Raw genomic sequence first — 48,264 nt, forward strand, 5'->3', positions numbered from 1 at the left:
TGGATTAACCGTAATGGTAAAACTTGTTTCCCCAAAACATGTTGGATTAGAGTTATCGTCTACACGAACATATATGGTTTGTGGACTTGACATATTTGGATAAGCTTCTGGTGTTGTTATTGCATTGGTACTTGTTGCAACATCGCCTGGCTGCTCGTAATAACTTACCGTGTAATTTGCCGGATCTTGACCGCTTAAAATAACTGCTTCCTCGGTTGTTAAATCGAATATTTCTACGCCATCGTTTGATGAATCGTCGCAAAGTTCTAGGTTTGAAGGCTGTGCAGCTTCAGCAATAGGATTAATAGTAATTGTAAATCCTTCAGCATCATTTTGAGAAGAAATATAACAAACACTACTCGCTACACTTTCAATTCTAACATATATAATTTCACCAGAACTTGTGTATGGACTTGTTAAAGGATTTGCTCCTGTATCTGCATCTGCTATAGATGAATGATAAGTTACAATAAAATCTGAGGCTGCTTGAGCTCCAAGAACTGCTGCATCTTGGTTTGTTAAATCGAACTCTTCTTGACCATCATTAGAAAGATCATCACAAACCACAATGTCTGGAGCATCATTTAAAGCTACTGTTAAATATTCTAAAGTAAACATGTCTATATCTGCACATGTTCCTGTATTATCTTCAATTCTTATATAAATTATTTCTCCATCGGTACCATTATAATTTACAGGATCTGCAATAGGATTTACTCCAGTCATGGCATCTGCATTAGAATTATGGTAAGACAAGCTATTTGCTGTTTGATCTTGAGCTCCAAAAGCAGGCGCATCGTTTTCTGTAAGATCAAAAACAACAGCTCCACTACCATCATCACACTCTGTAATAGTATTAACTGCTTGTATTGTTGGACCAGGAATAAATTCTATAATAATAGAATCTGACGCCATACATGTAGCAGAGAAAGTAATATCTACAGTATATTCTCCATCTTGAGTAGCATTAAGGGTTGAATTTGTTTCTCCCGGAATTACATCACCATTAAAATACCAAGTATGAGTTGCAGTAGGTAATTGAGTGTCTAAAACTACTGGTGTACCTTGGCACTCTGCTGTACCAGCATTTATAGTAATATCGTCTCCTAAATCACCTCCTAAACTAAAAGAACCAGCTTCTAAAAATACTGCTGAATTAAATGATGTATCTCTAGCATCTGCAACTACAAGTTTTATTCTATAATTATTATTAGGTGTTACATTAGCAATTGCCGCCATTGGTCTTGTATATCCTAAATAATCTATTGGAGCATTTGCTGCAGGTTCTCCACCAGCGCCATGATAAGAATCAAAATATGCTGGGTTTTCTGAAGAACATCCTCCTGCAAAAGCATTATCGCGAACAGTAAAAACAGATACGACATCTGTTGTTCCAGGAACTAATGCTAAATTAGTTGTTGTATTTGTAGATAAATCTGTAAGTAAAAATGCAAATGCATCTGAGAAAGAACATTGAAACGCTCCATACTCATCTGATGCAAATAAGAAATTGAATGTAATAGTATCGGCTAATGGTACAAAATCAAATTCTATAAACGAAGCATTTCTTGAATTTCCAGCAGGTAAATCGTCACCTGGAGTATTATCCAAATCGGTATTAATTGCGGCCTCTAAATCAGCATCTCCTGGCCAAGCACCGCCACCACTACTTTGTATTCCAGACTCTGGTCCTTCGGCCTCCATAGCGTCTCCAGAATTTAAAACTATTCCTGCTTCAAAACCAAATGCACCAGGAAGTGCACTAAAATAACCTATACCATTTACGTCTCCAAAATTAGTTCCTGTACTCCAGTTAATATTAGATACTGCTGCACAAGGACTGTTGATTAAAACATCTTCTACTAATTGAGGTACTGTGTATGTTGTTTGGTCTACATCAATATAAGGTCCTAAAACCTGAACAGTAATTGAGGCTGTTTCAGAACAACCTAAAGGATTTGTGTCTGTAACTGTTAGTGTTGTAGTAAACGTGCCTATAGAATCAAATTGATTTGTTACTGTTTCTCCTGTTCCAAAAGGCGAACCGTCTCCAAAATTCCAATTATAAGTTGCTCCTGTACCATCTTCAGAAAACACAGCACTTCCTGAAAAATCTACTGTACTACCAACTAACACCTGAACTACTCCCGCTCCATTAGCAACAGGATTTGTAGAGTCTATTGAAGGTGTTATTGTTTGACAATCTGTAAAGCAATTAATATCTGCTGCCCAACCAATAGTATTTCCAGTAGCATTACTTACAAACTCTAATGTTAAACAACCAGTTGCACTTGTTATAGATGCCATTATTGTTCCTGGATCATTAGTAACTCCACCACCATCATAAGAACCAATTACTGGAGCAGTTGTATCATCTCCATCATAAATAGTAAGAATGTCACTTCCTCCTTGTGTTCCAAAAGTAGTAAAATCTAATTGTATAAATTGGTCTGGTCCATCTGGACATATTGTAAGCACAAAATTTTCGTCACTTGAATAATTTGCTGAAGGTCCACCTGAATCATATAAAGTCCCTGAACATTGATTAAATGTTCCATTTTGCATTAAAATATCTTGTCCAAAAATTGGAATGGAAATAAATAGTAAAAAGATGATTAGCGTAAAGTTCCTCATTATAAATATTTTTGATATGGTATAATTAGTATACAATAATACTAATAATTAGTTAGTTTATATAGTATTTACTATGCTTAAACTGTTAAACCTTTAGTGTAAATACTTTTTTTTAATTTCATTGTTATACCTGTATAACAATTTAAGATGAGAATATCCTACCTTACTAAAAATTAAATAAAATATTAAAATTGTTATTGTTTCGTTTTTAAGTATATAGTAACTTATTTACATTTTATTACTCTCTCAAACTACTCTTTTATACAAACAATTAAAAAATATGATACATAAATACACTAATGATTTGATAAATGAAACGAGTCCCTATTTATTACAACACGCACATAACCCTGTAAATTGGAAAGCTTGGCATAATTCTGCTCTTGAATTAGCTAAAAAAGAAAATAAACTAATAATAATTAGTGTTGGTTATGCTGCTTGCCATTGGTGTCATGTTATGGAGCATGAGAGTTTTGAAAACGAAGATGTTGCTATTGTAATGAATTCAAACTTTATTAATATTAAAATTGATAGAGAAGAACGACCAGACATAGACCAAGTATATATGAATGCTGTACAATTAATGACAGGTAGTGGTGGATGGCCAATGAATGTAGTTGCTCTACCCGATGGAAGACCTGTTTGGGGCGGAACATATTTTAAAAAAGAACAATGGGTTAATGCCTTAAATCAAATTTCAGAATTATATAAAAAAAATCCTGACAAACTTTATGAGTATGCCACTAAATTAGCGAAAGGCATTAAAGCTATGGATTTAGTTAAGCCTAATACTAATGAACCAAAATTTGATACCACATTTTTAAAAGAAATAATAGCAGATTGGTCTACATATTTTGACACCCATAAAGGAGGAATAGGAAAGGAACCAAAGTTTATGATGCCAAATAATTATCAATTTTTATTACGATATGGCTATCAAAAACAAGATAAAGAAATTCTAGATTTTGTAAATACTACACTAACAAAAATGGCTTATGGAGGAATTTACGACCAAATTGGTGGTGGTTTTTCTAGATATTCTGTAGACGACAAATGGCACATACCTCATTTTGAAAAAATGTTATACGATAATGCACAACTAGTAAGCCTATATGCAGAGGCGTTTGCTTTAACCAAAAACGAATTATACAAAAATGTAGTAATTGAAACACTAGAGTTTATAAAAAGAGAATTAACGGGAACAAACGGTATATTTTATACGTCATTAGATGCAGACAGCTTAACTGAAGATAATGTTTTAGAAGAAGGCGCCTATTACGTATGGAAGAAAGAAGAATTACAAACACTTTTAAAAGACGATTTTAAATTATTTTCCACCTATTATAATGTAAATAATTATGGCTATTGGGAACATAAAAATTATGTGCTTATTAGAGATAAAAGTGATCTAAAATTCACTAACCAAGAGAATATAACATTAGAAAAATTAAAAGAAAAAAAGAAACGCTGGAAATCTATTTTACTTAAAGAAAGAGAAAAAAGGAACCTACCAAGATTAGATGACAAAACATTAACATCTTGGAATGCTTTAATGCTTAAAGGTTATGTAGATGCTTATCGCGTTTTGCAAGATGAAAACTATTTAAATTGCGCCATAAAAAATGCCGAATTTATATTAAACAATCAATTAAAAGAAGACGGTTCGCTTTACCATAATTATAAAAATGGAACATCCAGTATAAATGGTTTTTTAGAAGATTATGCAACAACTATTGATGCTTTTATAGCATTATACCAAGTTACCGCAACAACTAAATGGCTAAACAATGCTAAGGCACTTACAGATTATTGTTTTGATACTTTTTTTGACACCAAAAGTCAACTCTTTTTCTTTACCTCTAATCAAGACAAAAAATTAATTGTACAAACAATAGAATATAGAGATAATGTAATTCCTGCTAGTAATTCAATTATGGCAAACTGCCTTTTTAAATTATCGCATTTTTACAATAATACACACTATTTAAAAACATCTAAAAACATGCTAAATAATATTAAACCAGAAATACATCAATACGGTTCGGCATTTTCTAATTGGATGAATTTAATGCTAAACTTTACAGAACCATTTTATGAAGTAGCCATTACAGGAGATAAAGCCAATGAAAAAGTAAAAGATTTAAATAAAGAATATTTACCTAACAAAATAGTAGCATGTACTGAAAGTAAGAATAGTTTACCTTTATTAAATAACAGATACGTAGAAAATAAAACACTTATTTACGTATGTGTTAATAACACTTGTAAATTACCAGTTACAAATACAAACCAAGCCATTAACCAGTTAAAAATAAAGTAAAATGAATACACTAATAATAATCTTTTCTCTTCTTGTCGCTTTTTTACATTTCTATTTTTTAATACTTGAAATGTTTTTATGGACCAAACCAAGAACAATAAAAGCGTTTGGACTAAAAAATAAAACCTTTGCTCAAGACACTAAAGTTCTTGCTGCCAACCAAGGACTTTATAATGGTTTTATGGCTTCAGGAATTATTTTTGCACTACTATCTAAAAACCTTAGTACATTAATATTTTTTATAAACTGTATTATTATTGCTGGATTATATGGTGCATATTCAACTAAAAAAATAAAATTATTTTACATTCAATCTGTTCCTGCAATAATTAGTTTAGTGCTAATTCTATTATTAACATAATTTTTTATTTATAGCTTTAATTATAACAAAGTGTTAACGTAAAGCTTTTTTTATAGTTAGTAGTTTCGCACTACTAATTTAATACTAAAAGTTATAATGGAATTACAAAAATGGGTAGATAAAGGTTACCAATTAACTATTGACTATGCGCCAAAAGTACTAATGGCTATAGTTATATGGATTGTTGGTGCATTTGTTATTAAATACATTTTAAAAGGTATTGCTAAAGCAATGGATAAGGCTAATTACGACATAAGCCTTAGAAAGTTTTTACTAGATTTAATAAGTTGGATTTTAAAAATTGTATTAATAATAGTAGTGCTTGGTACCGTTGGTGTAGAAACAACTTCTTTTGCTGCAATTATAGCTGCCGCAGGTTTAGCAATTGGTCTTGCATTACAAGGTTCTTTAGCTAATTTTGCTGGAGGTGTTTTAATTATGATTTTTAAACCTTTTAAAGTAGGAGATTATATTAAAGCACAAGGTGAAGCTGGAACTGTTAAAGAAATAGATATATTTACAACAAAACTTACCACTCCAGATAATAAAGAAATTATTATACCTAATGGTAGTTTAAGTAATGGTAATATTACTAATTTCTCTACAGAAGATACTAGACGTGTAGATTTAACTTTTGGTGTTGGTTATGATTCTGATATTAAAAGAACAAAAGAAGTTATACTTAGTGTTATTAAAAGCAATAATTTAATACTACAAGAACCAGCTCCAGCTATTAATGTTTCAGAACTAGCAGATAGTTCTATAAACTTTTTTACAAGAGTTTGGGTAAAAAAAGAAGACTTTTGGGACGTTCATTTTTATTTAATTGAACAAACTAAAGAAGCACTAGATGCTGCGGGAATAGATATACCATATCCTCACAGTGTAGAAATACAAAAAGAAGGCTAATTATTTTTTAGGTTTAGGCTTTAAAGCCACAAAATCTTTTAAATAATAAGGTTCAAAATAAGCGACATCTTCGGTGTCGCTTTTTTTATACTTTGCATATGCTAAAGCACTCATCTCGTTAGCAGATGGTAATTTACCTTCTACAAAAACAGCATTACTATTATCTATAATTGCTTTTGTTTTTTCTACTCCATTGCCCACAAAATGTACTTTCCCTTTAGCTAATTCAGCGCTAAAAGATGTAGCATCTAATTCTTGCGCTTCAACAGCTCTTAAAACTTCAAAATTTGATGTTAATATAGCTGAATATACTTCCATACGTCTAGCATCAATCATAGGCACTATAATACCTTCATTTGTATTTACCTGATGCGCTAAAGATTCTAAAGTAGAAATAGAAATTAACGGAATGTCTAATGCAAAACACAAGCCTTTTGCTGCAGATACTCCTATACGCAAACCTGTGTAAGAACCAGGTCCTTTACTTACTGCTATTGCACTTAATTCTTCTTTTTTTATTTTGGCTTCTTTTAAAACCTCTTCTATAAGAAAATGCAAACGCTCTGCATGAGAAAAATTATTATTAAAATCTTCTTTTAAATGCAAAGTCTCACCATTTTTAGATAGTGAGACCGAGCAATTTGTTGTTGCTGTTTCTATGCTTAATATTATAGTCACGATATATTATTGAGTTATAGGCTTATCAAGATAAAAATCTAACACTTTTGTTTTAAACACATAGTTATATTTTGCATTTAAAAATGATGATTGTGCATTTATTAATCTGTTTCTAACTTGTTCTAATTGAAACGATGTACTTACACCTAAATCGTATTTGTCTTGTTCGTTTTGAAACGCTAATTCTTGAGATTCTAAAGATAATTTAGACGATTCGTATTGTAGTAGTGATGCTTTTGCGTCTGCATAGGCTTGTTCAATATTAGCTCGCAACGTTTGTTTTTCTTGTTCTAATGCTAAAGTAATACGCTCTTTACTAATTTCTGCACGTTTAACATTAGCCTTTGTTCTAAACCCGTTAAAAATTGGAATACTTAAACTAAAACCAATATTGTAACCTAAATTGTTTTCAATTTGCTCTACAAATCCATTTTTTTGAAACTCTACAATTGGTTCTCCTGTAGTAGCATCAAATCCTGTTACAATTTGTAATACATCTTTTTGCCCTTGCAAATGTTGGTAACTTGTACTTGCTCCTGCTCCTAAACTTAATGTAGGGTAGTAAGCACTTCTAGCTATTTCATAATTAAGCTCGGCATTATCAATATTTAATTGTGCGCCTTTAATTTCTGGTCTATTCTCTAAAGCATAAGATAAAATCTCATTAGAGTTTTTATATGCCAATACAGCTTCGGTTAAATCTATATTTACATCTTGAATATCAAAATTTTCGTTTGCTGGTAACTGTAAAAGTTGCGATAAATTTAATAGTGATAAATCTACACTGTTTACAGCATTTACTAAACGTTCGTTATCTGATGCTAATTGAGATTTAGATACTAACAAATCTGCTCTTGCTCTTGCTCCTGCATCTACAAGTTCTTGAACCTGATCTAAACTTTTTTGACTTATAGCTACTTGCTCTTCGGCTTGTTTTACTGCTTCTCTATTAAATAAAATATTTAAGTAAGCATTTACAACATTTAAAGAAATGTTATTTTTTAAAACTTCAAGTTGTATTTTACTACTTTCTATACCTAACTCTGCCTGTTTTTGCAAATTAGTATTCCTGAAACCATTAAATAATGTTACACCTGCATTAACACCAAAACCATTACCACGCGAGTCTCTAGAAATTCTACTTCCGTTTTGATCTATAAAAGAACCAAAATTCCAGTTTTGAGAAGCACTAGCATTTACAGTTGGTAAAAAATTACCTTTAGCTGATATTAAATCTTGCTCTGCTAATTTTTGGTCTAATAATGATTGTCTTACTGTTATGTTGTTTTGTAAAGCATAATCAACACTTTCTTTTAACGACCACTTTTTTTCTTGTGCTGTCGCAGAAAGACTAATTAATAATGCTAACGTAAATTTAATAATATGTTTAGTCTTCATCTTCATTATCTTCTTTTGATGCTTTATTCCACACTTTTATTTTATCTCCTTCTTCTACACCTTCGGTAATTTCAACATTAATTCCATCAGAAAGTCCTAACTCTACGTTTTTCTTTTCAAACTTACCTGCTTCTTTTTCAATTTCAACAAAAGGCTTTTCAGTTATTCTATTAAACTGTAAAAGAGATTCTTTAATAACTAAAACGCTATCCTTGCTTTCCATTTCAATTTCGGCATTTGCACTGTATCCTGCTCTAATTTTTGTAGACTGCTCTACTTCAACATCTGCCTTTATTGTAAATTGTACAGCTCCATTTTCTTCATTTCCTTTTGGAGCAACAAAAGTTAATTTTGCAGGAAATTCTTTTTCGTTAATAGCACCAAGTATTACTTTAATATCTTTTCCTTCTTCAAGTTTTCCTACTTCGGCTTCATCTACTTTTCCTTCAAAAATCATTTTACTCATATCTGCAATAGTAGCGATAGTTGTACCTGCATTAAAGCTATTACTTTCTATTACCTGATCTCCTTCTCTTACAGGTATTTCTAGTACTGTTCCTGGTATTTGAGCTGTGATACTTGTGTTTGCAGAACCTCCACCAGAAAGTGATCCTCTTTTTATTATTTGGTAATTATTTTGAGCCTGACGTAATGCTTCGTTTGCTTGATTTAAAGACAATTGGCTGTTTTCAAAATCTTGACGAGATATTACACCTTTATCAAATAATGCTTTATTTCTATCGTATAATGTTTTGGCATTATTGTAAGAAATTTTAGCTGATGATATTTGACCGCTTGCGCCAACTAAACTTTGCTCGTTTGGTACAACTCTAATTCTAGCAATTAAATCTCCTTTTGCAACAATATCTCCTTCTTCTACAAGAATTTCGTCAATAATTCCTGCTATTTGAGGCTTTAATTCGACTTCTTCTTCTGGGTTTAGTTTTCCTGTTGCTACAGTTTTTGTGTTTATTGATGTATAAAATGGTTTTGCTGTTTTAAAGTCTTCTACAGATTTTGAATTAGAATCTTTAAAATACTTTAACACCCATATTAAAGCAATAACTAGCACTAATATTCCAATGATTTTAAATACTTTTTTCATTTTATTATAATTTACTTCAGTTGGTTTGAAAGCGATTTACTTTCGGTTTTATGTTTAATTTATTATTCTTCTCTTAAGGCGTCTATAGGTTTTACACTAGTAGCTTTGAAAGCTGGTATTAAACCTATCAAGGTACCTAAAACTACAAGTATTACTAATGAAACTAATACTACAGAAATTGGTACAGATGCATTTACTAATACTGCATCTGGGCCTTGACCTGCTAATTTATCTACAAGTATTAAAAGAGATCCACCTGTTATTATACCTAGCAAACCTGCTATTAATGTTATAAATATGGCTTCTAATATTACTTGACGTTTTATTTCAAATGGTGTTGCTCCTAAGGCACGGCGTACGCCTATTTCTTTTGTTCTTTCTTTTACTGTAATTAATAGAATATTACCAATTGCAAATACGCCTGCAAAAAGCGTAGCAATACCTACAAACCATGTTAAAAATTGCATTCCTGATAAAAATCCTGTGATTTTAGCAAATTCTTTTCCTAAGTTAAAACTACCAAAAGCTCGGTTATCTTTTGGGTGTACTTTATTTAGGTTTCTTAGTATAAGTTTAGCATCGGTTTCAATTTGTGAAATATTGTATTCTGGTTTTCCAGTAATCATCATCCAACCAATATTTTCTCCCATATTATAAATTTGCTGAAATGTGGTAAATGGAATATGCATGTCGCTACTTGGTCCCATGTTTGCATTTCCTGTTTCAAACATACCAACAACTTTAAAATTCATACCGTTTAACTGAATGTATTCTCCAATCATTTCGGCATCTTTTTCAAAAAGCTGTTTGTAAATTTCTTCTGAAATTACTACTACTTTTCTATTATCATCAATATCTGTTTGATTAATAAAACGCCCACGAATCATTTTCTTTTTTTGAACTTGATCTAATAATGGATAATCACCATTTACGCCAAAAGTTCCTGATAAAAAATTACGTACTACTAAAGCTTGACTTTGATTTCTTGGTACAACAAACTCTATACCTTCTACATTTTCTTCTATTTTTTTTGCATCACTAATTTTTAACTGCACTTGTCTTCCTTCTTGAAAACCTTTAAATGGTTTACTTGTACTTTGCGCCCAAACAAATACGCTGTTTGTTGCAAAACTACCAAATAGTCTATTAAATGAATTTTCTATACCACGTGCTGATCCTAATAGTGCGATAAGTAGTAAAATTCCCCACCAAACACCAACCATTGTTAGTCCTGTTCTAAGTTTATTTTTACCTAAACTATCGAAGACTTCTTGCCATGTATCTCTTTCTAATAAAAATCGCATAATTAATCGTCTCTTAGTGCTACAATAGGTTTAATTCTCGATGCTTTTTTTGCTGGTACATATCCTGCTAAACCTCCAGCTATAATTAATGTTATTGTTGCTCCAATAACTAAGTTTAAGCTTACAGAAGGATCCTTTATAAAATATTTTTCAAGACTTGGACCTACAAGTTCTAAAATTCCCATACCTAATAATAGTCCAACAAAACCTGCTATTATTGTTATTAAAATAGATTCTAATAGTATAATTAAAACTATAGATTTTGGCGCCGCTCCTAAGGCTTTTCTAATTCCAATTTCCTTAGTACGTTCTTTTACTATAAAAATCATAATATTACTTATACCTACAATTCCTGCTATTAAGGTTCCAAAACCAATTACTAAAACAAGGATTCCTAATATAAACGTCATTTGGTCTACTGCTTTAGACTCATTTGCTAAGTTTCTTACTCGTATGGCGCGTTGGTCGTTTTGAGAAACTAAAAAACGTTCTTTAAGTTTTCTGGTTAACATGTTACTAAAACCTATAGCTGCATCAAAATTCATGTCTGGATTATAGGTTAAATTAATTTGGTCTATGTGGTCGTTATTTCCATAAATTTGTTGTGCTGTAGATACTGGCATATAAATTAAACGCTCTTCATTATCACCACCATCATCACTAAAAACGCCTACAACCTTGTACTGAATTCCGTTTAAGTTTAAGTACTTTCCTATGGCTGTTGTTTTTAAAAATAAATCTTCTTCTACCAAACGGCCAATTACAACTACTTTGGTTTTATTTTTAATATCAGATTCATTTATATATCTACCATAATTTACTTTTGTATTTTCTAGATATTGATGGTCTGGGTTTACTGCACGAATACTATAATTGTTTTTTTCGTTTCTAAAAGATGCAGTAACGTTTAAATAAATTCGTGAAGTAATGTATTGTACCTTATCTCCAAATTCTTTTTTAATCCATTCTTGATCTGCGTTTTCAAATTGAATTTGCCTACCTGCTTGTAAACCATTACTTGCTTTTGAAGTTCTACCAGAATTTATGAATATTGAGTTTTTTGCATCATCTACAAATGCGGTATCAAATGTGTTTAAAAGCCCATTAGTTATACCAAATAACAAGGCAAACAATAATATTGCAAAAGCTACTGTAAAACCAGATAATAAGGTTCTGGTTTTATTCATATTAATACTTTGGAAAATTTCTCTCCAGAGATCTCTATCAAACATATTGCGATGCTCTTACTTGTTCTACAAAAGCGTCTTCCATTATTACACCATCTTTTAATCTCACAATACGTTTACACATACTTGCTATGTCTTCTTCATGGGTTACCATTAAAATGGTTTTTCCTTCGTCATTTAAAGTTTGTATAAAGTCCATTATTTCGTGAGACGTCTTTGTATCTAAAGCTCCCGTTGGCTCATCTGCCAATAATAATTTGGGATTTGCAGCTAATGCTCTAGCTATGGCTACACGTTGTTTTTGTCCACCAGAAAGCTCATTTGGCAAATGCTCTGCCCAATCTTTTAAACCTACTTTTTCTAGGTGAAAAAGCCCTTTTTCAATACGCTCTTTACGTTTTAAACCTTGATAGTATAATGGCAAAGCAACATTATCTAATGCGTTTTTATAATTTATTAAATTAAAAGATTGAAAAATGAAACCCAAAAACTTATTACGGTAAATAGCTGCTTTTTTCTCTGTAAGGTTTTTAATTGGAACGTTATCTAAAATATATTCTCCTTCATCTGCTTCATCTAACATACCAATTATATTTAGTAATGTAGATTTTCCTGAACCTGATGATCCCATAATGGCAACCATCTCTCCACTTTCTACTGAAAGATCAATTCCTTTTAAAACATGTAAGCTAGAGTCTCCTATAGGATAAGACTTATGTAGTTTGCTTATTTTTAGCATAATGGTTAGTTTTTTGGTTGATGTTAGTTACATCATATCCATTAGACTACAAAGGACTTTATTTGTTACAAGTATTTTACTAATAAAATGTTAAAATATTAAAAATACAATAGGAGCATTGGTATTATTTGACTCTAAAATACCTTCTGTAAATGTAATACCCAATGCCAAATACTAATATATAAGGTATTGCTGCTAAATAAATTATACCATCATTTATACTTTTTGCTGTACCTAAACCTTCTTCACTTTCTAATACAGCACGGCACATGGCACATTGAGCATTTGTATTATAAAACGATATTAGTGCAAGAAATAATAGTATAAACTTATTTATTTTCATTTTAAAATTTATTTTAAGCGTAATAAGGTGATATCATTAAATACACTATTACTCCTGTAACTGCTACATACAACCACATTGGATAAGTTATTCTTGCTATTTTTTTATGACGTAAAAAATTATTAGAAATAGCTCTAACATATGTTATTAATACAAATGGTATTACCGCTATAGATAGTATAATATGAGTAATTAAAATAAAGTAGTACACATATTTAATTATGCCTTCGCCACCAAAAACTGTAGAATCACTCGTCATGTGGTATGCGATATACATTAATAAAAAACACACAGATAGTGCAATTGCCAACTTGTTTAACTTTTCGTGTAACTTTTTATTTCCTTTTTTAATAGCATTAACTGAAATTATAAGTACAATAGCAGTTAATCCATTTATAGTGGCATAAATTGGAGGTAAAAAAGTTAGTGGTTCTATGTCTACACCTAAATCTTTAAGTTTAATACCAAATAATGCAGCTACCGCAAGAGGTATGATTATTGACAACGCAACAATCCATTTATTATATTTTTTTTCGTTTTCTATATTTTCTTGTGGTATCATAATTTCGTTTGGGTGTTTACTTTCTCTATTTAATTTAATTTTGGTTTGTAGAGAAGGTTATTCGTCTAATAGCTTTTTAATGTCTTCTTTTAACATAGATATTTCTTCCTCATTTCCATCTTCATCCATTTTTTCTTGCTCACTTATAACACCTTTATAGAATATTTTAGGGTTTCCAAAGGCATCTTTTCTAGATCTTATATAACCATTTTTATCTATTAAAGCAAAATCTCCAGAATGCTCAAATCCCATTTCATCATCTGCTACTTTACCAACAAAAATATTAAAACCAATATTTGCTAAATCAAATATTGCTTTCTCATCTCCTGTCATTAAATTCCAGTTTGGGTTTGTTACACCATAATCTTGAGCATAAGCCTTTAAAACTTCTGGTGTATCTACTTCTGGCATTATTGAAAATGAAGCAATGCCAAAATCATCTTCATTTTTAAATGCGTTTTGAATTTCAATTAAATTTCTATTCATTCTTGGACAAATAGTTGGGCAAGTAGTAAAGAAAAATTCTACTACATACACTTTACCTAAATAATCATCTTGAGTAATTGTTTCACCATTTTGATTTGTAAAACTGAAATTAGGCACTTTTTTTGGAGAACCATTTATTTCGATAAAAGATAATGCTGATGCTTTTTTTTCTTCATCTGAAGGTTTTGCAATACCTACGCTTCTACTATTATTATCTACAATAGAATTATCTTTTATTCTATTTATTATTCTTGGAATAAAAATGATACCAAATACTAGAATTATAAAAGCAATTCCTATGTACGAGTAGTTCTTTTTTTTCATTATTCAATATTATTTAAAAATTGGCCAAACAATTGTATTAAAATTATTCGTTTGGTGCTTCTTGATTTGGATTTAAATCTTTAGCTCTTCGGTTAGACGAGTCTGCTTTATTTCTACCTGATCTTCTATATTCTTCAAGTAACACTCGCATATCTTCAGCAGCTAACTTGTTTTTTATTATAGACACTTCTGACGCGTTATAAGCAGTTAAAGGTCTAACTTTATCTCCTCTTTCTATTTCTTTTTTAGAGCGGTCATCTAAACGTCCTCTTTGATTTAATTCTTTATCTATTACAAAAAAACCGCGTGTGGCATAATTACTATCTAACCTTAAGCTAGAACGTAAACTATTAAATAGTTTATTCATGTCACTTTCACTAGCATATACAAAGTGCCAATATTTATGCTCACTATACTTATTAAGTTCTTGAATTAGTCGCTTAGTTTGTGCTTTTGCTTGCTGAGAAACTAAAATGACAATTTGGAACTTTTTAAAACCTTTAAATTTATTGTAAACTAACTCTTTAAGGTTAGAAGCTTCAACAATTTTAGATTCTGGATCGTTACCTAAAAAACCTAATACTGTGATGTGATCTTTTAATGTTATTTCTGAATTTTTAACCGAAGATAAATTGGTTAAATCTAATACGTTTTCTTTAACAACATCTAACTTATTATAGTTATTTGTAGAAGGATACAACATTAGTAAAAAAGCAACAGGTAAGAAAAACAATACACCTAAAATACTATACTTTTTTATTTTTTTTCTATCCATTTATAGTGAAATTAATAATTATACAAAAATAGAAAAGGTGGTTTAAATAAACCACCTTTTCTTATCTTTTAACTCAATAAAGCTATATGTTATATTGATTTATTAAAAATCTCTTTTAATAAAACCATTAGAGTATACACTTTCTATATATCCACCTTCTTGAAGTAGTATGAATATTAAATAGCAAATTAAAAAAATACCCGTCCATACTACAGCTCTACGTAATCCTTTAGTTTCGTCACGCATGTGCATAAAATCCCAAGTAATATAATATGCTTTAACAATTGTAAGTATAATAAAGATCCAATTTAAGCCTTTCATACCTAAAATCTGTCCCATTAATATTTCAGGCTTATATATACCTAAGACAACTTCAATCGCTGTTACAAAAGTTAAGAATGCTAAAACTCCCCAAATTTTTTGAGTATTAGACTTAAACTTCCATAACCCTCTAAATATTTCTAACTTATGTTCGTGTGCCATTTTTATATTTTTTTAAATCTTATTTAAAAGAAGTAATTTTTATTTTAATCTATTATACTAAGTAGAAGAACGTGAATACAAATACCCAAACTAAGTCTACAAAGTGCCAATATAAACCTACTTTTTCTACCATCTCATAGTTTTTACGTCTCTCGTAAGTACCTAATACAACATTAAAGAAAATAATTATATTAATTATTACACCAGAAAATACGTGGAAACCGTGGAAACCAGTAATAAAGAAGAAAAAATCTCCAAATAAAGGTGACCCATATTCATTTACATGAAGATTTGCACCGTGCACTACTTGTTTACCATTTGTTTTAATTTGTTTTAAAGACTCTTCTCGAGTTAAAACAGTTTTTTCTCCGTGCTCGTTAATATCTTGAGTTCTAACTAAAATATTAGAATGAGATTCTAAACCTTTATAAACATCATTTACAGTATATTCTGGTAATGCATCTTCACTAACAAACCATAAACCGTTTTTTCTTTCATGTTGAGTTCTATCTGTCACCGTTGCTGTTGCGAAATTTTTTACAGCATCACGTACAAATACTTTTTCACCTTCTATAGTTTCATAGTGGCCAAATTGTAAAATATTTCCTCCTTTTGTTTGTACTGCTCCAAAATCACCTTTAATAAATGTTCCCCATTCCCAAGCTTGAGAACCAACAAATATTAAACCTCCAATAATAGTTAAAAACATGTACCATGTTACAGCTTTTTGTCTTAAATGATGACCAGCATCTACGGCTAATACCATAGTTACAGAAGACATTATTAATACGAAAGTCATAAACGCTACATAAATCATAGGATAATTACCGTGAAAAAACGGAATGTGCGTAAAAACCTCATCGGCAATTGGCCAAGAACCAATAAATTTAAATCTTGAAAAACCGTATGCAGCTAAAAATCCTGAGAAAGTTAAAGCATCTGATAAGATAAAAAACCACATCATCATTTTACCATAACTTGCTTTAAGTGGCTTATTTCCGCCTCCCCAAGTTTTAGTTTCTGTTCCAGTAGTAGCAACTGTAGTGTTCATATAGTTGGATTCGTTTTTTTTTAATATGGCACAAAAATAATCATTTTCTACTTCTAAAGAAATGTTAAAGTGTAATTTTTGAGCCTAGTATTATATGATTAATTAAATAAATGTAATGAATGCTAAATTCTAAATAGATTTTAAGCTATGAAATACAGCAATAAATATAGAAATACCCACAGTATATCAATAAAATGCCAAAAGGTACCTGCTAATGTTAAGCCTAACATTTTATCTGCCGTGTATTTTTGTTTAAAATGATTATAAATTACAACCATTATACAAATAAGTCCTACTGCAACATGCAAAATATGTACAAAAGCTATTAAAAAGATAAAAGATGCTTTAGGATCACTTGTTTGACCTGTTAAATAATATCCTGAATTTATTAAAGTATTAAAGCCTTCAAATTGCATTACTATAAAAACTATTCCTAATACAAATGTTGTAATTAAAAATAGAGATGCATTTTTTCTGTTATTATTTTTTAATGCGCGTTTTGCTAAAATATAAGTTAAACTACTTATAATAATAACAAATACACTATATAAAAAAATGATTGGTAATTGTAAATCATTTGACCAATCTGGCCTAGATCTACTTATTATAACCGCACTTGTTAAACCCGCAAAAGACATAAATAGAGAAATGATACCAAACCATAGCATCATTTTTTTTGCGCGTTCATTTTTCTCTTCTAAAGAACCTTGAGTTAAATCCATAATTATCTAATAAATTTATCTAAAACGTAAATTATTTGAATGAACGTTATATACGAAACACTTGCTAGCATTAATTCTTTAGCAGCTTTCTCTGTCATTTTTTTAAATAGTAAAATTGCATAATAAAGCATAAACATTCCTGCTCCAAACACAATAATAGCAGAAACTATTGATAGTTTTAATTGACCAGTTACTTCAAAAACTGGAACAATAGAAACTAAAATAGTCCAAACAGTATAAGTTATAGTTTGTACAGCTGTACCTCTATCTTGTTTACCTGTAGGTAACATAAAAAACCCGCCTTTTTTATAGTCGTTATATAAAAACCAGCCAATTGCCCAGAAGTGTGGAAACTGCCAAAAGAATTGTAATGCAAATAATACACCTGGTTCTATACCAAAATCGTTTGTTGCAGCTACCCAACCTAACATAAAAGGTATTGCTCCTGGAATTGCACCAACAAATACAGCTAAAGGTGTTTTTGTTTTAAGAGGTGTGTAAACACACGTGTATAAAAAAATTGAAATCGCACCAAACATTGCTGTTTGAGGATTTATAATATATAAAATTGAAATTCCTATAATTGTAAAAACTGTTGCAATTACAAATGCCGTTTTCACACTCATACGTCCTGCAGGAATTGGACGGTTTTTTGTTCGATCCATTAAGGCATCGAGATCTCGTTCTATAATTTGATTGTATGCATTTGAAGCACCTACCATAAAATAGCCACCAAAAGCTAACAATAGTAACGTTGTAACACTTACAGTATCTACACCTAATAGATAACCTGCAATTGATGAAAACACGACACTTAATGCCAAACGCATTTTAGTGATTTCTTTAAAATCTGAAATCCAAGTATGTTCTATTACTTTTGCTGAAGTTTTACTCAAAACTATATTAAAGTTTAAGCTGTTTTTTTTGCTTTGGCAAAGATACGTTGTAAAAGTAGATTTATCGTAATAAACTGCGAGGTTTTTAATACTCTAAAAATTATTACTGTTTTCTTTAGTAATCGAAATACCAATTAAATAAATCTGTTCTTAAACCTAAATTAAACCAAACAGAACTACTCCTAAGTGTATCTTCTCCAATTGCTTCAGGATTAAAATTACGGTAATTTACATTTGCAAATAGTTTTAAATTAGAAGCTGGATTAATTATATAACCACCTTGAACACTTGCATATATTGAAGTTAATTGAATACCTTGACCTATTTCTACGCCTGTATCAAAAGGGCGATCGCGCTCATCTCTAAAAATATCACCTCCGTAATTAAAATTATCTGTTCCGTTGTTTAAATCAAAACCACGTTCACCAATAATAAATTTAGCTTCCCCAAACAGCCTACCTTTTCTGTAACGACCAATAGCTACTAATTCTCTAAAGTTTGCACCCCAAAGATGCGCCATTGGTTGATTATTATGAGCGTAATTTAGCCTAATTGTATTATGAGAATATACATAAGGTCTAACTTGATTATATTCTAACTGAAGATTTAAATTTTTAACTTTAAAAGCATTGTAATATTTAGCTCCTATTTGAAAACCAAATTTATTTTTCCAGCTTTTATTTCCTGCTTTTACATCACTTAAAGAAAATTCATCTATTATAAATTGGCCATACATATTAAAATTATCACTCCATTTATATTTACTAGAAAATCCAATAATTGCATTACCAGCATCTTGACCTGTAGAAAATTCTATAGCTCTATAAAAAATAATTGGATTTAAATAACTAAAATCGAAACCACGGTTATTAGTATTTGCCCAAATTACAGATTCAAAAAAACCAATATTTAATCTTTTATTTACATTCCAACTTAAATAGTGGTTCGCTATATATTTAGTTAAAAACGCACCATCTTCGCCTAAAACTTCAGGCCTAAGGTCTTTTAAAAATGTATATGTATTGGTATATTTTATTTTCCAAAACTTAGTGTTTAATTTAAAAAACGGGTACGGACTGGCAACATCACTTTGTAATAACGAACGGTAACCATCACCAATAAAGTTTTTACCATGACCTAATTGTATATTAATAAATTTTGCAGGCGTATAACTTAAATAAGCTTCAGCAACTGGGTAATCATAAGCATCGGTTTTAAACCTTTTGGCTATACCACGACCAGGAATTACAGCAGGCGAATTATCTGCTGGTGCTAAGCTTTCTGCATAGTTATTAAAATATTGAGGAAAGCGACCTTGGCTTTCGTAAACTTGTGCAGAAAAACTAAATCTATCTCCTAAACCACCTTGAATATTTACACCACGAGTATTATTATAGGTCGTTCCAAAATCTGCATCGGTATCTTTACCCATTTCTAAATCTAAAATAGGATCAATAATAAACCAATAATCTTTACCTTGTATTCTTGCTAGATGTTCATTCCATAACTTTCTACCTAACCAAGTATCTTTTTCTTTTAAAAGCGCTTGCTTTTTTGCTTCAAAATCATGGTAATTAGACACATCATTATATATAAAAGGCTTTGCAGCTGTATGGCTATTTGTTCCTATTAGGTTTATTGCTCTATCAAACCTTGAGTAATCTGCATGTGTAAAAGGTATATTTAGTTGACTTTTAAACGCTTTATTAGTATACTTAACTATACCAGATTTAACACTATCAAATTCTGTTTTAGCTTTTAGCTCTAGTGCAGAAAGTGCATTAACATCTTCTTCTTTTTTTGTTAAATCAATAGTTTTAACTGTTTGATCTACTAAAGGAATTTTTAACGCTATAGAATATTGCTTAAAGGTAGGATTACCATTATACGTTGCAGGTTTAACCTTTGGAAAAGCTTTAACAACACGTTCTGCTTCAGTTTTTAATTCTTTGTAAATTGCATCAACATACATTGCTCTAAATGATCCTGTAGTGTCTATTTCGAATAATACAATTACTTCTCCTTTATAATTTTCTGCAGAAACATTTTCCGGCACATTAAAGTTTTCGAAAAACAAATTAAAAACTTTATTATCAAAACACTTTTGAAGATTTTCTATTTCTGAAGATTCACAATCACTAAAAACTGGAGGTTTTTCATTTGTAATTTCTTGTGTAAAAGAAAAATTAATAAAACAGAAAAATAAAATATATAAGCTGTGCTTCATACCTTTAAAACGTGGAGTTAAATTTCTCGAAAGATACAGTTTTTTATTTTTTTGCTTTTAAAATATTAGACAATAAAAAATCCCACCTTATAGTGGGATTTTAGATTTACTAATGTTTAAAATCTAATTTTGAACATCGAATATTATAGGAAGATTATAAGAAACTTCTACAGCTCTATCGTTATTTTTACCTGGTTGCATTTTAGGTATTTTGTTCACGACTCTCTTTGCTTCTTTGTCTAATTTTTGATGTGGACTTCTAATTTTTTGAATTTCAACATTCCCTTCTTTATTGATTTTAAAATTCACATAAATTTTTTGTCTTCCGTTAAGACCTAAATCACTTCCTAGTCCTGTATCAAATTTTCTTTGTATTAGTTTACCTAATTTTTGAGACATACATGCTCTTCGTTCTGTATTGTTTTTTGCACTTTCACAACCTGGATATATTGGTACTTTTTGCACTGCTAAAATAGAATACGTTTCTTCTTCTCTTGGGTCATAATCTGGCACCAAACTATCTGGATCAATTACTTTGGTTGGTTTTGTAGGTTTTTCTATGCTAACTATCTCTTCTGTAGCTTTTTCAACTTTAGCGTCATTATCTACAACCTCAAAACGCTGTGGTTCTTTTGGCTTTTTAAATACTGGCTGCTTTTTAGCTTCTATTTTCTTTTCTACTACAAAACTTTCTGGAACCATATCGTAGATTTCGTCTTCTAATGGTTCGATATAAGCATACGTATCGTTATTAACTGCAAAAGTCATTTCTAAAGCAGTATAACTTGCTAACAAGCATATAATTAATCCTATTTGAAAATAGAGCGTTGAGTTTTTTTGCAAATTAACTTCATGCTTTTGCGATTTTTTTAAAGTCTTATTGTTTTGGCGAACAACATCGTGACTGTTTTTTGATTTACTCATAATAATTAAAGTTTATATGTTAATATTATGATAAAATCACAATAAGCATACCAAAAACAAAAATCCCGTTACTAAAATGTAACGGGATTTAAAATATATTTTAAAAAGGACTGTGTAATTAGTCTTGTACGTTAAATGTAATTGGTAAAAAGAAAGTTACCTTAACTGGCTTTCCTCTTTGCTTACCTGGTTTCATTTGCGGTATTAAACCTACAACACGCTTAGCTTCTTTTTCTAATTGTGGGTGTGGCGCACGTGTTCTTACATTGGTAATGTTTCCTGTTTTATCAATTGTAAAGAATACGTTTATTTTTTGTCTTCCACTTAATCCTAATTCGCTACCTAATTCTGTATCGAATTTTCTACCAACTAACTTGTTGATTTTATCAGACATACATTTTTTCTTCTCTGCGTTGTTACCTTTTTCACAACCTGGAAAAATTGGAACGTTTTCAATAACGGCAAAAGAAACCTCAACATCTTCTTCAATTTCTTCTACTTCCACTTCTTCAACCTCAACAATTTCTTCTTCTTGAGTTGTTTCTGTAGATTCTATTACTGTTTCTTCAATTTCCACTTCGTCTTCAACAACATCAATTACTTCTGGTGCTGGTGGCGGTGGTGGCGGTGGCGGTGGTGGCGGCGGTGCTTGATTTGTAATTGGAATTTCTTCATCCAATTCTTCATCCACATCTAGTGTGGTTTGCTCTACAACTCTGTCATCATACGTTTTGTAGTTGATAGCAAAATATGTTAGTGATAACATAAGTACCATACCAACAGCAAAATAAAGAGAACTATTTCTCCCTACGTTTGATTTTGGGTTCTTTTTAGGTTCCATATATTTAAAAATTGTTTGTCCTGACTGCTAAAATAACTATTTATTTCTCAAAAAAGCAAAGTATTATTGTTTTTTAACGAGTCTTTTTTTATACTAATTATTAATATTGATGCAATAATCGCTCCTATTATATTCGCAATGATGTCTTTAACATCACTTTCTCTATTTTGTGTTAGTGTACCTTGTAAAATTTCTACAGCTATACCAAATATTGTAGAACTAATAAAAGCATAAATTATAGCACTTTTGTTTTCTACTTTTTTGCTTACAAATGCTAAATACCAAAGTACAGTAAAAACAAAATGTGCTACTGCATGAAATATTTTATCTGAGTTTGTTGGTAACTCTGGACCTGCGGTATTAACTTTTATTAAGCTTAATGCTAACAATAACATACTATATACAGTACTTATTATTAAGCTATATTTTTTAAGCACCTATTAAAGCTTTATAGTCGTCTGCAGATAAAAGTGCTTCAAATTCTGATGTGTTTGAGCATTTAATTTTAACCATCCAACCTTCTCCATAAGGATCTGAATTTACTTTTTCTGGCTCGTCTTCTAAAGATTCATTAAACTCTATTATCTCTCCAGAAACAGGTATAAATAAATCTGAAACGGTTTTTACAGCTTCAACAGTACCAAAAACTTCTTCTACATCTAAAGTTTCATCTAAAGTTTCTACTTCTACGTATACGATATCTCCTAATTCGCTTTGAGCGAAGTCTGTAATACCAACGGTTACAACGTCACCATCGATTTTAACCCATTCGTGATCTTTTGTATATTTTAATTCTGCTGGAATATTCATTATGTTATTTTTATTTTTTTACAAATGTATTTAAAAGGTATGGGTTTTCAAACAGAAATTTTAGTTACCAAAATTATATCTTAAAGTAATTCCAGATCGTATTGTTGTTTGAGGAAATGCTGTTGAAATTGCGTATTCTGAAAATGTATAATCAAAATAAAAGATTCCTGTTAAGTTTTTACTAAATGAATAGTTAGCATTGTATTTTAAACCGTAAATGGTTTGACCATTAGTTATTTGATTATTCTCTAAATCTAAATATCTAATTATTGTTTTATTATCTCTTAAAGACAGATTGGCTTCCATAACCAAATCACTTACTATAGATTGTTTTGGCCCAGCTAATTTAGTTTTTATTCTTACATCTTTAAACCTATATCCTAAACCAAGTGTATATTCTTTACCTTGAATTTCGGTCATTAAATTATTATCAAAACTAAGAGATAACAGCCTATCTTTTCTAATTTCTGCTAGAACTTTTACAGAGTTTTTCATTTCCATATCTACTCTAATTAATGGGCTAAACAACTCTGTTAAATTTACATTACTATAAATTTCTTGATTCTTAAAATTCCCTGCTTGATCTAGAGATTCGCTTGGTTGCGATTGGTAAGCAACACCAAAATCTATTGCGTTGTAATCTAAGTTTGTTCTAAATTGTCCTACACTATAATCTGACCTATATCCATGGGATAAAGAAAAGCGTTTAAAGCGTTTTTTAAACCACGCAAACTTCATCAAGCCTGTATATTTTATATCCCAATTTGGTATTGGAATGTTACGTAACGCACCTAGCTTTGTTTTATTAGCTTTTTGTCCTGTATAAGCACTAACAAATGCTGGTAATAAAACTGCTTGACTTGTTTTGCCAAACCCTAATGGGTATCCTTCTGCATCTAAATTATTTGGGTTATTTGTGTCTATGCCTTTATTTTGAGCTAATCGCTTTGCTATTACAAGTCTGTTTTCTCTAAAATCATCAAAAGCTTGAGATTGATTTTCATCACTTTTACTAAAAGCTGTTGGTAAGGTAAATGATGATATTCTAAAGTTTCCAAAAGTGTTTGGTGTTAATGATATATATTCATTATTTTCAACTCTATAGTTTTCGGCATAATTTTCGGCATATGTTCTAAAACCAACAAGATCTATTTTTAGATCGTTAACTGGTTCTAAGTTTGCAGATAAATCTAACTGTCTTGTTTGTGTTTTTGTATACTGTTGGTTAAAGTCTGGGAAAGATGTTAACCATCCATTTCTGGCAGCTGTTTGTCTAACATCACTTTGGCTACCAAAAGTATAACCTAAAGTTGGTTTTGATGTCCCTAAAAAACCTGGTGTATCTAAATATCCTGGCAGGTATGTACCATTATTTTCTGAATAATTAACTTGAATTCTTTTTACACTAGTTAATATACCTATTCCAAAATTTGCTAAGCCGTTTCTTTTTTTCTTTGGTTGTTGTGCAATTTTATTATTAGATCCTGGTGGAGTTCCTCTTTTTACTCTACTCACTTTATCACTTGCTCTAACATTTCGTTTTTTAGCTATACCTAAATACTTATATAGCTTATTCATATCTAGAGTTGAATTTATATTGTGAGAATTACCGTTTGAAATAGTGTTACCTAAGTCGTAAGTATTTGATGCCACAACATTACCTTGTTCATCATAGGTATCGATTGGTAAATTACCGTATAAGTCTGATCCTTTTTGCCATTGAAACTGCCCTGAGTAAGAGTATGAAGCTTTTAAAAAGTTTAACGTAGGAATTTTATTTAATGGCAACTCATAATTTATTCCTATTAATTGAGAGCGCCTATTTGGATCTCCAACATCAAAAAAGCCATCCCAGACATCTAATGTAGAGTCTTGCTCTCCATTTATAATATTATCTTTAAAATAGTTTCTTACTATATTATTATTAGCTACAGAAAAGTTTAATGAAAGTGCTTTAGTTAGGTTCCAATTTAAATTAGTTTGAAAATCGAAGGTGTAATTTCTTCTAAACAACTCTTCAAGACCAATATTATCGCCTCCAAGTTCTACTTCTCTAAATCGTTGCCTATTAAATTGCCTATTATAATCTGTATTTACAGTTAAACTTGTTGGTAAAAGATTTACATTAAAGTCTTTTAATATTTTCCAATATTTATTAGTAAATAAAGAATCATTAGCTTTAAATGGTTCTATAACTTTAGGTTCGAAATTATAAGCATAGTTAACACCTGTTCTTACTAATTTATCGACAGATCTTTCAATTTCAAAATCTCTATGATCTACTTTATTAAAAGAATAGTTTAAAGTTAAATTTTCTACATCGTAAAACCGAGGTTTAGAATCTCCTGTTCTAACTTTTCTAACACCAATAAAATTGATACTTTGTCGTTTAGTAAAATCTTCAGATTGTTCTTTTATTGTTTCTCGCTCTTCGTTAGTTTCAGCAGCATCTAAACGTGTTTGTAACTTTATATCTTTGTATTGCTGGTCGTATTCTGGCGTTATTAATTCTTCGGCTTGACCGTAATTAAAAGGAATTTGTAATCCCCATTTTTTAGGTAATAATTGACCAACGTTTACATTAGTAACAACATCGTATTGTTTAACGTCTTCACGGCTTCTTTCTTGCGGGCCTTGATCTACAGAACCAAATCCTGCTGTGCTCATTCTTCCTGTTGCACTAACATTCATAAAATCGGCCAGATTAGTATCTACACTCATAATAGCAGCCCAACCACCTTCGTTATCTAGCCCAGAAAGGCGAAGCTCGTTAAACCAAACTTCTCCACAAGTATCAAATTCTGTTGCATTTTTTACACCAACCATTAATGTTCTAACAGCACCAAAATTAGGATTACCTTTAATTGCGACGCGTTGTTGTCCCTCGGTATAACCTTGAAATTCTGATGTTCCTGTTGGTAATTGAACAGGTTCACCATTTACAACATCGTAAAAAGTAGCTGTTGGATTAGACAAAGTCATGTTAGAAATACCTAAAGATTTTATTTTTTGTAATACTTCTAAATTTAGGTTTATTTCGTTTGAAGCTGGCCATAAAGCTTCTGAGGTTAAACCTGTAGAAACCTGAAGCGGTACTTCTATTTGATAGTAGTTTTGTGTTAAATCATTACCTAAACGAATAAAACCTACCAAGTCATTGTCTGATAATCCTGGTGTGTCTCCTTCTTCTGCATGAATAAACATTCTAATACGCTCGTATTGACGCATGTCTACACTAATATTTTTATAGACTGCTCTAGAATCTTTTGTTGGTAAATCGCAAACATTAACTACTAATGCTTGTTCATTTTGGTCTATTATAGAGTTGTTATTGTTTAATCTCTCTGGTTCAATTCCTGGAGGTGAAGCATAACTACCGTCGTTTTCTTGAGTACTTACTGCTCCAACTGTAAAATCTGTATCGCCAAAGTTAGGTGGTGTTGGTCCGCCATCTAAAGCTAATTGGTATCTTCTCCAATCACTTCTAACTAATTCTAAAGTACCAAAACGTAATGTTGTTTGCTCTTCGAAACCTTCTAAAAACATACGTGTAAAACGTATTGATCTAAAGTCTGTAATTTCATTTACTCTATCGTACTGCGTTATTGTTGGATCATCAAATGTTGCTAATGGCACATTAACTGGTACTCTAAATTGGTACCAACGTACATTTGCAGTTTCACCATTTGGAAGAACACGCTGTACATTTTTTAAATCGACTATAAATTCGCCAATTGGATTATTTGGAGCTATTTCATCTAAACTATTTTCTGGTAAATTAGCTCTACTTAACTCAAGATTATACTGAAAATAACTATCTATAGTATTCATAGTATTATCACGGTTAATATCTTCAACGTCTGGTTGTGTAGTTGATCCTCTATCTGTATCACTAAAAGTATCTGGAGAGTTTCCTTCTACTCCATTATATTTTTTATAACGCTCTAAAAGATTTCCTTCTTCACTTAAATAATACGAATAATTATCTGCTGATGGATCTGGTAAGGCTGCAACAAAACTTGGTATGTTTATGGGCTGTGCGCCATCTACAGTTTCGTCTACAATATTAGCTTCTTCAATATCATCGTAACCATCGTAACCAACATCTTGGTTAGCACGTTCTTGACCTTGAGAATCGAATGCGTAAATTAATGCTTGATTTTGCGGCACAGCATATGGTGTAATATCTGGATTGGTAATCATCGACACGTTTCCATCTTCTGGTAAACCATTTTCATACTGCTTTTTTCCATCTTTTAAAACATCTTCTGAAATACTACCTAAGTTGAACACTAATTTTCCACCAGGATTTAATGGATTTTCTTGAAATGGGTCTTGTAACCAAAATTCTATATATTCTACATTGGCTTGTTCAAAATCTGTAGATGTTATTTGTCTTGTAATACCAGCCCAACTTTGCTCTGGATTGGTAATAGTATTGCCATCTGGCTCTAAGTTTTCACCATTAAAATTATATGGTCCACGTTCGTCTGGATAATAAGTTAAATCTAATGTATTTAAAACTGTTGTTTGACCTTGTGCTATATCTTGCTGCGGAAATAACTCTTGTACAAATACTCTAGATGTATATAAACCAGAAACGTCATCATCGTCTACACCATTTGGACGTTGACCGCTATAAAATATTGGGTCTATAGTGTACCAGTTTAATAAGGCTCTATCGTAACCATTTTGAAGTCCTTTTGCATCTTCATCTCGACCTGTTTGAGGATAATTGCGACCAAGATCTAAAGGTCTACTTGAAATACGCCAAGCTTGTGGTGATTTTAAATCTATACCATTTTGGGTGCCTTCAAAATCATCTATATATGCAGTTGCTTCACCATTAAAATCTGTTCCTTTTGGTGCTCCTGGTAAAAGGTATGCAAATTCTCCTCTTACTGAAAGATTTGATGGTGCATCTGTATCTATATTTGGTAATTTATTTACTAATCTTGTAAAGAATGGAACCTCTGTAGAATAGTTACCATTAAAACCAAGTATGGTGTTATTAATTGGTTCACTATTATAATTTGCCTTTTGTGTAATTGGTCTTTCGTTTAAATTAACAAAAGTACCGCCAATAACAAAATTCTCATTAAATTGGTGCTGTACATTTAAGCCTGTAAAGCGTTTTGTTTGTTGTCCAAAAATAGAGTTATTCTCTGTTGTAACTTGAATTGGTGTATTAGATGCTTTTAAAGCTTCATCTAAAATTTGAACACGACCTAGTTGATAATTTACAGTATAGTCTACACCTTCAACTAAAACACGACCGCCAGCTGTAACTTTAACAGATCCTTGTGGTATATTAAAACCACCAATTGGTATACCTTCGCCTCCTTGAGATTTGTAACGTCCTTTTATTTGGAATTTATTTTTCTGTATTTCATCTAAAGCTGCAGTTTTGGTTGCTTTATATAATAAATCGTAAACGTATTTCTCTTGGTTTGCATTGTTATACGTATCTGCTTCATAATCTATATCGTTATTAGCATCGTTACCATCATTATCTAAAACATCAAATAAATAACGCCCAAAAGGTTCAACTTTTGTAAATACAACTTTTCCGTTTTCTGGAATAACAGTTATTCCTGAAACAAAATCGAAAAAACCATCACCGTTAGTTTGAGGGTCGTTATTAAAATTTAGTCTATCTAAATTAAATAAACGTAATAATGTTGTTTCATTAATTACTACATCGTCATTTGTGTTTGCCGGAGTATTTTCTATATCAAATAAAGGGAACGGTTCACCTTCAACAGGCTTAATATAGTTTAATGGTGTTGCTTCGTTATAAAATATATTTAATTTAAAATCTTCTTGCGATAGTTGGTAAGCACCAGTATCGTAGATGTTTTTCATCATTAAATCCCATATAGGCTGCGATACACTAGTAATACTACTTTTTAATAATTTTAAAACTAGATTATTGTTTGTTACAACTGTTGTTTGTTCTCCTTGGGCGTTTGTTCCGTTTTGTACATCTGTTGCTTCTAAACCGTCATTTGCAAATTCACCAACTTGGTATACTTGACCACCTACTGTATATTGAAAGGCTACTGCTAGTACTTCATCATTATTCAATCTTTGATTTAAAGATATATAACCTAATTGAGTATTTATAGTATATTCTTGACCTTCAATTAATTTTCGTGTATTTTCAAGTTTAGCATAATCGAAACCTTCATTAAAATTTGGTACTAAAATACCTTGTTCTACTGTTGCTGTTTCTCTAATTGCTTCTGTTAATTGCGATCCAGCTCCACCAATATTTGTTGGGTCTAAACGGTTGTTTTGATTGCTTGGAAATGCATCTGGTCCAGCCGTTACAGCAACTCCAGGATTACCAATTACTCGTGATTCTCCTAAATCTTGTAGCGCTACAATATTTCTAACATTTTCTGTACGGTTGCTTCTGTTTGTTATCCAAACTTCTGCTCTTGTAATTTGCAATCCACGATTATCTATAAATGGATAACGCTCTAAGGCTTTATTATATGTATCTCTAAAATATTGAGCTAAAAAAAAGTGACGATTTTCATCGTAATCACGTATAAAAAAATCAAATTCATCTAATGTTCCGCCACCTTGAGCTACAACAGACCTTGTATCTGATTTTTGTTCTGAAAATACTCCTGTAATGGTAGTTTTACCAAACTGAAGTTGTGTTTTTACCCCAAATAAACTTTGTGCTCCAGTAATTAAGGAGCTATTAAGAGGCATGCTTACATTACCAACTTCGATTTTTTGAATAATATCATCTTCTGTTGGTGTGTATTCTAGCTTTACTAATTGTTGAAAATCGAAAGTTGCCTCGGTATCATAATTTGCAGTAACTTGCAATCTTGTTCCTACCTTACCTAATAAACTTAGGCTTATACGTTGGTCAAAATCAAATGTAAAATTACTTTGATTTCTAGGAGAAAAAGAAGGGTTTTCTTGTTTAGTGTACAACACACCTAAATCCATTTCTAAGGAACCTTGTGGTACAACCTCTATGGTATTACCTCCAAAAATGCTTTCAAAAAAACCTGAGTTTACGTAAAACTCTGGTAACAAATTCTTTTTTTGTTCCTCGCTTGTTTCCTTATTTGGGTCTAAAGCATCTATTTTGTCTTTATAATAGCTTTTAAGGTTTTCTGCAAATACTAAATCTTGATATTCTTTAGGTGTTAATATTAACGGGTATTTAATATCAAAACTCCCTACTTTCTCTGTATAAACATAACGATCTGTAATTGGGTCGTAAGTATATTTAGACTCTACACTACTTGGATTTGGCATTTCAATATTACCCATACTAAATCCAGTTTTAGTAGAATCTGAAGCTACAGTAGGATCTGGATCTTGAGCAAAAGCAAATACTGATATCAGCATTGCTAATATTAAAACTATATTATGTTTAATCGATTTGTGAAAGTATAGGTTAGTTGTATTCAAAATCTACTATAAATTTTTTAAAGCTAGTTTAATTATGGCTTCTACCGAAGCTTCTGGCTGAGCTACAACAATTTTGTCGACCACTCGTTCTGCTTGTTTCTTGGCAAAACCAAGAACTTCTAAAGCAGATAACGCTTCATCTTTGTTGGTATTGTTTCTATTAACAGAAACTTCGTCTATATCGTAAATTTTAAGAATTTTATCTTTTAAATCTAAAATAACACGTTGGGCAGTTTTTGCTCCAATACCTTTTATAGATTGTATTAAGGCAACATCTGCAGTAGCAATACCTTCACGAATTTGTTTTGGCGTTAAAGAAGACAGCATGGTTCTAGCAGTATTTGTACCAATACCACTAACCGAAATTAGTAATCTAAAAACCTCACGTTCGCCTTTTGTAAAGAAACCATATAAACTATGAGCGTCTTCTTTAACCTGCAAATGAGTAAATAAATGAATGCTTTCTTGGTCTGGAATTTGGGAAAATGTATTTAATGATATATTTAATAAATATCCAACACCGTTGCAGTCTATTACAACATCGGTTGGATTTTTTTCCACCATTTTTCCCTTTATATGTGTGATCATCTACAATTTCTTCTTAAGCATTCAAATGTAAGAAAATTATTGGACTTAAAATTATGTTAAATAAAGGTTTAGATTATGATTGTTTTCCTTTTTGCTGGGCATCAATTACAGCGATAGCAGTCATGTTTACAATCTCATCTACACTAGCGTCAAGTTGAAGAATGTGAACTGGTTTTCGTAATCCCATCATTATTGGGCCTATAGATTCTGCTTTATTTAATTCTTTTAAAAGCTTATACGTAATATTTGCAGACTCTAAGTTTGGAAATATTAATGTATTTACTTTGTGTCCAGATAATTTTGAAAACGGAAAAATATCTTGAAGCATTTTACTATTTAATGCAAAATCTGTTTGTAACTCTCCATCAACTAATAAATCTGGATGTCTTCTATGTAAATAAGAAACAGCTTCGCGTACTTTTGTTGCAGTTTGGTCTTTTGAAGAACCAAAGTTTGAATAGCTTGTCATTGCCATTACTGGTGTCATACCAAACATTTTTACAACGCTAGATGTCATTTGAGCAATTTTTACTAAATCTTTAGCCGAAGGATTTATATTTATTGAAGTATCACTTAAAAACATTGGTCCACGCTCGGTCATCATAACGTTTGTTGTTGCAATTCTTGTAGATCCTGGCGCAAGCCCAATAAGCTCTAACATTGGTTTTACAACTTGTGGATAACTACGTGAATAACCAGATATTAAAGCATCGGCATCACCTTCATTTACCATCATTGCAGCAAAGTAGTTACGTTCACGCATTAATTTTTGAGCTTCTAATAATGTAACTCCACGACGTTTTCTTTGCTCCCAATATACTTGAGCATATTTATTTTTTTGTTCTACTTGCTCGTCTGATTTTGGGTCTATTATAGGAACATCTGCAAAAAATTCAATTTCTTCTTTTAGCTTTTCAATTTGCTCTTTTCTTCCTAATAAAACAGGAATGGCTATACCTTCATCATGAACAATTTGCGCTGCTTTTAAAACATCTATATGGTCTGCTTCTGCATAAACAACACGTTTTGGATTTGTTCTTGCTCTATTTAATAATAATCTTACAATTTTATTGTCTGACCCTAAACGTTCTAATAAAGAATCTCTATACTTATCCCAATCTACAATTGGTTCTTTTGCTACACCACTATCCATAGCTGCTTTTGCTACTGCAGGAGGAACTTCGGCAATTAATCTTGGATCAAAAGGTTTTGGTATAATATAGTCTTTACCAAAAGTTAACCTTGTTTCGTTATATGCAATATTTACTTGTTCTGGCACAGATTCTTTAGCTAATTTAGCTAATGCTTTTACTGCCGCCATTTTCATTTCTTCGTTAATTTTTGTGGCACGTACATCTAATGCTCCACGAAATATAAACGGAAATCCTAATACATTATTTACTTGGTTAGGGTGATCGCTTCGGCCAGTAGCCATAATTATATCATCTCTAGTATCTATTGCTAGTTCGTAACTAATTTCTGGATCTGGATTTGCCATTGCAAAAACAATAGGATTTTTTGCCATGGTTTTTAACATGTCTTGAGACACCAAATTACCAACAGAAAGCCCTAAAAACACATCGCTATTTACCATTGCCTCTGCTAAACTATTGTATTTAATAGTTGTTGCATATTTTATTTGGCTATCAAGTAAATCTGTCCTGTCTTTATGTAATACGCCTTCACTATCAAACATTGTTATGTTTTCTAGCTTAACACCTAAAGCAACATATAAGTTTACACAAGCCATTGCAGCAGATCCTGCTCCAGATACTACAACTTTTACTGTTTTTATATCTTTTTCTGCTATTTCTAAAGCATTTAATAATGCAGCCGATGAGATTATGGCTGTACCATGCTGGTCGTCATGCATTACAGGAATATCAAGTTCTTCTTTTAAACGCTTTTCAATTTCAAAAGCTTCTGGCGCTTTAATATCTTCAAGGTTTATACCTCCAAATGTTGGTGCTATATTTTTTACAGTTTCTATAAAAGCGTCAACATCTTCTGTATCTACTTCAATATCGAAAACATCTATATCTGCAAAAATTTTAAACAGTAAACCTTTACCTTCCATAACTGGCTTAGAGGCTTCTGGACCAATATTTCCTAATCCTAAAACGGCTGTACCATTAGATATTACAGCAACTAAATTACCTTTAGCTGTATATTTATATACGTTATTTACGTCTTTTTTTATTTCTAAACAAGGCTCTGCAACACCGGGAGAATAGGCTAAAGCTAAATCTCTTTGCGATGCATATTTTTTTGTAGGAACAACTTTTATCTTTCCTGGAGTTGGCTTTGCATGATATACTAAGGCTTCTCTTCTTTTGCTTTGTTTGCTCATAATTTATATTTAATAGAACACGCAAATTTAAGAATACTCAATCGTTTAAGCTCACATTTTTTTGAATGATTTAGTTTAAAAGTTTGAACAGGAAAAATGATAGAAATAAAACTTTAAAAAAAATCTAACTTATAAGTTTGGATAAAATATTAATATTATCTGGAAGTCTACCTACATTTTGCAGTTTAAGCGCTGCCAATTTTAAAGCTATTTTTAAACTATCTTCCATAGAATTTTTCTTTATATAGGCGAATAGGAAACCTGACCAAAAAGCATCTCCTGCTCCTGTTGCGTCCATTACCTTTTTAATATCTATTGCTGGAAGTGAAATTTCCGATTTTCCTTTTTGCGAAAGCACTACTCCTTTTTCTCCTAATGTTAGGCACACTATTTCAACACCTGAATTATGGAAGAAATCAAAAATTTCTTTATGTGATTTCTTTGTATTAAATAACCTTTCCATATCATCTTCACTAATTTTAACTAAAGGATTATAGCTACAATACTCTTTTATTACTTCTACAGCTAATGCTCTATCTGGCCATATTTTTTCAGAAAAATTTACATCGATACTAAGTTTACAACCAGCATTTACTGCTTCTTTAGCTTTTTTAAGTATAGTGTCTCGTGCTGGATTTTTACTTAATGCAAAACATGTAGTATGAAATATTTTGGTTTGCTGGAGTGTTTTTAACTCTATTTGTTTTTCTGTTATTATAAAATCTGACTTACGGTATGCCACAAAATCTGGCGTATCTGTAGATCTTGAAACAAAAATTGTACTCGTTGGCTCTGTCTCTAGTGCTAGAATATTATTTACGTTAATATTAACTTCTTTTAATCTTTGTAGTATATATTCTCCAAAACCATCTTTTCCTATTGTTGCTACTAAGGCTGATTTTAAACCTAAACGAGACGTATTCATTGCTACATTAGTAGGAGAACCTCCTAAATACCTATGATAATCTCTTGTTTGGTTGATATTAACACCTTGTTGGTGACCTATAAAATCTACTAATGCTTCACCTACGCAAAGTATATCTATTTCTCTTTCCATTTTAAGCTAATAATCTTTTTCCTAAAATATATTGTTGTAAAGCAACCTCACCAGCTGCGCTCCATGTACAATATTCTACTCCTGTAGGATTTCCTGTTTTACTGTTAAAGTTTTCGTAGAATTTAAATTGCTCTACGCTATTTATTTTTTTTATTTGATGTAATACATCTTTAGCTTTTTCTGCATGGTTTTTAACTAAACTCATACCATAAAAACCATTTACCATTTGCCATGTTCCACCATTATGAAACTCGTAAGGAATGTTTCTAAATTCATACTTACAGTTGTTTTCTAGAAGTTTCCAATCTTCATGATTTTCTTTTATGGGTTCCCAAAATGCAGGTAACAACTTTAATGGTAAAGCTGCTCTCAAATTTTCGGAATAATTAATAATTTCTTCTTGAAAATCTATGGCTCCCAACCCAATTAAAAGCGCTATACTATTTCCTAAAGCATCGAACATCGTTTGATAACCAGAAGGATTTATTGAAGCCATCCAAAACTTTTCTTTTTTTAGTTTTTTATAAGCATTAGGATGAAAAGGGTTACTATAATTTGTTTTACGATAATTTCCTGTAAGTTTTTCTGTAACAATATCTATTTTGGTTTGATATTCTTTATTAGGAAACAAACTATTTATACATTTTAGCGCCCATAATCTTAATACTTGATCGTAAAAAATATGGCCTTCGGTAATATACTCGTCTGCCCAGTTTCCAGATCTAGGAACATATACAAGATGATTGTTATTAAATTCCCAAGCTTGTAAAAGTTTCAAACCTTTATCCATTTTTGCTTTTAAATTTTCAGCAAAACTCAAGTTATTTGTTAAATGTGCATAATTACAAATTCCAATTATAAACCATGAAATTGTATCTACTCTTCCGGCTAATCCTCCAAAACTAACTTCTACTTCATTTTTTTCTGTAAAAAACACATTTGATGGAATATGACCTAATTCATGTTGATTCTCTGCAAGAGTCGTTAATGTATTTTTAAATGTTTCTGTTAAACTTAAATCGCCATCTAATAGTGCTGCTAAACCACAAATTACACCATCTCTAGCCCAAACTCTCTTATAATTTGTTATGTCACTAGCACTTGCCAAGAATCCTTTGTCTGTTCTTGCTCGAGCCAATAATTCTACCGCTTTTGTATATGATTTTTCTTTTATCATTTTAATGATTTGAGCTATTTTTTTGTTTTATAAATAATGTACAGACTGTAGCTATTAAAAGTAATGCGCCTGCAAATGTAATGGCGTTTCTTGGGTCGTTATTTAGGAAGGTTTTTAAAATATACCCAAAAGACAATGTTTGAATAATCATTGGTATAACAATCATCATGTTTATAATTCCCATATAAACTCCATATCTTTCTTTAGGAATATCTGCAACTACCATTAAATATGGGATTCCCATCATACTTGCCCAACCAATTCCAAATCCTGTAATGGCAAAAAAGAGTAGATTTTTATTTTCGATATGAGGAAACGCTAAAAACCCAATTGCTGCTATTATTAAACATACTGCATGTACTTTTCTAGCACTGTATTTTTTTGCAAAACCCACAAGTGCAAAGGCTATTAAAAAAGTCACCACATTATACCAACCATTTATTAAACCTGTCCAGCTTACAGCTTCACTATAAGCTTCTGTATTTTCTGGTGTAGCATTCCACACAGATAAGGCTACACTTTTTGATGAGTTTTGCCAATAGCAGAATAATGCATACCACTGAAACAGATATACCAAAGCTAATTGCCACATGACTTTTGGCATATCTTTTATTGCTGAAAAAATTTCTATAAGCGGCTCTAAAAGGCTTCCTTTTTGTTTAATTTTAATTAATTCTTCTTCTGTAGGAGGAATTTCTTTTGTTTTACTCATACTCCATAAAATAGAACCAATTGAGCAAATAGCACCGAGAAAAAATGAAGCATAAACCCAAGTTGGTAATGCGCCAGTGGTGCCTATAAATATTAATGGAAATATAAATAAAGATACGTTTGCCAATACTTGACCTAAACCTGTAAAAAAGCTTTGCATTTGAAAACCTAAAGGCTGTTGTTCTTTTTCCAGCTGGTCTGCAATTAATGCTCTATAAGGTTCCATTGCAGTATTATTTCCGGCATCTAAAATCCATAATAATCCTGCGGCCATCCATAACGAACTACTAAATGGAAATGCTATTAATGTTAAACTACATAAAATTGCACCTATTAAAAAGTATGGTTTTCGCCTTCCTAGTTTTGGGTTCCAAGTTTTATCACTTAACGCTCCAATTATTGGTTGCACTAGCAGTCCTGTTACAGGACCAGCAAGGTGTAATATTGGTATTTGATCTGGACTTGCACCTAAGAAATCATAGATTGGAGTTACGGCACTTTGCTGTAAACCAAAACTATATTGAATACCAAAGAATCCAACATTCATGTTTAATATTTGCCAAAAAGACAACTTTGGTTTTTTTAACATCGCAATTTATTTTTAGTTAATTGAAAAGAGCCAATATTAATTATGTTAATATTGACTCTATACAAATTCAAATCAAAAAAACTAACACTTGTTTAAATTAAAAACTATAATTAATACCTAAAGAAATAGAACGTCCAGGTACTGGTCTAACTCTTAAATAGTTTACTTGACCTTCTGTTATACTTCCTTCTTCAGACTCTGTAATACCTAAAGTATCGAAAATATTGTTTGCAGATATGTTTGCTTTTAAATTTTCTGTCACTCCAATATTTATAAAACTATTTATAATTACAAATCCTGGTAAAACTAATTCGTTTGAGTCTTGTGCATACGCTTTACTTTGTCCTACAAAACTTAAACCTACACTGTTTTGCTTTGCATTACCAAAGTTATAAGATGGAATAAGGTTATAAATAAAATCTGGTTGTCTTCTTGGTGTATTACCTTCGTTATCTCCAGAATCTATTTCGGCATCTGTAAATGTCAAACCACCACGAACATCAAAATCATTAAATCTATAAGATCCTTCTACTTCTATACCTAAAGACTTGTAATCGTTCTCGATTATAGAATTTGAAGTTGCTTCAAAACCACCTTCTTCTGTTGTTTTAGCATAAAATACAGTTGCATATAAAGATCCATTTTCAAAACCTCTTTTATAACCAACTTCTGCTTGATTAATAAAATCTAATGCATTAATTCTATCACTATCTGTATAATCTAATCCTGCAAATAAAATTCTATCTGCTTTAGCCGAAGCACCTCTACTATATCTAGCAAACACTGCTTGATTATCTTGAATTTTATAATTTAAACCTAAAGAATACGAAACGTAATCATAGTCATAATCTACAACTGTAGGATTTGATAAATCTATAGCTTGTACAGTTTGTTCTGGCTGAGAGATTGTACCATCATTATTAATATCATAAGCAGAAGTTACTGGCCCAGCAAAAGAACCATCTACTTTACCATTATCAAAACGAATACTTGCATCTACATTTAATTTCTCTGAAGCTTCTAAAGCTACAGATAAATATGGTGCAGAAACATTGTAACGCGTATCGTAACTACGTTGGCAACAGTTTCCAAAAAACGCTGCTCCATAACCTACTAAACCATTAGATGTTATATCGTTTCCTCCAGTATCTACTCCATTAATCAATCTTGCATTTTCACCAGAAGCTTCTAATAAATATGAGTTCCATAACCAAGACATAGATACATTTTGGATGCCTTTAAAATAACCAACAGTTACATCTAAGTTTCCAAAGTCTTTTGTTAAACGAATATCGTTCATAAAATTATTAAAGTTATTTAACTGCGTGTCAAATAAAACTACAGGTGCAATTACTGTATTATCACTTACTGCGCCATCGCCATTTGCATAACTTAAAGAACTGTAACCATTACCTGTTGCAAAATCTCCTGCAAGAAAATCTGATGCTGTTAAAACACTTGCTGGAAATGGAGAGTTAAATCCACCTTTATTAGAAGAGAATCTACCTTTGTTTGTTATTTTAAATTCATTACCTAAATCGAAAGCTGCTTCCATACCTATTGATGTTGAAATTGGATTCATACCATCACTAACATTAGATCGTCTTAACTCACCACTTTCACCTAAACCAACGTTTTGAGATAAGTATGGTGTATGTAATGTTTCACTATTAGCGTCAAAATTAGAAAGATCTTGAAAATCTGGATCATCATTTGTACCTGTTACTTGTATTGGGTTTGGTAGGTATCCAATAGCTCTATCATTTAAATATTTAGCATATACACGAACATAACCTTTATCAAATTCTTTAGTTAAGTTTAATTTAAATTGGCCTCCATTATTAGCTGTATAACCAGCATCTCTAATACCTTCTCCTACGCGATAAAAACCTCCCATGTGAAAATATAAATCGTTTCCTAATGGTGCTCCATATTCAAAATCTGTTCTAAAATTACTATAATCTAAACCAAAAGAAGTACCTATAGAACCACCTTCTACTTTACCAGTTTTGCTAATTAAATTAATAATTGCACCTGGCGAATTAGATGATAATGTTGAAGCAGATCCACCTCTTATAGCTTCTATTCGTGATATATTAGAATCGTATCGCGTAAAAATATCTGCTGTAGCAAAAGACATATCACCAAATAACAAAACAGGTAAACCGTCTTCTTGTAATTGTACATATTTTGAACCTCCTGAAGATACAGGAACACCTCTTACTGCAATGTTAGAGTTACCTTCACCACCTGAGGATTCTGAACGAATTCCTGGAATAGTTCTAAATATTTCGGCAGTTGTTCTAGGTGCAGACTGCTCTATTAATTTAGGTTTCATTGTTGTTACAGATACACTTGATTCTATTTTAGACCTTGGGTTTGTTACACCTGTTATAATAACCTGATCTAAAGATTCTGCGTTTTCAATCATTGTAAACCCAATAACTAAATTTTCAGAATTTACAGAAACATTTTTTGAATATTTTGTATAACCCAAATAAGTTGCTTCAAGAGTATAGTTACCATCACTTACGTTTTCAATAGAATAATTCCCTTCAAAATCTGAAGTTGCACCTTGTGAAGTGCCTTTTAAAATAACATTTACACCTGGTAGCGGCATACCTGCTTCGTCATTAATTTTACCAGAGATTACAGATTGTGCAAATAAGGAAATACCCGAGAATAAACACAAAAGGAACAAACCCCATTTTTTGATTAGTGTATTCATTTTTGATAATTTTTAGTTAATTAATAATATTTATAGCTGTTATATCACAAATCTATAATTAAAGATACCTAAAAATATAAATTTATTAATCGAAAACGTTTTCGATTTTACGAAAACGTTTTCGATTAATAATTACTATATTAGATTTTAGAATTACATTTATAAAAAAATTGCATGAAACCTGCTACTCTTAAAGATATCGCTGAAACTTTAAATATTTCTATAACAACTGTTTCTAAAGCATTAAAAAATTACCCTGATGTTAGTAAAAAAACTAGAAAACTTGTAAGAGAAACAGCTGCTACATTAAATTATAAGCCTAATGCATTCGCTGTTAATTTAAGAACAAAAGAGTCTAAAACTATTGGTCTAATTATTCCTGAAATAGTACATCACTTTTTCTCAAGTGTAATTAAAGGCATAATTTCTCAAGCTGAAAAAAAAGGATATTTAGTAATAATATTACAATCTAATGAGTCTTACGAATTAGAAAAACAACAATTAGACTTGTTACTTAATAAACGTGTTGATGGTATTTTAATTTCGCTTGCAAATGGTACTTCAGACTTTAAACATTTGAATGATATTATTGAAAGCGGTACACCTTTAGTTATGTTTGATAAAATTGCAAAACTTGTAAACTGTTCTAAAGTAGTTATTGATGATAGAAAAGCTGCATACATAGCTACACAACATTTAATTGATACAGGCTGTAAACGTGTTGCTCATTTTAGAGGTCCATTATTACCACAAAACTCTATAGACAGATTTCTTGGTTATAAAAAAGCATTATTAGATAATGGCTTTGATTACGACCCAAGTTTAGTATATACATGTTCATGTGATGATATGAGTTTTAACGAAGGTAAAGCCAATGCTGCAAAATTATTAGAAGACCATAATGATGTTGACGGTATCTTTATTAATACAGATATGGTTGCTATAGGAGCAATTACAGAGTTTAATAAACGTGGAGTAAAAGTTCCTGAAGACATTTCTGTAGTGGGATTTAGTAATTGGTTTATGTCATCTGCCATAACACCATCACTAACAACTATAGATCAACCTGGGTTTAAAATGGGAAAAATGGCTTTTAAACAATTATATAAAGAGCTTAAGGCTAATAAGAATAATAAAGTTATACACCCTAAGATTATAGAACTAGAAACCAGTTTAGTTAAAAGAAACTCGACAAAATAAAAAATAATTTATTTTAAAAACTCAATATTTCGTTTTAATCCAGAAAATTTAGTTCGTTTTACTGCCGACTTTTGAAACACTTTTTTAAATACATCTTCAGTAATTTCATCCCAATCTTTTTTAGTCATATCTAACAATTCTGGATGCGGATTAAATAATGGTTCATTATGTGGCTTAGAAAATTTATTCCATGGACACACATCCTGGCAAACATCGCAACCAAACATCCAACTATCAAACTTACCTTTCATCTCATTAGGTAATTGGTCTTTAAGTTCTATTGTAAAGTAACTTATACATTTACTTCCGTCTACCACATAAGGTTCTACAATTGCTTGAGTTGGACAGGCGTCTATGCATGCAGTGCAAGTTCCACAATGGTCTGAAACTATAGTATCGTATTCTAAATCTAAATCTATTATTAGTTCTGCTATAAAATAAAAAGAGCCTACTTGTTGGGTTAATAAATTACTATGTTTACCAATCCAGCCTAATCCAGATTTTGCTGCCCAAGCTTTATCTAACACTGGTGCAGAGTCTACAAAAGCTCTACCACTTACTTCCCCAATTTCTTCTTGTATATAATGTGTAAGTGTTTTTAATTTAGATTTTATTACATGATGATAATCGTTACCATAAGCATATTTTGAAAGTTTGGGAGCTTCTGGATCTTTTTGGGTTTCTTCAGGATAGTAATTTAGTAAAAGAGAAATAACACTTTTAGAATCTTCTACTAATTTTGTTGGGTCTAAGCGTTTATCAAAATGGTTTTCCATATAACGCATTTCACCATTCATATTTTTATTTAGCCAGTTTTCTAAACGTGGTGCTTCGGCTTCTAAAAATTCGGCTTTGCTAATACCACAAGATAAAAAACCGAGGCGTTTGGCTTCGGTTTTAATAAGGTTTGTGTATTTCGCTTTATTATTTATCATTAAAGAATTTTGCTTTGTTTTAAGTTAAAACAAACCTCCTTGAGTTGGTCCTTTAATTTTACCCAAATGCTCATAGGCTAATGCTGTAACTTCTCTGCCTCGAGGTGTTCGCATAATAAAGCCTTGTTGTATTAAAAAGGGTTCGTAAACTTCTTCTACTGTTTCGGTACTTTCACTAACTGCGGTTGCTATAGTAGTAATGCCAACAGGTCCTCCTTTAAATTTATCTATTATTGTAGAAAGTATTTTATTATCCATTTCATCTAAGCCATAAGCATCTACATTTAACGCTTCTAAGCTAAATTTTGCTATTGCAATATCTATACTTCCGTTTCCTTTTATTTGTGCAAAATCTCGCACGCGTCTTAACAGTGCATTTGCTATTCTTGGTGTTCCTCTACTTCTACCTGCTATTTCTATAGCTGCTTCCATAGATATTGGTACATTTAGAATTTGTGCACTTCGTTGTATAATGGTACTTAATAAATCGGTTGAATAATATTGTAGGCGACTTTGTATACCAAAACGTGCACGCATTGGCGCTGTTAATAAACCTGATCGTGTTGTTGCTCCAACTAAAGTAAAGGGATTTAAATTTATTTGAACTGTTCTTGCGTTAGGACCAGACTCTATCATGATATCTATTTTAAAGTCTTCCATTGCAGAATACAAATATTCTTCTACAATAGGACTTAACCTATGAATTTCATCTATAAATAAAACGTCTCTATCGTCTAGATTAGTTAACAGTCCTGCTAAATCTCCTGGCTTATCTAAAACTGGTCCCGAAGTGATTTTAATACCTACATTAAGCTCATTAGCTAATATATTGGCTAATGTAGTTTTACCTAAACCTGGTGGTCCATGAAATAATGTATGGTCTAATGCTTCGTCTCTTTGGTTTGCTGCTTGAACAAAAACTTGTAAGTTTTCTAACACATTATCTTGACCCGTAAAATCATTAAAAGATAATGGTCTCAATGTTTTTTCGATATCGAATTCTTCAGGTGAAAAGTTTTCGTTAGATGGATTTAGGTTCTCGTTCATAGGAATAAATAACGTTTGGATTTCTTAATAAAAAAGAAAATTCAACTTAAGCAAATATAAAGAAAAAGCCTTTCAGTTTTAGTTTTACTGAAAGGCTTCTTATTATGATGCTAGTGTAAATACTAGTTTAAAATTTTAAACTCACAACGTCTGTTAATATCATACTCTTCATCTGTACAAATACCTTCTTTATCACAATTGTTTAGTGGTTGCATTTCGCCGTAACCTATACTTTTTAAACGGTTACGCTCTATACCTTTACTTACTAAATATTCTAAAGTTGAAGCAGCACGACGTTTAGATAGATTTAAGTTATATTGATCATTACCGCGTGCATCTGTGTGTGCAGACACTTCTACTTCCATATCTTTATATTTATGCATTAATTCTACTAAAACATCTAATGTTTTTGCTGCATCTGGACGAATATTAGATTTATCGAAATCGAAATAAATACGATCTAAAGTGATTTGGACATCACCTTTTTCGTTTTCTTTTATACGCTCTTCAGCATCTGCATAAGACTCTAAAACAAGCTCTATATCGTGTTGTACTTTTCCTTTGCTATCTGTAGAAAACTCTACATCTTGAGGAATATAAGCTTTACGTGTACCACGAACTTTGTATTTTTTATTAGGTTCGATTTTAAATAGATATTTAGCCTCGTTACCTACTAAAGTATCTTGAATAACGGTTCCTGTTTCATCAAATAATGTTACTAATGAACCTACTAAAAGTTCTTTGCTGTTTTTGTCTGTAACAATACCTTCTACTTGATATTTAGTTAAGTAATTTTCTTCACGTGCAAAACCGTATAATTTATCGTAACCTGTTCTATTTGATGATACATAACCTTTGTTATCTTTTTCACGTATAACGTACGCAAAATCGTCTAAATTACTATTTATGGTACTTCCTAAATTTACTGGCTTATCGAAGTTTCCGTTTACAGAGTTGCTTCTATATACATCTAAACCTCCAAAACCTAAATGGCCAATAGAAGAAAAATATAATACATCATTTTCGCTAATAAAAGGAAACTGTTCTCTATGTTTTGTGTTTACTTTATCTCCTAAGTTTTCTGGTTCACCGTAAGTTCCATCTTCATTTATTGCAACTCTATAGATATCAAAGCTACCAAAACCACCTTCCATATCACTAGCAAAGTATAAGGTTTTTCCGTCTTTACTTAGTGATGGATGTTCTGTACTATAATTGTTTGATGTAAAAGGTAAAGCGGTTACGTTGGTCCAGACACCATTAACAAGTTCTGCTTTGTAAATTTTAATATGTGCTATTCTACCATCTTCATTTTTTGTTTTGGTTTTATTAGTTCTATTAAAATACATTGTTTTTCCATCTTTACTAAATGTAGCGCTACTTTCGTGAGAGTCTGTATTTATCTCACTAGAAAAAGGTGTTACGTTTTCAATTGTTCCATCTTTAGTAATTGTTCCATTATACAAATCTAAATATGGTAACTCATTCCAAACATAAGATGGATTATCGCTATTTCTAGATGATGCAAATGCTACTTTATTATCTCCATAAAAAGTTAAACCAAAATCACTACTAGAGTTTTTATTTTCTAACTGTTTTAGTTTAAAAGTATGAGGTGTTGTTTTTGTATTTTCTTCAATAAATGCCAATGTATTTACAGGTTTAGCACTGTATATACTTAAGTACTTATCTGCTTCTTTATAGTTTTTTACACCTTTTAATGCTTGTGCATACCTAAAGTAAACATCTATGTCTATAGAATCTTTATAGGTTACAAAAAACTCGCGATAAGTTTTAATTGCTTTTTGCATTTGTGAGTTATAATAATAACTATCTGCTAAATTTTGAAGCACTTGTTTAGAACGGTCTTTAGTTTCGTAAATATTTGCTGCTTCTTTATAAGCTCTCATTTCAAAAAGCTTATCGGCTCTTTTTAAACTTCCTTTTTGTGCAGAAGCGATACTGCTAACAAATAAAAGGCAAGTAAATATGTATATATAATTTTTCATTTTATAAGTCTTTGAGGTTAGAAGAAACGTGGTGAACGATCATATCCACCTTTTAAACCGAATAAATCGATATCAAATAAAGCAAATATTTCGTGAGATCCAGAGTTGTAATCACCAAGATTAGTTGTAGTATAATCGTAAGCATAACCAATTCTTAATTGAGGTGCTATTTTAAAATTAACAATTGCACTAACAGCGTCATCTAATCGATATCCTAAACCTGCTTCTAATTTTTCGTTGAATAAAACATTTGCATTTAAATCTAAAGCTAAAGGCGCTCCGTTTACCGCTTTTGCCATAAAAGATGGTTTAAATTTAATATCTTGATTAATATTAAAAACATAACCACCAGTAAAGAAATAGTGAATACTTTGTACTCCCGTAGACTGGATTCCATTTTCATTTTCTAAATGCTTTGTAGTAAGCATATTTGGTGCAGATATTCCTAAGTAGTATTTATCTGTAAAGAAAAAAGCTCCAATCCCTAAATTTGGGAATGCCTTATTTATATTCTCGTTAAATGCAGTATCTGTTGATTGATTTCCAGACTCTAATACGAAACCATTAAAATTTGCTTCAAAAAGTGTTACTCCAGCTTTTAAGCCTAAAGATAGTTTACTTTCTAAACCTACTGGAAGTACATAAGCAAAATCTGCATAAATGTTATTTTCTTTAACAATATCACCAACATTATCGTTAGTAAATGAAAGTCCTAATTCAATTTTCTCATTAACTGGAGAGTGTACAAAAAAGCTTCCTGTTTTTGGGGCTCCTTCTACTCCAACCCATTGCGTTCTATACAAACCTCCAATATTTAAAATATCTTCATTTGCAGTTGCATATGCAGGGTTTATAACGCTCATATTATACATATACTGTGTAAATTGAACGTCTTGTTGCGCATTACCTTGAAACGATATAACCATCAAGCAAACGACAACAGCTATTTTATTATATATATTTAAATTTTTCATTGTTTTAAATTTTGTGTTGTCTATAAATTATCTGCTTAAATATAAAGTTCCTTGTTGTGGTTTATTTACACCATCGTTAAAATTGAATATGTAGAAATACACTCCTACAGGCAATTCTCCTCCTCCAATTAATCTAGATTGGTTAGATTTACCGTTAAAAGCAGGAGTTGATGCATTCCCTTTATAAACTACATTACCATAGCGGTTGTATATTTCAATTTCGAAATTTGGATAAATAATATCTAAATTTTCAATATTAAAGGTATCATTTACACCGTCATTATTTGGAGAAAAACCATCTGGGATAACTAATAAACCACAGCCAGTTAAATCTGGACTTACATCTAATCGTATACTACTTTCACAACCAGAAGTAGAGTCTATTAATACTGCATAATATGTTGTATTAACTTCTAAATTTGTTGATGCCGTAACTACATTTCCTCCTGTAGGTGCATCATACCAAACTACATTGTTTGAAGCTGAATTATATTCTGTAATATTAGCTGTTAACTCTGCAATAGTTGGAGCATCGTTAATACACAATTCTAAATCTGAATTTAAAAGTGTTGGTGTTGGTGCATCATTAATAGAAACAACAACTTGAACTCTTGTTGAAGATTCACAACCATTAGTTGTGTTATTTTGTACTGCAAAATAATCTTCTCCATCTATTAATGCTTCACTAGCATCTAGTGGCGTACTATCATTTTCTTCTGCATACCAAGTTATATTTGTTCCATTTACTGCTGTATCTAAATCTGAAACTACTGCATCATCAACTGCACAAAAAGCTGGAGAAGCGTTTACAATTGTTACTGCTCCTGTATCGTTTACAGTTACTGTTGCAATTGCATTACTATTTACTGTACAAGGTGCTGTTGCTATTACTGTATATGTAAAGTTATAAGTACCTGGAGTAACTAATGATAAATCAAGGTTATTACCAGAAAAACCGTTTGCGCTATCATCGTTTGTAAATGTACCTGATGCATCTGGTATATCATTTAATACAGACAATAAATCTAAAATATTATTAGATGTATCTACATCTGCCGCACAAATTGTAAATGTTCCGTTTGTGCCTGCATTTGGTGCTTGTGAAACAGATACTTCAAAACTTGTACTAGAATTCCCACATGAGTTTGCAATGAAGTAAATATATGTTCCAGATTCATTTACAGCAGGATCGAAGATGTTTGATACAGAATTACCATTGTAAATCCACTCACCACCAATATCTTCTCCTGTAATGTTTGTAAATAAATCGAATGTTCCATCTGTACTACAAAAAGCCAAGTCTCCATTTGAAGTTCCAGAACTTAAAGGCTCTTGAATAGAAACTGTTATACTTGTTACTGCATCTGCACAAGGTGCTGCAGAAACGGTATATGTAAATATATAATCTCCAGGTGTAAACCCTGTTACATCATACATTGAAGGAGTTGTAATTACTGTTCCAGAAGAATCTGTCCAAGTACCCGTAGTATCTTGAGTCCCATCTAAGCCAGTATTTAAATCTACAGTAGTATCATTACATACTATTATTGGATTTGTAGCTAAGCCTCCTGAATTAGGTAAAGGGATAATAGATACTGTAACTTCTACTCTAACTGAAGATTCACAGCCTGTTGTAGCATCTGTTTGGGATGCATAGTAAGTTTCTCCATCTTGTAATGGTGTCGCTGCATCTAGAGCATTACCTCCTGTTGCTTCATTATACCATAATATGCTTGTTCCCGTCGCAGACAAATCTGCTACTGTTGCTGCATCACAAAAATCTTGAGTTGCCATAGCTGTTGGAGCTGGAGTATCGTTTATTGTTATAGTTACTGTTGGCATATTTGGGTCATCACAACTACCAATAGCATCTACATCATAAGTAAACGTATAGGCTCCCGGTGCTAAACCGTCTAGGGTTAAAATACTTCCTGATAATTGATTTGAAGGCGTATTATCACTCCAAACTCCTGGTTGATCTTCACCGTTTAAATAATCGAAAAGATCTATTGTTTGACCACTAACAATATCTGAAACACAAAATTCTGGTGATTCGCTAACCGTTCCGGCTACTGGTGCATCTTCTACGGTTACTGTAACTGTAGAACTATTTGTACACCCATTAGAATCTGTAATTGCATATGTGAAATTGTAAACACCAATAGTTAATAATGTTAAATCTACATTACTGCCTGTTAATGCTCCTGTAGTATCATCATCTGTCCAAGTTCCACCTGCATCATTTCCTGATAACTGACCAAATAAATCTAATGGTGAGTTTGCTGTTAAATCATTTTCACAGAAAGTAGCTGGAGTTGGTGTTCCTGTATTTGGTAATGGGTTTATTGTTATTTCAACTGTTACTAACTCATCATCA

The 48,264-nt window shown here is 31.4% G+C and carries 36 protein-coding genes; 4 read left to right on the forward strand and 32 right to left on the reverse strand.

The genetic code is table 11. The annotated features are described in order from the left end of the window. Positions 1 to 2,634, reverse strand: a 2,634-nt coding sequence (locus tag BM549_RS13260) for a choice-of-anchor L domain-containing protein (RefSeq protein WP_290470708.1), incomplete at its 3' end; no start/stop codon positions are given. 280 nt (positions 2,635 to 2,914) lie between these two features. Between BM549_RS13260 and BM549_RS13265 the strand changes: the two genes are divergently transcribed. From BM549_RS13265 to BM549_RS13275, 3 genes are all read left to right on the forward strand, one after another. Continuing rightward, positions 2,915 to 4,954 carry a thioredoxin domain-containing protein gene (locus tag BM549_RS13265; RefSeq protein WP_290470709.1) on the forward strand — a complete coding sequence of 680 codons (2,040 nt, stop codon included), beginning with the start codon at positions 2,915 to 2,917 and terminating at the stop codon, positions 4,952 to 4,954. Position 4,955: 1 nt separating this feature from the next. After that, complete coding sequence (locus BM549_RS13270) at positions 4,956 to 5,315, forward strand: DUF1304 domain-containing protein (protein ID WP_290470710.1); 360 nt, start codon at positions 4,956 to 4,958, stop codon at positions 5,313 to 5,315. A 96-nt stretch (positions 5,316 to 5,411) separates the two neighbouring features. Beyond that, positions 5,412 to 6,224, forward strand: a complete 813-nt coding sequence (locus BM549_RS13275) for a mechanosensitive ion channel domain-containing protein (RefSeq protein ID WP_290470711.1) — start codon at positions 5,412 to 5,414, stop codon at positions 6,222 to 6,224. On the opposite strand, the gene tsaB is transcribed toward BM549_RS13275, so the two are convergent. The 26 genes from tsaB to BM549_RS13405 form a co-directional block, all read right to left on the reverse strand. Continuing rightward, on the reverse strand, positions 6,225 to 6,902 hold the full coding sequence (tsaB, locus tag BM549_RS13280) for a tRNA (adenosine(37)-N6)-threonylcarbamoyltransferase complex dimerization subunit type 1 TsaB (protein ID WP_290470712.1): 678 nt from the start codon (positions 6,900 to 6,902) through the stop codon (positions 6,225 to 6,227). It abuts the gene before it with no gap. 6 nt (positions 6,903 to 6,908) lie between these two features. Further along, complete coding sequence (locus tag BM549_RS13285) at positions 6,909 to 8,300, reverse strand: TolC family protein (protein WP_290470713.1); 1,392 nt, start codon at positions 8,298 to 8,300, stop codon at positions 6,909 to 6,911. Then, complete coding sequence (locus tag BM549_RS13290) at positions 8,290 to 9,405, reverse strand: efflux RND transporter periplasmic adaptor subunit (RefSeq protein ID WP_290470714.1); 1,116 nt, start codon at positions 9,403 to 9,405, stop codon at positions 8,290 to 8,292. Before BM549_RS13290 ends, BM549_RS13285 begins: the two co-directional genes overlap by 11 nt. Before the next feature lie 62 nt (positions 9,406 to 9,467). Then, on the reverse strand, positions 9,468 to 10,709 hold the full coding sequence (locus BM549_RS13295) for an ABC transporter permease (protein WP_290470715.1): 1,242 nt from the start codon (positions 10,707 to 10,709) through the stop codon (positions 9,468 to 9,470). A 2-nt stretch (positions 10,710 to 10,711) separates the two neighbouring features. Beyond that, positions 10,712 to 11,941: an ABC transporter permease gene (locus BM549_RS13300; RefSeq protein WP_290470716.1), complete on the reverse strand. Its 1,230-nt coding sequence runs from the start codon at positions 11,939 to 11,941 to the stop codon at positions 10,712 to 10,714. Then, entirely contained in the window at positions 11,934 to 12,635 is a 702-nt protein-coding gene (locus tag BM549_RS13305) for an ABC transporter ATP-binding protein (RefSeq protein ID WP_013870018.1), read from the reverse strand. Before BM549_RS13305 ends, BM549_RS13300 begins: the two co-directional genes overlap by 8 nt. Before the next feature lie 124 nt (positions 12,636 to 12,759). Then, complete coding sequence (locus BM549_RS13310; protein WP_290470717.1) at positions 12,760 to 12,978, reverse strand: hypothetical protein; 219 nt, start codon at positions 12,976 to 12,978, stop codon at positions 12,760 to 12,762. 13 nt (positions 12,979 to 12,991) lie between these two features. After that, positions 12,992 to 13,540 carry a DUF420 domain-containing protein gene (locus BM549_RS13315; protein ID WP_290470718.1) on the reverse strand — a complete coding sequence of 183 codons (549 nt, stop codon included), beginning with the start codon at positions 13,538 to 13,540 and terminating at the stop codon, positions 12,992 to 12,994. Between the two features lie 57 nt (positions 13,541 to 13,597). Then, positions 13,598 to 14,350 carry an SCO family protein gene (locus tag BM549_RS13320; RefSeq protein ID WP_290470719.1) on the reverse strand — a complete coding sequence of 251 codons (753 nt, stop codon included), beginning with the start codon at positions 14,348 to 14,350 and terminating at the stop codon, positions 13,598 to 13,600. Between the two features lie 43 nt (positions 14,351 to 14,393). Then, entirely contained in the window at positions 14,394 to 15,125 is a 732-nt protein-coding gene (locus BM549_RS13325) for a hypothetical protein (RefSeq protein WP_290470720.1), read from the reverse strand. 102 nt (positions 15,126 to 15,227) lie between these two features. Then, the gene (locus BM549_RS13330) at positions 15,228 to 15,608 is read right to left on the reverse strand and encodes a cytochrome C oxidase subunit IV family protein (protein WP_290470721.1); all 381 of its coding nucleotides are present in this window, start codon (positions 15,606 to 15,608) and stop codon (positions 15,228 to 15,230) included. Between the two features lie 52 nt (positions 15,609 to 15,660). After that, on the reverse strand, positions 15,661 to 16,659 hold the full coding sequence (locus BM549_RS13335; RefSeq protein ID WP_290470722.1) for a cytochrome c oxidase subunit 3: 999 nt from the start codon (positions 16,657 to 16,659) through the stop codon (positions 15,661 to 15,663). Positions 16,660 to 16,799: 140 nt separating this feature from the next. After that, positions 16,800 to 17,381, reverse strand: a complete 582-nt coding sequence (locus tag BM549_RS13340; RefSeq protein WP_290470723.1) for a cytochrome c oxidase subunit 3 — start codon at positions 17,379 to 17,381, stop codon at positions 16,800 to 16,802. Between the two features lie 2 nt (positions 17,382 to 17,383). Beyond that, a complete protein-coding gene (gene cyoE / locus BM549_RS13345; RefSeq protein WP_290470724.1) occupies positions 17,384 to 18,277 on the reverse strand; it encodes a heme o synthase in 894 nt (297 codons plus the stop codon). Positions 18,278 to 18,392: 115 nt separating this feature from the next. Further along, a complete protein-coding gene (locus BM549_RS13350; protein ID WP_290470725.1) occupies positions 18,393 to 20,504 on the reverse strand; it encodes a gliding motility protein RemB in 2,112 nt (703 codons plus the stop codon). 123 nt (positions 20,505 to 20,627) lie between these two features. Continuing rightward, positions 20,628 to 21,428 carry an energy transducer TonB gene (locus BM549_RS13355; protein ID WP_290470726.1) on the reverse strand — a complete coding sequence of 267 codons (801 nt, stop codon included), beginning with the start codon at positions 21,426 to 21,428 and terminating at the stop codon, positions 20,628 to 20,630. 118 nt (positions 21,429 to 21,546) lie between these two features. Continuing rightward, on the reverse strand, positions 21,547 to 22,269 hold the full coding sequence (locus BM549_RS13360; RefSeq protein ID WP_290470727.1) for an energy transducer TonB: 723 nt from the start codon (positions 22,267 to 22,269) through the stop codon (positions 21,547 to 21,549). Between the two features lie 47 nt (positions 22,270 to 22,316). Beyond that, positions 22,317 to 22,706, reverse strand: coding sequence for a VanZ family protein (locus tag BM549_RS13365; protein WP_290470728.1), 390 nt, complete (start codon positions 22,704 to 22,706; stop codon positions 22,317 to 22,319). Beyond that, positions 22,699 to 23,079 (reverse strand): glycine cleavage system protein GcvH, encoded by a 381-nt coding sequence (gene gcvH, locus BM549_RS13370; protein ID WP_290470729.1) that lies wholly within the window; start codon positions 23,077 to 23,079, stop codon positions 22,699 to 22,701. The genes BM549_RS13365 and gcvH overlap by 8 nt, the downstream gene beginning before the upstream one ends. 60 nt (positions 23,080 to 23,139) lie before the next feature. Next, positions 23,140 to 30,459, reverse strand: coding sequence for a cell surface protein SprA (gene sprA, locus BM549_RS13375; protein ID WP_365336731.1), 7,320 nt, complete (start codon positions 30,457 to 30,459; stop codon positions 23,140 to 23,142). Between the two features lie 69 nt (positions 30,460 to 30,528). Further along, positions 30,529 to 31,110: a Holliday junction branch migration protein RuvA gene (gene ruvA / locus BM549_RS13380; RefSeq protein ID WP_013870003.1), complete on the reverse strand. Its 582-nt coding sequence runs from the start codon at positions 31,108 to 31,110 to the stop codon at positions 30,529 to 30,531. 73 nt (positions 31,111 to 31,183) lie between these two features. Further along, positions 31,184 to 33,460 (reverse strand): NADP-dependent malic enzyme, encoded by a 2,277-nt coding sequence (locus tag BM549_RS13385; RefSeq protein WP_290470731.1) that lies wholly within the window; start codon positions 33,458 to 33,460, stop codon positions 31,184 to 31,186. Between the two features lie 124 nt (positions 33,461 to 33,584). Next, positions 33,585 to 34,517 carry a carbohydrate kinase family protein gene (locus BM549_RS13390; RefSeq protein ID WP_290470732.1) on the reverse strand — a complete coding sequence of 311 codons (933 nt, stop codon included), beginning with the start codon at positions 34,515 to 34,517 and terminating at the stop codon, positions 33,585 to 33,587. A gap of 1 nt (position 34,518) precedes the next feature. Next, complete coding sequence (locus BM549_RS13395) at positions 34,519 to 35,694, reverse strand: glycoside hydrolase 100 family protein (protein ID WP_290470733.1); 1,176 nt, start codon at positions 35,692 to 35,694, stop codon at positions 34,519 to 34,521. Between the two features lies 1 nt (position 35,695). Continuing rightward, entirely contained in the window at positions 35,696 to 36,994 is a 1,299-nt protein-coding gene (locus tag BM549_RS13400; protein ID WP_290470734.1) for an MFS transporter, read from the reverse strand. Positions 36,995 to 37,091: 97 nt separating this feature from the next. Then, positions 37,092 to 39,722, reverse strand: coding sequence for a TonB-dependent receptor (locus BM549_RS13405; protein WP_290470735.1), 2,631 nt, complete (start codon positions 39,720 to 39,722; stop codon positions 37,092 to 37,094). Positions 39,723 to 39,896: 174 nt separating this feature from the next. Here BM549_RS13405 and BM549_RS13410 point away from each other — a divergent pair, with 174 nt between their 5' ends. Further along, a complete protein-coding gene (locus BM549_RS13410) occupies positions 39,897 to 40,922 on the forward strand; it encodes a LacI family DNA-binding transcriptional regulator (RefSeq protein WP_290470736.1) in 1,026 nt (341 codons plus the stop codon). 8 nt (positions 40,923 to 40,930) lie between these two features. Here BM549_RS13410 and queG read toward each other — a convergent pair whose 3' ends face one another. The 5 genes from queG to BM549_RS13435 form a co-directional block, all read right to left on the reverse strand. Next, a complete protein-coding gene (gene queG / locus BM549_RS13415; RefSeq protein ID WP_290470737.1) occupies positions 40,931 to 41,857 on the reverse strand; it encodes a tRNA epoxyqueuosine(34) reductase QueG in 927 nt (308 codons plus the stop codon). A gap of 24 nt (positions 41,858 to 41,881) precedes the next feature. Further along, positions 41,882 to 42,904 (reverse strand): Holliday junction branch migration DNA helicase RuvB, encoded by a 1,023-nt coding sequence (gene ruvB / locus BM549_RS13420; RefSeq protein WP_290470738.1) that lies wholly within the window; start codon positions 42,902 to 42,904, stop codon positions 41,882 to 41,884. A gap of 122 nt (positions 42,905 to 43,026) precedes the next feature. Continuing rightward, positions 43,027 to 44,913, reverse strand: coding sequence for an OmpA family protein (locus tag BM549_RS13425; protein ID WP_290470739.1), 1,887 nt, complete (start codon positions 44,911 to 44,913; stop codon positions 43,027 to 43,029). A gap of 17 nt (positions 44,914 to 44,930) precedes the next feature. Next, entirely contained in the window at positions 44,931 to 45,887 is a 957-nt protein-coding gene (locus BM549_RS13430; protein ID WP_290470740.1) for a type IX secretion system membrane protein PorP/SprF, read from the reverse strand. Between the two features lie 27 nt (positions 45,888 to 45,914). Then, on the reverse strand, positions 45,915 to 48,264 hold a 2,350-nt coding region (locus BM549_RS13435), incomplete at its 5' end, for a gliding motility-associated C-terminal domain-containing protein (RefSeq protein WP_290470741.1).

Origin of the sequence: Lacinutrix sp. MedPE-SW (assembly GCF_001874145.1) — a bacterium.
Lineage (GTDB): Bacteria > Bacteroidota > Bacteroidia > Flavobacteriales > Flavobacteriaceae > Lacinutrix.

Excerpts from the sequence above, each read along its gene's own strand:
- BM549_RS13400 (WP_290470734.1), bottom strand. The coding sequence starts at position 36,994 with ATGTTAAAAAAACCAAAGTTGTCTTTTTGGCAAATATTAAACATGAAT.
- BM549_RS13300 (WP_290470716.1), bottom strand. The coding sequence starts at position 11,941 with ATGTTTGATAGAGATCTCTGGAGAGAAATTTTCCAAAGTATTAATATG.
- BM549_RS13295 (WP_290470715.1), bottom strand. The coding sequence starts at position 10,709 with ATGCGATTTTTATTAGAAAGAGATACATGGCAAGAAGTCTTCGATAGT.
- sprA (WP_365336731.1), bottom strand. The coding sequence starts at position 30,459 with ATGCTGATATCAGTATTTGCTTTTGCTCAAGATCCAGATCCTACTGTA.
- BM549_RS13265 (WP_290470709.1), top strand. The coding sequence starts at position 2,915 with ATGATACATAAATACACTAATGATTTGATAAATGAAACGAGTCCCTAT.
- BM549_RS13350 (WP_290470725.1), bottom strand. The coding sequence starts at position 20,504 with ATGAAGCACAGCTTATATATTTTATTTTTCTGTTTTATTAATTTTTCT.
- BM549_RS13320 (WP_290470719.1), bottom strand. The coding sequence starts at position 14,350 with ATGAAAAAAAAGAACTACTCGTACATAGGAATTGCTTTTATAATTCTA.
- BM549_RS13285 (WP_290470713.1), bottom strand. The coding sequence starts at position 8,300 with ATGAAGACTAAACATATTATTAAATTTACGTTAGCATTATTAATTAGT.
- BM549_RS13310 (WP_290470717.1), bottom strand. The coding sequence starts at position 12,978 with ATGAAAATAAATAAGTTTATACTATTATTTCTTGCACTAATATCGTTT.
- BM549_RS13430 (WP_290470740.1), bottom strand. The coding sequence starts at position 45,887 with ATGAAAAATTTAAATATATATAATAAAATAGCTGTTGTCGTTTGCTTG.
- BM549_RS13290 (WP_290470714.1), bottom strand. The coding sequence starts at position 9,405 with ATGAAAAAAGTATTTAAAATCATTGGAATATTAGTGCTAGTTATTGCT.
- queG (WP_290470737.1), bottom strand. The coding sequence starts at position 41,857 with ATGATAAATAATAAAGCGAAATACACAAACCTTATTAAAACCGAAGCC.
- BM549_RS13305 (WP_013870018.1), bottom strand. The coding sequence starts at position 12,635 with ATGCTAAAAATAAGCAAACTACATAAGTCTTATCCTATAGGAGACTCT.
- ruvA (WP_013870003.1), bottom strand. The coding sequence starts at position 31,110 with ATGATCACACATATAAAGGGAAAAATGGTGGAAAAAAATCCAACCGAT.
- BM549_RS13405 (WP_290470735.1), bottom strand. The coding sequence starts at position 39,722 with ATGAATACACTAATCAAAAAATGGGGTTTGTTCCTTTTGTGTTTATTC.
- BM549_RS13355 (WP_290470726.1), bottom strand. The coding sequence starts at position 21,428 with ATGAGTAAATCAAAAAACAGTCACGATGTTGTTCGCCAAAACAATAAG.
- BM549_RS13330 (WP_290470721.1), bottom strand. The coding sequence starts at position 15,608 with ATGGCACACGAACATAAGTTAGAAATATTTAGAGGGTTATGGAAGTTT.
- BM549_RS13340 (WP_290470723.1), bottom strand. The coding sequence starts at position 17,381 with ATGGATTTAACTCAAGGTTCTTTAGAAGAGAAAAATGAACGCGCAAAA.
- BM549_RS13315 (WP_290470718.1), bottom strand. The coding sequence starts at position 13,540 with ATGATACCACAAGAAAATATAGAAAACGAAAAAAAATATAATAAATGG.
- BM549_RS13325 (WP_290470720.1), bottom strand. The coding sequence starts at position 15,125 with ATGGATAGAAAAAAAATAAAAAAGTATAGTATTTTAGGTGTATTGTTT.
- gcvH (WP_290470729.1), bottom strand. The coding sequence starts at position 23,079 with ATGAATATTCCAGCAGAATTAAAATATACAAAAGATCACGAATGGGTT.
- BM549_RS13395 (WP_290470733.1), bottom strand. The coding sequence starts at position 35,694 with ATGATAAAAGAAAAATCATATACAAAAGCGGTAGAATTATTGGCTCGA.
- BM549_RS13275 (WP_290470711.1), top strand. The coding sequence starts at position 5,412 with ATGGAATTACAAAAATGGGTAGATAAAGGTTACCAATTAACTATTGAC.
- BM549_RS13390 (WP_290470732.1), bottom strand. The coding sequence starts at position 34,517 with ATGGAAAGAGAAATAGATATACTTTGCGTAGGTGAAGCATTAGTAGAT.
- BM549_RS13385 (WP_290470731.1), bottom strand. The coding sequence starts at position 33,460 with ATGAGCAAACAAAGCAAAAGAAGAGAAGCCTTAGTATATCATGCAAAG.
- BM549_RS13360 (WP_290470727.1), bottom strand. The coding sequence starts at position 22,269 with ATGGAACCTAAAAAGAACCCAAAATCAAACGTAGGGAGAAATAGTTCT.
- BM549_RS13425 (WP_290470739.1), bottom strand. The coding sequence starts at position 44,913 with ATGAAAAATTATATATACATATTTACTTGCCTTTTATTTGTTAGCAGT.
- BM549_RS13335 (WP_290470722.1), bottom strand. The coding sequence starts at position 16,659 with ATGAACACTACAGTTGCTACTACTGGAACAGAAACTAAAACTTGGGGA.
- ruvB (WP_290470738.1), bottom strand. The coding sequence starts at position 42,904 with ATGAACGAGAACCTAAATCCATCTAACGAAAACTTTTCACCTGAAGAA.
- BM549_RS13410 (WP_290470736.1), top strand. The coding sequence starts at position 39,897 with ATGAAACCTGCTACTCTTAAAGATATCGCTGAAACTTTAAATATTTCT.
- BM549_RS13270 (WP_290470710.1), top strand. The coding sequence starts at position 4,956 with ATGAATACACTAATAATAATCTTTTCTCTTCTTGTCGCTTTTTTACAT.